Raw genomic sequence first — 55518 nt, 5'->3', positions numbered from 1 at the left:
CACCCGAACGCAGCGATAAGGGCCGCGCGGGACGAAGCGTGCAGAAATGGAGTGCGTGCGCGTGGACACAAAGCGGTGCGTGACACAGCCAGAGAACCTCCCGACATGGCTTGCCTATTGCACCGCTGGCGCTTAATCGCAATCGCCATTCCCTGTCGGTGCACACACAGTTCCAAAACGCGGCTGTTCAATGATCCCGGCATGGCCAGTTTATGCCCCACGCTCAAACGCTTCGGGGGCGAGAATTAAGCGGAGTTTTCATGCAAATCCTCTTCACTGACACCATCCCTGTCAATGTCCGGCTTAAAGCCCGCATTGTGAACAAGGGCGATACGCTGGACGATCTCGACACAGCGATTGCCGAAGGCGCGGCAGCCGCCCGTTTTAAAGGCAACGCTGGGCAGGTGTTTGAAGGGTTTTCGAGCGCTGACGATGGCCTTTCCCGCATAGCGGTCTCGGGCGCGGGGGACACGGGCGCAGACAAACGTCGTCTCCACCTTGAGCGGTCTGGCGCTGCTCTGACCGCTAAGTTTTTGTGCTCGGGCGAGACGAGCATGGTGCTTGATCTCGGTCACGCGGATCTCTCGGCCGAAGAAGCCGGAGCGGTTTTGCTGGGTGTGCGGCTGCGCGCGTGGCGGCATGACGTCTATCACACAACGCTTGCCGCCGAGAAGCGTCCGACGCTTGAGACGGTGCATGTGGTCAACGCGCCCGAAGGAACCGACGAGGCATGGGACAGCGAGAGCGCGATTGCCAAAGGCGTAGAGTTCACTCGCATGCTCAAGACCGAGCCGCCCAACGTTGTCTATCCGGAGAGCTTCGTGGCGCTGTGCGAGAAGGCTTTCGAAGGCACCGGCGCGGAAATTACCGTTCTCGATGAAGCCGAAATGGAAAAGCTTGGCATGGGAGCGCTTCTCGGCGTTGGCCAAGGCTCTGCGCGCGCTTCGCGCTTGCTCGCGATCCGCTGGAACGGTGGCGGCGATGAGGCACCGACCGTGTTCGTCGGCAAAGGCGTGACGTTCGACACAGGCGGTATCTCGTTGAAGCCCGGACCTGGCATGGAAGATATGAAGTGGGACATGGGCGGCGCTGGCGCGGTTGCTGGCGGAATGCTTGCGCTGGTTAGCCGAAAGGCCAAAGCCAACGTCATTGGTGTGATGGGCCTGGTAGAGAACATGCCCGATGGAAACGCGATCCGTCCTGGCGACGTGCTGACATCCATGAGCGGCCAGACTATCGAAGTTCTCAACACCGATGCCGAAGGGCGGTTGGTGCTGTGCGACGCGCTGCATTGGGCGCAAGAAGAATTCAAGCCGGCCCGCATCGTCGATTTCGCTACTCTAACTGGCGCGATGATCGTTGCTCTGGGCCATGAGCATGGCGGCCTGTTTTCGAACGATGATGCTCTTGCCAATGATCTGTTGGCAGCGGGCACTGCAACCGGTGACAAGCTTTGGCGCATGCCGCTGGGGCCAGCTTACGACAAGCTGATCGACTCGCCGATTGCCGACATGAAGAATATCGGCGGACGCTGGGCCGGTTCGATCACTGCGGCCCAGTTCCTTGAGCGCTTCATCAAAAAGGGCACCCCATGGGCGCACTGCGACATCGCAGGCACTGTCTGGGCGGATAAACCCGGCCACACTTGGGATAAGGGTGCGACGGGTTACGGAGCCCGTCTGATCGACAGACTGATTGCCGACACGGTCGAGAAGTAGGGCCTCTCTATATGGCAAAAATGCGCAAGAAGTCTGATCTTCCATCGAAGATCTGCGCGGCTTGCGGATTGCCCTTCACATGGCGCAAGAAGTGGGAGCGCGATTGGGACAATGTGAAATATTGTTCTGAACGCTGTAAGCGCAACAAGAAGGCTGAAGCATGAAGGTCGATTTCTGGCAGCTTTCGCGCGATCCGGTGGAGAAAGTCGTTGCCTTGATCGCTCAGCGCGTGCTCGACCAAGGCGAAAAGCTGTTGGTTGTCAGCAGTGATCCAGATCAGCGGCAGGCCATTTCCAAAGGGCTTTGGGCTGCCGGGCCAGAGAGCTTTCTGGCCAATGCCGAAGCGGATGCGCCGACCGCACAATCCCAGCCGGTTCTGCTTTCCGAAACGCCTGATCCACTTAACACCGCGAGCCATGTGATCTTCGCCGATGGAGAGTTTCGGGACACCGAAGGCTTCGACCGCGCATTCCTGTTGTTCGACGAAACGACGGTCGCGCAAGCACGCGAAGTCTGGAAATCACTCGACAGCGGCGAGGGTGAACGCAGTTTCTTTCGCCAAGATGGCGGCAAGTGGGTGAAGGTCGCCTGAAACCATGCTAAGCGGCGTCGTATGTCGCATCGTTACTTGTTGCCTCTGCTTCCGTTCTCGCTTGCTCTCACGGCATGTGGCGATGGATCGTCGGACCTGTTCCCAGAAGAGGACGGCAGCGGATCGGGTGCCGCGATCAACGCTGATGGCTCTTCTGCGAGCACCAAGACCACGATTGAGACACCCGAAGGCGGCACGATCACACAAGAAACCGGAGCAAACCTCGCGGTGGAATTGCCGGCAGGCCTTACATTGTTTCCGGGCGCGAAGGTTGTGGCCAACACCCGCACCACCTCGGATCAGGGCAATCAGACCACGATTATGTTTGAAAGCAATGCTGCTCCGGTCGATGTTATCGCACACTACAAGAAAGAGGCGGAAGAAGCCGATCTTGATCTGCCGATTGACCTGACTTTCGAGGACAGCAGCACAATCGCCGGTGACCGTGCTTCAGACGGATTGAAGCTGACGGTCAGTGCCTCTCGTCTCGAAGATGCAGATGCGACAACTGTGATGCTGAATGTCATTCGAACTAAGGCCGATTAAGCTTGGCGAGCGCAACAATGCGCATAGGGCTTGAAGCGGCGGGCACACGCGGCTAGAGGCGCGCGCAATTCAAACCCCGTTGCGTGGGGAAAGCCTCGCGCCATTCTCAAGGAAAAAGCCATGGCGGTCACCCGCACATTCTCAATCATCAAGCCTGATGCCACCAAGCGTAACCTTACCGGCGCTGTCACCAAGATGCTGGAAGAAGCGGGCCTTCGCGTCGTCGCTTCCAAGCGCATCCACATGAGCCGCGAGCAGGCAGAAGGCTTCTACGCCGTGCACAAAGAGCGTCCTTTCTTCGGCGAACTCGTTGATTTCATGATGAGCGAACCTGTGGTTGTGCAGGTCCTCGAAGGTGAAGACGCTGTGAAGCGCAACCGCGACATCATGGGCGCAACGAACCCGGCGGAAGCTGCAGACGGCACGATCCGTAAGGAACACGCCCTGTCGATCGGCGAAAACACCGTCCACGGTTCGGACAGCGAAGAAAACGCCAAGATCGAAATCGAGTTCTTCTTCAGCGATGACGAAATCGTCGGCTAAACCTAGCCGCTCGAAACCACTATCATTTTGAGACAGCAGCCATTGTCCCTGAACAGGGGCAGTGGCTGTTGTTCATCTGGTCCGCTATATCTTCCGCGTTCTTGATCTCGCGAAAGCTGGAGGGGGCCGCGCAATGGCGAGCCATATCTATTTGAAAATGAGTGCAGGTGTTGTTGCCATTGGCCTGCTGGTCGGCGGCATTGGCATCAGCTCTAGCCAGTCCGGCGACAAATCCGGCGTCACGGTCACGCCAGCTCCTGCCTCGGCCCAGAACAGCGTCGCGGAAGAATTTGACGCTGCGCTCGGCAGCTCTGCCCCGTATCGCATCATTGGTGTCGGCGACATCATGATGGGCAGCGATTATCCGTCTCCTCGCATGGACCCGAAGATCAAGCCGGGTGCAGACCCTGCCGATGTGATGGGGCAGGAGATGAAGGACCTCTTCAAATCCGGCGATGTTGTGTTCGGCAATTTCGAAGGCACACTCTACACCAGCAGTGCGGGCGCCAAGTACTGCCGCAACCCGGCGGTGTGCTATGTATTCCGCAGCCCGCCTTTCCACGCCAAGTATCTGAAAGATGCAGGCTTCACCATGATGTCCAATGCGAACAACCACGCGCGTGACTTTGGTGAAGGCGGACGCAGTGCGACGTTCAAACACTTGCGCGAAGCCGGCTTTGCCGTTTCGGGTGCGGATCAGGACGGTCGCCGCATTGGCGTTCAGACGCTGGATGATGGGACCAAGGTCAGCCTTGTTTCCTTCGGCCACAATCCGGGCCTGCCCAAAGTGCACAACCTCGCCGGTGTGCGCTCGCTTGTCTCACGGGCCGATGCGCAATCGGACATCGTTGTGGTCTCTTGCCACATCGGGGCCGAAGGTTCGAAGCACCACCGCGTGACTCGCAAGACAGAGATGTTCCTGGGCGAAAACCGTGGCAATCCGATGGCCTTTGCGCGCGCAGCAGTTGATGCAGGCGCGGACGCTGTGTTCTGTCACGGCCCGCACATCCCGCGCGCGATCGAGGTCTATAAGGGCCGCTTCATCGCTTATTCGCTCGGCAACTTCTGGACCTATGGCCGCTTTAACCTAAGCGGGCACAACGGCCTTGCTCCGATTGCTGACATCACCGTTGGCAAAGATGGTGCGCTGGAAACCGCGCGCATCGTTTCGGCGCGTCAGGATCGTCCGGGTGGCCCGTACATCGACAAGACCGGAGCTGCAGCGCGTCGTACAGCAGAGCTGAGCATGCGTGACATCCCCGAAAGCGGGATCAGCATTGCTGCCGATGGCACGGTGAGCTGGAAGAAGTAATCGCTGTCAGTTCTGACTAGAGAACCGCTCAAGCTGGGCCGAATGGTCCCGGTGAGCGCCTTTCTGACTGACTGCCATAGTCTTGCGCATGGCCGCCATAGCTGCGTCTGTTAGCTCAAGCCCGAGCTCTGAATAGGCGCGGGCTATCTCGGCCTCCCAATCGGCGTTCAGAGCATCAAAGGAAAGGCGCGTAACCGGACCGTTCCAGTCCGCAAGCGCGGCTCCAACCCGCTGCTCGCGCAGGTCAATCTTGTGCTGCCACAGCGCCTTGATCTGATCGACCGAGCAACTGTCTGACTGGATCGCCATCTGGTTCGCGGCCAGCGATACAGCACTGCGGTGGACGGCCTGCGTGTCGCGGCTCGCGAGAACCAGTCGGGCATCGGGAAACTGGGCGAGAAGAGTGGCCAGGTCCTCAGAGAATTGCGGCGCCTTCATCACCCGAGGCAGGTGCGCGTTGCCACGCAAAGCTGCGTCCGTCCGAAGTATGCGGGTCAACTCGCGGTAGACCGGAGCAGGATCGCGCGCTTCGCTCCACGCCGAATAGCTCGGGATGCGCCACTGGGATTCGTAGATCGAATGGTTGAGCGCAACGGCAAGCCAAGCCAGCTCTTCTTCAACTTCACCGCTTGCCATCGGGTGAATCGACTGCATCCATGGATTGAGCCATTCGAGCATCTTGAGCTCTGCTGACCCTTTGAAGCGGCGCAGTGTCAGATTGCTGGGTGCCGGATGATAGGCGTCGCAGTAGCGTGTGTGCGAATGCGCAGGATCAGCGGCCAGCAGCTTGTGAATGCGCGTGGTGCCGCTGCGCATATGACCGATCACGATGATGGGCGGGGCAAGCTCGGTTTCGAGCAATTCCGGACGTTCCTGCCACGCCTTGCCCAGCTTCAACCGGTTGCTGATCACGCGGACAAGCTGACCATAGGCCATCGCTTGGCCAAGAGGATTGAGATCGGCTTCGGCAGTCGCAGCCCCGGTTAGTTTGCTAAGCCTCAGCCGGAAATCCGCGACATCTTCCTCGCTCCGGCCAGCATGTTCGGCAGCCTCGTCAAAGCCCTTAGCCGCGATTGTCCAAAGGTCTTGCGCGTCCAGCGATGGCGCGGGCAGCCATCCTTTTGTCCATGCTTTACCCAGAAAGCCATTCGCCCGTTCGGCCCATTTGCCACGAGCCAAGAGATGCTCGCGCGGGGGAGGGGGCATCAGAACATGTCCGCTGCATCAAGCAGCTTGGTGAGTCGCCCGGGGGCGACGCTGCGCCAGCTGCGTTGGAGCCATTCGCCGACGTGATCCCAGTCCACTCCCGGACGGTTCAAGATCACGCCAACCCAGCCGCTTGCGCCGTAAAAGGCGGGCTTGAAATAAATGTCTGGCTGACTTTCAATAAGGTTGAGGAGCTCGTCCATACCGCTGGTTTTGACCAGCAGGGCCATGTGCTCGCTACCATGGTGGCGATCCGCGAAATAGGCGAAGAACTTGCCCGACTTCTCGCTGCCGACACGAAAGCCGGGGGAGCCATGGCTCTCGCGCTCATGCGTTTCGGGCAAAGCGAGTGCTAGCTCTCGCACCTTGGCGAGCAGATAGTCGGGATCGTTCCCGCGTGAGACGTAATCGGCCACGGCACGCGGATAAAGCTGGTGTTCGGCCAGCTTTACGCGCTCGGCGAGCGTATCGGGTGTGTCGTTTGGCGCAATCGCCACCCGCACCTGTTCCAGCACTTCGCCCGCGTCGAGCTCCGCGGTGACGACATGCACGCTCGACCCGGCGTGGCTGTCACCGGCTTCCATCGCCCGCGCGAAGGTGTCGAGGCCCTTATACTTGGGCAGAAGAGAAGGGTGGATGTTGAGTATGCGGCCCGCCCATCGCTCGACGAATTCGTCCGAGAGAATGCGCATATAGCCAGCCAGCACGATGGTCTGCGCGCCCGACTCCAAGACCGCCGCCTCCATCGCAGCATCATGGTCTGCGCGGCTGTGGCCCTTATGCGAGTGGACAAAGGTCGGGATGCCTTCAAGCTCAGCCAATTCAAGGCCGGCAGCCTCGGCTTTGTTGCTGGCGACGAGCACAATTTCGTAAGGACAGCTTTCGAGCCGGCTGGCGAAGATGAGCGCCGCCATATTGGTGCCAGCGCCGGATATGAAGACAGCGATTTTGGCCTTCTCAGCCAAGATGCGTTGCCTCCCAAGGGGCATACGATGACCACACACCGGCATCGCCGCGCACCGTGCAGCCGCGCTCGCCTTCTGCGGTGTGGCCGACGGTTACAACCGCCTCGCCCGCCGCCTGAAGCTTCTTCGTGACAGCTTCGACATTCTCTTCTGCCACGGCAATCACCATGCCGACGCCGCAATTGAAGGTGCGCGCCATTTCGGCCGGCTCGATGGAGCCTTGGTCCTGCAGGAAGGCCATCAGACCCGGCTGCTTCCAAGCACCAGCATCGACATGCGCGTGGACCCCCTTGGGCAGGATGCGCGGAATATTCTCGAGCAAGCCGCCGCCTGTGATGTGGGCAAGGCCGTGGATCAGACCGTCACTGATCAACGGGAGCAGTTGCTTCACGTATATCCGCGTTGGCTCAATCAAAGTGTCGATCAAAGCGCGATCCGCATCGAATGGAGCGGGTGCCGCTATGTCCCAGCCGAAATCAGCGGCCAGTCTGCGAACCAGCGAGAATCCATTGGAGTGCACACCTGAGCTAGCAAGACCGAGCAAAACGTCACCGGCGGCAACCCGCTCTCCGGTCAACTGTTCACCGCGCTCCACTGCACCGACGCAGAAGCCCGCAAGATCATAGTCGCCATCGGCATACATGCCTGGCATTTCCGCCGTTTCGCCGCCGATCAGGGCACATCCCGCCTGTTTGCAGCCATCGGCGATGCCGGCGACCACACGCTCGGCAACGCCATTTTCAAGGCGCCCCGTGGCGAAGTAATCGAGAAAGAAAAGTGGCTCCGCGCCTTGGACGATCAAATCGTTGACGCACATGGCAACCAGATCGATGCCAACGGTGTCGTGGCGATCATAATCAATTGCCAGTTTCAGCTTCGTCCCGACGCCATCATTGGCCGCGACCAACAGGGGGTCTTTGTAGCCGGCTGCCTTGGGATCGAAGAAACCACCGAATCCACCCAGTTCACTGGTCGCTCCGGGCCGCGCCGTCGCCCTGGCTAGCGGGGCAATAGCCTTCACCAACGCATTGCCAGCTTCGATCGAAACACCGGCTTGCTCGTACGTATATGGGGAGTTTGTGCCACTCATGCGCTCGCTTTACCCTTTCGCGCTTGGAATTCCACTCGCGTTTGGGCAAAAGGCGCTCGATTTCCCCGATGGTTATGACCACGCATCCTTCTGGCCCGCATATCGAGGCCCCCGAGACGCCCGGAAACCGGCGTTTGCTGCGACAGGTTCTGGCGGCTGTGGTCGCGTTGGCGATTCTCACATTTGGCTATGTCTGGGTGAGTGCGCAGGTCTCGGGCGACAGAGGTATCGCGCCGACCGCTTCGAGCGCCGATATCCTGGTCAGCGATATCGAAGTCGACGTGACAGCAAACAGCGCGACCGAAGCTCGCAACAAAGGCTGGCGCGAGGCTCAGCGAAAGGCATGGGCGAAAGCCGGAGGGCCGGCAGTATCCGCAGGTCAGCTCGATTCTATGGTGTCGGCGATCGTCATCCAACGCGAGCGTTTGGGGCCGAAGCGGTATGTCGCGAGCTTGGGTGTTATTTTTGACCGACAGCGCGCGGGTAAGTTCCTCGGTGGTGCCGCTCGCAAGCGCAGCTCGGCGCCGATGCTTCTTGTTCCTGTGACGGCGAGTGGCGGCGCGTATACAACCTATGAAACCCGCAATCCCTGGCAACGCGCTTGGGCGGAGTTCAATCCGGGCACGAGCCGAGTCGACTATGTTCGGCCTAGCGGAGCCGGTGGCGATTCGTTGCTGCTGAATTTTGGCCAGACCAATCGTCGCAGCCGTGCATGGTGGCGCACTACGCTTGATCAATACGAGGCGGCTGACGCCCTGTTTGCAGTCGCTCGTCTGGAGCATCAGTTTCCAGGCGGTCCAATCAGTGGAAGTTTCGTGGCACGCTACGGACCCGACAGCCAGCTGCTCGAAAGCTTCGAAATGACTGCTGACAGCTCCGATGCTTTGCCCGACATGCTGAGCGACGCCGTGAAGAAGATGGATGATATCTTTTCCAAGGCCGTGGCCGACGGAAAGCTGAAAGTGGATCCAACGCTTAACGCTGCATCAGCTGCGAAGGCCGATCCTGCCGTATTGCGCCTGATCGAGATTGGCCGTGCGCTTCAACGGCGCGAGGAAGCGGCGCTGGGCATCGATAGTAGCGAAGACGCAAACGAAGGGTCGTCTGAAGATCCGACCGAAGGTGAGGGTGAAGGCGAAGGTGAGGGCGAAGGAGAAAACCCGACGCCGCCGCCCGTGGCTGTGGTCAGCACAGTCACGGTTCAGTTCGCTACTCCCGATCCGATGTCTTTCGACGCGTCGCTTTCCGGTGTGCGGGGCACCTCGGGCGTCAGCGGCGTCGCCGTGACGTCCACCGCTATGGGCGGGACTTCTGTCATGAGCGTCACCTTCAACGGCACTCCGGAACAGCTTGCACAAGCGCTCCGCTCGCGTGGCTTCCGCGTCAGTGGCGGTGGCAGCTCGCTTTCGATCAGCCGTTAAGCGAGGGCTGCGACCAGTGGCAGACACTCGAGAACCTGCATCCCAGATTGCCTTGCCGCTTTCGCTCGCAGGCCAAGGTGCGCCCGAGCGGATTGTCATCGGAAATGCCAATGTGCATGTCGCCGAAGCTCTTCGCGATCCATCAAGCTGGCCGTTTGGTGTCGCCGTGCTCACGGGCCCCGATCGTTCGGGAAAGTCGCTGCTCGGTAAATGGGCGCGCGAGCAGGGCATGGACGTGCTCGATGGCGTGGATGCGATGGACGAGGACGAGGTTTTTCACCGCTGGAACGCGGAGCAGGAAGGCGGCACGCATGCCGGTGGAAAGCTGCTCCTGATCGCTAATTCGCAGCCTTGGGAGATCGCATTACCTGATCTGCGCTCTCGCCTTGGTGGTTCGCTCCAGCTTGAGATCGGCGTTCCGGATGATGCGATGGCTGCTGAGCTTCTCGACGCGATGGCTGAGCAGCGCGGCTTGTCACTGGCGGCTGGTGCGGCAGATTATCTGATCCCGCGCGCCCCGCGCAGCTTTGCCGCCTTGGAGAAGCTTGTTGCGACAATTGATCAGATCAGCCTTGAACGCGCCGTCCCGGCCACCATGTCGGTTTGGAGGGCTGCTCTGGAAGCGGTCGAAGGGCCTGAACAAAAGCGTTTGTTCTAGGCCGAAAAGATAAGCCGTATTTGCTTTTACGGGCATTTGGTGGGAGAATCCTGGCATGTTTGATCGGCTCAAAAGCTATCTGGACTCCATTCATGCCCGCGATCCGGCACCGCGTTCGCGTTGGGAAATCCTGCTGTACCCGGGCGTCTGGGCGCTGGGCTTTCACCGGCTTGCGCATTGGCTGTTCGAAGCGAAGCTGTACTTTCTCGCCCGCTTTGTGAACCATTTTTCACGTTTTCTGACAGCGATTGATATTCACCCGGGTGCGACGATCGGGAAGAACTTCTTCATCGATCATGGCTTTACCGTCATCGGAGAGACGGCCGAGATTGGCGACAATGTCACGATCTACCAGTGCGTCACGCTGGGCGGGACCAACCCGACCAACGGGCAGGGCGGCAAACGTCACCCGACCCTCGAAGACAATGTCATTATTGGCTCGGGTGCGCAGATCATCGGACCGATCACCGTGGGCGAACGCGCTCGTGTCGGCGCCAATGCGGTGGTGACCGACGATGTGCCCGAAGGCGCAACCATGGTGGGCGTGAAGGCGCGCTCGACGCTGGTTCCGGCGGAGCAGTGGGCCAAGGATTTCATTCCCTACGGCACTTTGTGCGAGGACGCAGAAGGCAACCGCGTCGATTGCATCGAAAAGCTCGAAGACGAGCTGAACTCACTGCGCGGTGAGATCGCGGAGCTGCGCGAGCAGCGCACCGCGACGGAAGAACCGGAGCAGGGTTCTCTCGATCTCAACAAGAAAAGCGGAACCGCTAGCTGATGAGTGCAGGCTCGGGTTCGGGAAGCCCCGGACAGGTCCTTCCGTTTCCGGGAAAGTCGCAAGGCCAGGTAGGCTTCGACCGCAAGGAACTTCAGCGTATCCTTGACCTCTATGGACGCATGGTCGCAGCTGGCCAGTGGCGCGACTATGCAATGGACTTTGATAAGAATGCGGCCACATTCGCGGCCTTTCGCCGCGCGGCAGAACGCCCTCAGACGCGGATCGAGAAAAGACCTGCTCTTCGCAACAAGCAGGGCATGTGGACTCTGTTTGGCGAACACGGCCAGGTGGTTAAGCGTGGCCATGAACTGCCGGGTGTACTCGCTCCTATCGAACGGCGCCTGATGAAGGCCGTGGACGAGGGCTAGGAGGCGGCTTGCGAGCTCTTGCGCATCAAAATCACGAAAAGCCCAATTCCAAAAATTATGTCGAAGGCTGCGCAGAGCGGCGGATACCATTCGGCGACGCCAGTGTGCGGCCCAACAACCGCGTCATAGATGCCGTGCAACAAAACCAAGATTCCAATTGCAGGCGGCCATTTAAGCATCGCGCCTTGCGCTATCGCTCCAGCAACCAACGCGAAAATCGCTTCGTACAGGATGTGCTGGTCGCTCGAACTGGCGAGGCGCGCACCAACGTAGATCCAGAGCATCACGGCAAAGACAATGAAGCCCTGCATGGCCAGCTGCTTCTCCGGCATACGCGCAAAAAGGGCGAGCAACGCGCCTGCGCTACCCGCCCCTAATGCTACTGCAATCCAGTACTCGGTCATTTATCCGCGTGCGCTGTCAGGGCCAGTGCCGGTGACTTTCTGCATCGCTTTCAGGATCGCGCCCGACTGCTCGCTGCCCGACTGCGGGGCGACGAGGTTGGTGAACGAGCTGATGTCGTCCCAGCGATCGGCAAAGCCTTCTACGGTGCGCTCGCCATCCGGCAGCCACACGGCGTCGTTCATCACAACCCACGAGCTGTGATAGCCGCCTGCGCCAGCGCCGATGATGGCGTTGGTCGGTGCGCCTTCGCTGACGAGGTAAAGCGCAGCCGGAACCACGTTCACCGGATCGAACAGCTTGAATGCTTCTTCAGGGAAGAGGTCTTCGGTCATGCGCGTGCCAGCAACCGGCGAAAGCGAGTTGACCTTGATGTTGTACTTCGCACCTTCGAGCTGCAGCGTCTTGGTCAGACCTGCGAGGCCGAGCTTGGCTGCGCCGTAGTTTGCCTGACCGAAGTTGCCGAACAGGCCGGTCGACGAAGCGGTCATAAGGATACGGCCGTATGCCTGCTCACGGAAGGTTTCCCAGCAAGCCTTGGTGACGAATGCCGAACCGGTAAGGTGAACCTTTAGGACGAACTCGAAATCGTCCGGGGTCATCTTGGCAAAGGTCTTGTCGCGCAGAACACCCGCGTTGTTGATCAGCACGTGCACGCCGCCCCACTTTTGCTTGGCGTCGGCGACCATCTTTTCCATCTGCTCGTACTCGGTGACGCTACCGCCATTTGACATGGCTTCACCGCCCATGGCTTCGATTTCTTCGACAACCTTCAGGGCCATGTCAGAGTGACCGGTGCCGTCGCGAGCGCCGCCCAGATCGTTGACGACAACCTTTGCGCCGCGGCGCGCGAGTTCGAGCGCGTATTCGCGGCCCAGACCGCCGCCGGCGCCGGTGACGATGGCTACCTTATCCTTGAAGTCGATGCTCATGGGAGTGATCCTTCCGTGCGTATTGTTGTTATGTGTGTGCCCGCTTTACGGACACGTAAACGTAAATCCCGGCGCTGCCTGACACTTTCTTTGCTGCGATGCAACAGGGGGAATTGCAGAGGCCCTATGCCGTAAGGGCAAGCATGTCTCTAGAGTGATTCCAAGGCGGAAATCAGGCCATCGAGCGAGATCAACCACAGCGTCCGCGCCCAATTCATGCGCAGGCTTGTCGCAATAGCCATATGCCGCGCCAATTACGGGCACGTTGGCCGCCTTCGCTGCCTTCACATCGTAGGTTGAGTCGCCCACGAAGGCGAAGGCACCGCCGCCGCAGCGCTGCTGCGCTTCAAGCACGGGATCAGGGTGCGGTTTGGAGAGGTATTTGCCATCCGCGCCTTTGCCCATGCTGTCGCCGCCGATGACCGTTTCAAACGGCTCGATAAAGTCGATCTGGGTGAGGATGGAGCGAGCGAACTCTTCAAACTTGTTGGTCACCACGGCCACTTTGACGCCCCGCGCTCTCAACTCGGCCACGACCTCACGTGCGTGGGGGTAGGGCGCGGAGTGCACCGCGTTGTTCTCTGAATAGTAGCGCAGCATCGCCTTATAGAGACCCCGAAAGTCGTCCCCTTCCAATCCGCCGGGAATGCCGCCCTGATCCTGAATCGCTTGCGCCAGCATCATCTTCGCCCCGCCGCCGATAAGGTCTTTCGAGCTGTCTACCGGCACAGGAGTGTAAGCACCCAGCGCAAGTGCATGGTTCACTGCCGCTCCCAAATCACGGAAAGTGTCGAGCAGCGTACCGTCGAGATCGAACCCCACGGCTTTGAATGGAAAATCGGGCATAGGTGGAGCAACTGCGCGAAGGTTCTTCATTCTGCAAGCATTTGATGGCAAGCGCCGCAAAATGAAAAACATGGTAAGACGACCCCTATGACTGATTTCGCCGCCATCATCCTTGCCGCGGGCAAGGGCACCCGCATGAAGAGCGACCTGCACAAGGTCCTGCACCCGATTGCAGGCAAGCCGATGCTGATGCACCTGCTCGACAGTTTCGAGGAGCTGTCGCCTACACAGACCGTGGTTGTGGCAGGGGACCGGCGTGAGCAGTTGGAGGCGGCGCTGGAAGGGCGCAATGTCACGACCGCTCTGCAAGACCCGCAATTGGGCACGGCACACGCGGCTCTGCAAGCCAAAGACGCCCTCGCGGGTTTTAGCGGCAATATTCTCGTGACCTTTGGCGATGTGCCGATGGTGCAGGCCGATACGGTGCGCAAGCTGATCGCGGCACTGGATGGCGGGGCGAAGGTTGCTGTGCTCGGCTTTCGCCCTGAAGATCCGCTCGCCTATGGCCGTATCATCGCCGACTCTGATGGTTCGGTGCTCAAGATGGTCGAGTTTAAGGATGCGTCGCCTGAAGAGCGCGCGGTAGACCTTTGTAATTCCGGCCTGATTGTCGCACATTCGGACGATATGTGGCCACTGCTGTTGAGCGTCGGCAATGACAATGCGCAGGGTGAGTATTACCTGCCCGACGTCGCCACCAACGCTATCGCACGCGGGGGCAAGGTCGTCGTGGTCGAGTGCGATGCGGATGAAGTCGCAGGCATCAATTCGCGCTCCGAACTGGCTGGTGCAGAGATGCGCTGGCAGGCAGCGCGGCGCGAACAGGCCATGGCTGACGGCGCGAGCTTACGGGCGCCAGATACCGTTTTCTTCAGCCATGACACGACCTTAGGTCGCGATGTCACCATTGATCCTCATGTGGTGTTTGGCCCCGGTGTGACTGTCACCGATGGCGTTCATATCAAGGCCTATACTCATCTCGAAGGCGCCAAGCTCGCCAAGGGTGTGCAGGTTGGACCGTTCGCCCGTCTGCGTCCTGGCGCGGTGCTGGAGGAAGACAGCTTTGTCGGCAACTTTGTCGAGATGAAGAAGGCGACCTTGGGCAAGGGCGCGAAAGCCAGCCACCTGTCTTACATCGGCGATGCCACTGTGGGTGAGAAAGCCAATATTGGCGCCGGCACGATCACCTGCAATTACGATGGTTACTTCAAGTATCAGACCATAATCGGCGACCGGGCCTTTATCGGCTCGAACTCAGCGCTTGTCGCTCCTGTGAAGATTGGCGCAGACGCTATCGTTGCTGCAGGCAGCACGGTCAGCCGCGATGTTGGCGATGGCGAACTGCGCATGGTTCGCGCCGAACAGCTTGTGAAACAGGGCTGGGCCGACCGCTTCCACGACACGATGAAAAAGAAGAAGGCGGCTCAGAAGAAAGACAAGTGAGCAAGGATCAGAATTGCTGGCTCTGCGGGCGAGCGTTTGAAACGCTAATCCAGTGGCATCATCCGGTGCCCAAATCGAAGAAGGGCCGCACCACCGTGCCGGTCCACCCCATTTGCCACAAGACGATCCACGCCAACTTCACCAATGCCGAGCTGGCGCGGATTGGTGACGACTTGGAGGCGATCCGCTCCAACCCTGCCATCGTCAGGTTTGTCGGCTGGGTGGCTAGCAAACCGCCGGACTTTCACGCGCCGACACGCCGATAGACAACATCCGGGAACCAATGGCCCGCGTAACTGCTGATAGAATGCAGCAATAAAGGAGCGCTCGCAGTGGGAATGAGTAAGTGGATCGCCGCGGGCGTGGGTTTGGCCATGATGGGATCGGTCATCGGATCTGCCCAATCGGACGACAGTGAGGAGCCTCCATTCACAGTCATCTCCGAAGAAGGCGGCTTTCAGGTGCGCGATTATGGCACCATCGTCGTTGCCGAGGTGACACACAAAGGCACGCGGCGCCAAGCAAGCGGTCGCAGCTTTCAGCGTCTGGCAGCGTATATCTTCGGTCAGGATCGCCCCGATGGCGGCGAGAAGATCGCGATGACCTCACCCGTTATTCAGGAGCGTATGCCCAGCGATGAAAAGATCGCGATGACGGCGCCGGTTATCGAGGAACAGACGGCTGAAGACACGTGGCGCATGCGCTTTGTGATGCCCGCCAAGTACACTCTCGCGACACTACCAGCGGCCCCCAAAGACATCACCCTGACCGAAGTGCCCGCACGGCGCATGGCGACAGTGACCTTCAATGGCTTCGGATCAGCAGAGGATCTGGCGATGATGGAAAGGATGCTTCTGGAGTGGGTCGATAAAAACAAGCTCAAGACAATCGGTGAACCGGAGTACGCGTTTTACGATGCGCCAATGGTGCCGGGGCGTTTCCGTCGCAACGAGGTTATGATCCAGATCGCGCCCTAGCGATCCGATCAACCCAAGAAAAAGGGCGGCTCCTACAGTGGGGCCGCCCTTTTCGTTTGCGTGGTGAAGAAGGCCTAGCCGCCGTTCTCGCTGTCGTCCGGTGCATCCATCAGTCGTTGCATCAGGTAGACATATTGCAGCGCCTGCAATTTCGCGCGCTGCTCGTTATCGACACCGCCCGAGTGACCGCCGGTCATGTCTTCGAAGTAGTAGTAGTCGTGGCCGAGCTCTTTCAGCTTGGCCGCGCCTTTGCGAGCATGCGCCGGGTGGGTGCGGTCATCGGCGGTCGATGCCCAAAGGAACGGCGTCGGATACTTCGCGTCTTTCACGATTTTTTGATACGGCGAGTAACCATCGATCCACGCGCGTTGTTCCGGAATGCGCGGGTCGCCATACTCACCGATCCACGATGCTCCGCGACCGATCACGTGATAGCGAAGCATGTCGAACAGCGGGATGGCGACAATCGCCGCACCAAACAGATCAGGGCGCTGGGTGAAGGCGGTGCCGACCAACAGGCCGCCCTGCGAACCGCCCTGAATGCCGAGGTGCTCAGGCGAGGTGAACTTGCGGTCGACCAGGTCCTGACCCACGGCAATAAAGTCATCCCATGTCCGCTGCTTGTTCTCGCGGATAGCGGTCTGGTGCCAGCCGGGGCCGAACTCACCGCCGCCGCGCAGGTTCGCCAGCACATATGCGCCGCCCTTTTCGAGCCACAGCTTGCCCGTCGTGCCCATATATCCGGGCAGGCGGGGGATCTGGAAGCCACCATAGCCGCTCATCAGGATCGGCGTTTCACCGTCCATCTTCATGCCTTTCGGCTTGACGATGAAATACGGAATTTTGGTTCCGTCCTTTGAGGTCGCTTCGTGCTGCTCAACTTCCATGCCAGCCGAATCAAAGCGCGAGGGCGAGGTCTTCAGCACCTGCGGATCGCCAGATCCATAGGTATAATAGAGGGTGGTCGGGTTGAGGAAGTCGGTCACGGTGAACATGATCTGCTCGCTCTCGTTAGAGCTTGCAGCGATGCCAACTGTGGCGTTGTCGGGCAGGTTGACCTGCTCGCTCACCCATTTGCCGTCTTCGAAGTTGAACTTCATCACCTTGCCGACGACATTGTCGAGCATGCCAACATAGAGAGCGCCTGCGGTGATCGCGCCGCCGCGTTTGGTCTGACGGTTACCCGGTGCCCAGACCAGCGTCTTGGCGGCGCCGTTGGGGTCTTTCTTCCACTCTTCCAGATCCATGGCGATCAGGCTGTCAGCGGGGAAGGTTGTCCCATCGACCTCCCAATCGACATCGGTGGACACGAGGATGTGGCCATCCACGATTCCGTAAGGCGATGCCTTTTTCGGGATATCGAGCTTGGTCCATTCGTCTTTGACCGACACGTAATATTCGGCTTCGTGGAAGCTGACGCCTCGGAACGCTGTCATGGCTTGCACTTCGCCCGTAGCGTCGCGCAGCAGGCTTGCGCCCGCCCAAACATCATCGGCCTGACCACGGAAAACTTCCGGCGCATCGGCTATATCGGTGCCTCGACGCCAGATGCGGCTGGTGAAGGGATATTCGCTGGCGGTTAGCGTGCCTTCGCCAAAGTCGCGGCCAACCATCAGCGTGTCTTGGTCAATCCACTGGATGCCGCCCTGGCTCTTCTCGGGCAGCTCGAAGCCGCCTTCGATGAATGTCTTCGTTGAAGTGTCGAATTCGCGCATGATGGTGGCGTCTTCACCGCCATCCGACAGGGCAATCATACATTTGTTCAGCGCTGGCGGGAGACAGGTCGAGCCTTTGTAGACCCATTCCTTGCCTTCAGCGGCCGCCAACGCGTCGACGTCCAGAACAGTCTCCCACTCGGGATTGTCGGTCTTGTAAGATTCAAGAGTGGTGCGACGGAGCAGACCCTTTGGGTTCTCCTTGTCTTGCCAGAAATTGTAGAGGCCGTCTGGGCGGAAGCTCACGTAAGGAACGCGGTCTTCGCTGTCGAAGATAGCAAGCGCTTCGTTCTTCAGAGTTTCAAAGCGTGGGTCGGCTTCGAGCACACCCAGCGTGCGTTCGTTTTCCTTTGTCACCCACTCAAGCGCTTCATCGCTTCGGGCTTCCTCAAGCCAGATATAGGGATCTTGTTCGGGGCCGGGGATCGGAGCTTCTTCGGTGGCGTTTTCCGCGCTTGCGCCGGTTGCTGCAGTGATCGTCATGGCTGCTGCCAATGCGAGTGTTGAGACAAGTTTCAAATGTCCTCTCCTTAGGGGAAATCAGTGCAACCAACGTGGCAACTGCAAATGCAAAAGTGAAGCAGATTCGAGATGCTAAGGATCGTTACAAGAGTTTACTGGCGAGAGTGAACGCGCATTAACGTTTGGGGCCGTACTTGCCGCCTCAGCGCACGCAGAGGCGCAGGAACAAAGGCAATAAACACAACATGTCTCACGTTGAGGAATGGGTACCCAGCCAACTCTGGGTAAACGGCCGCAACAATTCTGTAGCGTTGGTTTGGGCATCGCCGACTCATGCGGAATTGGTGGTCGGTGCAGATGTCGAATTGTGCGTTGGACAATTGACTGCCTTGGTAGTCGGCGGCTTTCTAAGCCTTCCGATGCGGGCAGAATTGCGCAATGGTCGCCACGTTTTGCTTCGTTTCGCCCAACCGCCGCATTCGTCCGTGCTGGATTTGCTGGAGCAGGAGCTGGCTGTCACCGGTGTCGCCGCCGCCCGTGACGCTGCCGAGGAAAGCGCCACGGTTTCGGACTACCGCTTCGATCAAACGGTTTGGGGTGATGAAGAGGCGGAAGCCGCCTAACGAGATCTAGCCCTCGACGCCGGGGAAGTTGGCGTAGAAGTCCCGGTATTCCTGCGGCAGTTCAATACGGTCGAACGCGCCGCCATAGCCCAATACGAACATCACTCCGATTAGCGGTCCTGCCGCTAGAGCGTATCCATGCCAAGCGCGGCTCCCACGAAAATGCAGCGCGGCGAGGAGATGGCTGAACAACGCGATCACAGCGAGCGTATAATAGGGGGCAAACCCAAACTTGATCGGCTCGATCAGAAGCGTCGCCGAGGCCCAGTAGAAATTGGTATCCAACCCGAAGCCAAGCCGTGTGATCAGCGCCGCGCTGGTGTGCGCGACGATGAAAAAGGCAAGGTAGCACGCGCTGAAGAACTGCACGCGGTGCCAGAAGCCTTTGCGCTTACGTTTGGCAATGCTCGCGAGTAGCCGGAAGCCCAGCATGACTTGCGCAGCAAACGCGAGAACCAACGCAATTTCGATTAACGGAAACTGATAGACCGCGCGCACCCAACCGAGCGCGTTGGCGTGCGCCTCGATCCCGCCGATAGTCGTGAAGTGAGTGGCGAAGTGCACCGCGATGAACAGCAACAGGAATCCAGCAAGATTGCGGTGCGCGCGTTTTGCTTGCGCTACTCTGTTTGCCATGCCAGACCTCCTTATCGGACAATTTATATCCGGATAAACTTTATCCGGTTAAGGAGTCAAGCATGCAGCTGGGCAAGGGTGTAGAATGGACCGCGCATATCTGCACGGTGATCGCTGTTCTGCCTGAAGGAAAAGGGCTGAACGTCGATGCTATGGCGGATTTCTTCGAGGTGCCTTCGGCCTATCTCGCCAAACAGATGCAGTTGCTGCGCCGCGCGGGGATCGTGGATTCCTTGCGGGGGAAGGGCGGAGGATATCGTCTCGCGCGCAGCCCGGACGATATCAGCCTGCTTGATATTGTGGTCGCGATCGAAGGGCCGATGCCAGCCTTCCGTTGCACCGAGATCCGGCAGAACGGGCCGTGCGGACTGAAGCGCAAGGACTGCAAACGCCCCTGTGAGATAGCTGCGGCCTTTGCCGATGCCGAGCGGGTCTATCGCGAAGCGCTGGCCTCACGCACGCTTGCTTCCATCATGCAGGAAGCGACTGAGAATTCGACGCCGGAACACCTCATCGATATCGCGAGCTGGATCGGCAAGCAGGTGGCGTAAATGAAAAAGGGCGACCCGTGGGCCGCCCTCTATTCTATTCGTTTGTGAAGCAGATCAGGCTTCGACGTGTTCCGCGAGGACCGTCAAACCATTCTCGCCCACTTCGGCAAAGCCGCCGCGCACTTCGATGCTTTCCGGCTCAGCGCCTTCACGCGTGTAGACCTGCACCGCACCGTCGCGGATGGTCGACATGAAGGGCGCGTGGCCTTCCAGCACACCGAATTCGCCTTCGGTTCCGGGGACGACGACCATGTGGACGTCTTCCGAACGGACCAGCTTGGCCGGGGTTACGAGTTCGAAGTGAAGCGCCATGTGACTTAGGCGTCCTCAGCCAGCTTGGCGGCTTTCTCAACCACCATGTCGATGCCGCCAACCATGTAGAAGGCAGCTTCCGGCAGGTGATCGTATTCGCCGTCTACGACAGCCTTGAACGACTTCACTGTGTCTTCGAGCTGCACAAACAGACCCGGGATGTTGGTGAAGACTTCAGCCACGTGGAACGGCTGTGAAAGGAACTTCTGGATCTTGCGCGCGCGGGCGACGACCAGTTTGTCCTCTTCCGAAAGCTCGTCCATGCCGAGAATGGCGATGATGTCCTGAAGTGACTTGTACTTCTGCAGCGTTTCCTGAACGCGGCGAGCGGTGTCGTAGTGCTCTTGGCCGACAACACTTGGCTCGAGAACGCGGCTGGTCGAGTCCAGCGGGTCAACCGCCGGATAGATGCCGAGCTCCGAAATCGCGCGCGACAGCGTGGTCGTGGCGTCCAAGTGAGCGAACGAGGTTGCAGGGGCAGGGTCGGTAAGGTCATCTGCGGGAACGTAGATGGCCTGAACCGAGGTGATCGAGCCCTTGGTGGTCGAGGTGATGCGTTCCTGCAGGTTACCCATGTCGGTCGACAGGGTCGGCTGATAGCCCACAGCCGAAGGAATACGGCCGAGAAGTGCGGACACTTCCGAACCCGCCTGCGTGAAGCGGAAGATGTTATCGACGAAGAACAGAACGTCCTGGCCTTCCTGATCGCGGAAGTATTCCGCCATCGTCAGACCCGACAGAGCAACACGTGCACGTGCGCCGGGAGGCTCGTTCATCTGGCCGAAGACCAGCGCCACTTTTGAACCTTCCGATACAGCGTTGCCGTCTTCGTCCTTGGCGATAACGCCTGCGTCGAGGAATTCGTGATAAAGGTCGTTACCTTCACGGGTACGCTCACCCACACCAGCGAACACGGACACACCGCCGTGGCCCTTTGCGATGTTGTTGATGAGTTCCTGAATAAGAACAGTCTTGCCCACACCGGCACCGCCGAACAGGCCGATCTTACCACCCTTCGCGTATGGCGCGAGGAGGTCGATCACCTTAATGCCGGTCACGAGAATGGCGGCTTCGGTCGACTGGTCGACAAAGGCCGGTGCCTCGGCATGGATCGCTGAGCTCTGGTCGGCGCCGATCGGGCCGCGCTCGTCAATCGCTTCGCCGACGACGTTCATGATGCGGCCGAGCGTTTTCGGGCCAACCGGTACAGAAATCTGCGCGCCGGTGTTGATCACTTCAGCGCCGCGAACGAGGCCTTCGGTGGCGTCCATCGCGATGGTGCGAACGGTGTTTTCACCAAGGTGCTGTGCGACTTCGAGAACGAGCGTCTTGCCGTCGTTCTTGGTCTCCAGCGCGGTCAGAATTGCGGGCAGTTCACCTTCGAACTGCACGTCGACGACAGCGCCGATGACCTGGCTGATGGTGCCGTTGGTGGTCTGGTTGAGGACTGGTGCGGTGGCCATGTGTTTTTCCTTAGCCTTCAATTAGAGCGCTTCTGCGCCCGCGATGATTTCGATGAGTTCGGTGGTGATCGCGGCCTGACGGCTGCGGTTGTATTGGATCGTCAGCTTGTCGATGAGGTCGCCCGCGTTGCGCGTGGCGTTGTCCATCGCGGTCATCGAAGCGCCGTGCTCCGATGCCTCACGCTCAAGCAGAGCGCCGAAAATCTGCGTCTTCACATAACGTGGCAGCAGCTCTTCGAGGATTTCCTCTTCGCCCGGCTCGTATTCAACCACAGCGCCGCTGTCTTCGGTTGCCTCGGGGGAGGGGACCGGGATCAGCTGGTTGGTGGTCGGCTCTTGAGCCAGTGCCGATTTGAACGTCGGAAAGATCAGATGTGCGACGTCAAACTTGTCGTCTTCGAACATCTGGATCAGCTCGTTGGCGATGGAATCGGCCTCTTCAAAGCCCGGCGTGCGGACGTTGGAGGTGTCGAACATCGCATCAACATCATTGGGGTATTCGCGCTTGATCGGCGCGCGACCCTTTTGCCGACGAGGTAAAACGTAACCGTCTTACCCGCAGCTTTCAGCTTTTCTGCTTCGGCCTTGGCGGCTTTGACGAGGTTCGAGTTAAGACCCCCGCACAGGCCCTTGTCCGTGTTGACGAGGACGAGAAGGTGACGCTGGTCCGCGCCCGATCCAGCCAGGAGTTTCGGAGCGCTGTCGCCCGAAACCTTGCCTGCGAGCGAAGCCATCACCGTCGCCAGACGCTCCTGATAAGGGCGCGAGGCTTCGGCAGCGGTCTGCGCACGACGAAGCTTCGCCGCGGCGACCATCTGCTTGGCCTTGGTGATCTTCTGGGTCGACTTAACCGACCCGATCCGATCCTTGAGTTCCTTCAATGAGGGCACGTAAGGCCTCCCTTATGCGAACTGCTTGGCGAAGGCTTCGAGACCGGCAACAACGCTGGCCTTGGTGTCGTCTTCGAACTTGCCGCTGTCGCGGATCGCGGCGAGCACATCGGCGTGTTCGCTGCGGAAGAAAGCGAGCATCTGCTCTTCGTACTCGTTGACGCGCTCAACAGCGATGTCATCGATGAAGCCGTTGGTGCCGGCAAAGATCGACACGGTCTGCTCTTCGAACGGCATCGGCGCAAACTGCTTCTGCTTCAGCAGCTCGGTCAGACGCGCACCGCGGTTAAGCAGCTTCTGCGTCGAGGCATCGAGGTCCGAACCGAACTGCGCGAACGCAGCCATTTCGCGATACTGAGCAAGGTCAAGCTTCATCGAGCCCGAAACCTTCTTCATCGCCTTGGTCTGAGCTGCACCGCCCACACGGCTAACCGAAAGGCCGACGTTAATGGCCGGGCGGATACCCTGATAGAACAGGTCGGTTTCGAGGAAGATCTGGCCGTCGGTGATCGAGATCACGTTGGTCGGAATGTAGGCCGAAACGTCACCAGCCTGCGTTTCAATGATCGGCAGAGCGGTGAGCGAGCCCGAACCATTGTCCGGGTTCATCTTAGCCGCACGCTCAAGCAGACGGCTGTGGAGATAGAAAACGTCACCCGGGTAGGCTTCACGGCCCGGAGGACGACGCAGCAGCAGCGACATCTGACGGTATGCGACGGCCTGTTTCGAAAGGTCGTCGTACACGATCACGGCGTGCATGCCGTTGTCGCGGAAGAATTCACCCATCGCGCAGCCGGTATACGGTGCGAGGTACTGAAGCGGTGCGGGCTCCGAAGCGGTGGCAGCGATAACAATGGAGTATTCCATCGCGCCGTTTTCTTCGAGCTGCTTCACGATCTGGGCAACGGTCGAACGCTTCTGACCCACAGCGACGTATACGCAGTAGAGCTTCTTGCCTTCGTCATCGCCGGCATTGACCGTCTTCTGGTTGATGAAGGTGTCGATGGCGACAGCGGTTTTACCGGTCTGACGGTCACCGATGATCAGCTCGCGCTGGCCGCGGCCAACAGGAACCAGAGCGTCAACAGCTTTCAGGCCGGTCTGCACAGGCTCGGAAACCGATTCACGCGGGATGATGCCCGGTGCTTTCACTTCAACACGCTGACGGGTTACGTCCGTGATCGGGCCTTTGCCGTCGATCGGGTTACCCAGAGCGTCGACCACGCGGCCCAGCAGACCTTTACCAACCGGAACGTCCACAATGGTTTCGGTCCGCTTGACGGTGTCGCCTTCTTTAATCTCGGCGTCGGAGCCGAAGATCACGACGCCGACATTGTCAGCCTCGAGGTTCAGAGCCATGCCCTGAACGCCGTTGGCGAATTCGACCATCTCACCAGCCTGAACCTTGTCGAGGCCGTGGATACGGGCGATGCCGTCACCAACCGAGAGAACGGAGCCGACTTCGCTGACTTCGGCTTCGGTGCCGAAATTGGCGATCTGGTCCTTGATGACCTTTGAAATTTCTGCGGCGCGGATTTCCATGTGCGTAGTCCTTTAGGCCTTCATGGCTTGCGAAAGTGAGTTGAGACGGGTGCGGATCGAGGCATCAATGCGCTGCGAACCGATTGTTACGACAAGGCCGCCAAGAAGATCGGGATCAACGTCAGCGCTAAGCATAACGGTGCGACCCTCGCGGGCGGTCAATTTGGTTTTCAGCGTCGCCAGCTGCTCTTCCGAAAGCGGATGCGCGCTGGTGACCGTGGCGGTAACTTCACCGCGCTGAGCGGCTGCGATGCTTTTGAATGCAGCGATCATGTCGGTGAGCTTAGAAAGGCGGCGGTTCGACGCCAGCACACCAAGGAAGCTGGTTGTCAGCTCTGACAAGCCAAGATGCGAGGCAACGGCAGCGACTGCTTTACCTTGCTCATCGCGAGAGAGCTGTGGGTTTGTGGTGGCTGCGGCAAGGTCGTCCGACTCGCTCAGCGCAGTGCCGAGTTTCTCGAGATCGGATTCGACGGCAGTTACGGTGCCCTGTTCGCTCGAAAGATCGAACAAAGCCGAGGCGTAACGCCCTGCCAGGCTAGCCTGAATACCGGCGGAAGTTTCCACGCGTTTTTGGTCCTTTTAGGTCCGGAAAATAACGATGCATCGCCTCGGAGGTTTTGGGTACGCGGGGGTAGCCCTTCCAAAGCTGGCGCGCGCCTAGCAATGTCTTTCCGATTCCGCAAGCGAAGCGGCACGTGAAATATGGACATCATCTCTTGCTTGCGGCAAAACTCGCATCAAAGGGCACAAATGCCCAAGGGAGAGGAATGATGGAATTCACGCCGATGGCGCCGAAATGCGGCGTAGAGGTCACAGGTGTATCGCTTGCCAATTGCAGCGATGCCGAGATGCAAGAGATCAAGAACGCCATTTATGAGCATGGCGTGGCCGTGTTCCGTGATCAGGAATTCTCACCTGAAGATCACATCAAGTTCGGCAGGCGCTGGGGCGGGATCGATGTGAACAACTATTTCCCGCTGCAAGAAGACTTCAACGAAATCGCGGTGGTCAAGAAAGAGCCGGACCAAGCAACCAACATTGGCGGGGCTTGGCACACCGATCACTCCTATGATCAGATCCCGGCAATGGGATCAGTGCTGGTCGCTCGCGAGCTTCCGCCGAGTGGCGGCGACACAATGTGGGCTCATATGGGGGCCGCCTACGATGCACTGCCCGATGATCTAAAGGCGGAGATCGAGGGTCTCGAGGCGTTTCATACGGCGGACCACGTGTACAAAGCCGATGGCCTCTATGCTCAGACCGATATGGGCGAGACCCTGCGCGGGCAGGACCTAAAGACTGGCGCGGTGCATCCGGTGGTGATCCGTCACCCTCAGACCGGTCGCAAGCTGCTCTATGTGAACACGGCCTTCACAATCAATTTCGTCGGTCAGACACGCGAGGAAAGCCTGCCGCTGCTCCAACGTTTATGTGATGCCGCCCTGACGGAAGACAATCAGTGCCGCCTGCAATGGAAACCGGGCACAGTCGCCATCTGGGATAATCGCACCAGTTGGCACAATGCGATGAATGATTATCAGGGCCACCGCCGAGAGATGCACCGCATCACGCTGAGTGGTGAGGCACTGGCGGCTTAATCCTCTGCTACGGGGTTTCGCGGCACACGCCGCGGGCTCTTGTGGCGCAGTCTTCTTTGCGGATGTCTTCGTAGGCCGCGAGGACGAACTTCTCCAGACGGGTTGAGGGATCGTTCGGGCGCAGAGCGTAGAGGCCGCGCAGGAATGCGCGGTCAAGTTGTGTCATGCGCTGCGGTGCTTCGCGCGGTGTTGTGTCGAACAACGTCAGAATGGTGTTGGCTCGCGCTTCTTCGTCCAACTCCACGACGGGCTGAGGATCGGCCAGCAGCTTCATCGTGGCAAAGTCAGCAAGCTGATCAAGATGCACATCACTCATGCGTTCCACATCAAGAACCAGCACAGAATACACGCGTTCCATGCTGAAAGGGATCTTGAACCGTGAAGTTCCGCCGCTTGATGTGGTTGGAACGCCCTGACTGGCGTTTTGGGAGATAGCCGCTGCACCCGCAACGCCTGCACCTGCAAAGCTGCCGTTTTCAGGAAGAGGTCTGCCTCGAACGCCGGCGATGCGCGATACCGACCATCCCACCGCAACATCTCCGCGACGCTGAGCAGCTTTGATCTTCTGATTGGTTTTGGGGGTGAACAGCCGTGGCTGATTCTTTCGAAGCCTGGCGATCAGCTCATCGGGGTTTTTGACCACTGCGACAACGGCGTTGTGCTTGCAGCCCTCTTCGGCAACGGCAAAGCCTGCATTCTCGGTGTTGGCACGGATGCGGTCGGCAACTTGCCCGTTGAAGCGCTCGCCCAAACCCGCGACTTGCAAGCAAAGCGGCGCTTGGAAGCGTGTCATCGGACGCAGATTGGTGCGACCGCGCATCGCGATATCGCGCACTGCATCGCGGACTTCTTCTTCCTCGACCTGCCGCTCACCTTCGACAATGATCGCATTCGTGGGGCCGGTGCGCAGATCCACCGATTGCTGCTCTTCGGGACCGGCGTCCTGTGATTGGGCCAGCGCCCCAACGGCACTTACCGCGAGCAAGCCAGAAAGTGCGAATTTGGTTGCGACCCGCATGCTGAAGACTTCCTTCCACCAGTGTCCTTCTGCCAAGCGTATTGGCTCGAAGATGAACCTAGGCTTTCAATTTGACCGGATTGGATGTGCAAGTATCGGATTTAGTTGAGCTTTGCCGTCTCGGTCTCTGGGCCTTTTAGATGGCCTATTTCCGCTCGCCGTCCGTGCGAATGGATTGGCAAGTGTAGACGAGCCGTTCATTGGGTCTCTCGGGAAGCAGTGACAGAACTTCGGACTGCTGTTCCCCTAGGCGGTTGGAGGCGCCTTCTGATCCGCAAGCCGGCGGCTTGTATTTGCCCCGCGCCGCGCGCGCTTCGGCCATGGCACCTTGACCTAGGAGATAACGATCCGTTCGGAAGGTGCGGCTTTCGGGATCGTAAGTGTTGACCGAAACGGCAGCCTCTTCGTTAGGCACGAAGACACGCGACCACTCGCCATTGCGCATCCCGTATTGCGTGCGCGCATTCACACAACCATCGGCGGACCAGTCAAATTCGACATCATCCGTTCGCGCGCCTGTCACACGGCTGCGGTCCGGATCGAATGTGCAAATGAGCGTGCCTTCGCGTGCTAGATCGGTCGGCGCATCCGGCTCTTCGTCGCTGTCACCTTGTTTTAGGGCGGCGTCCACCCGCCGATCAATCTCGTCAAAGCTGGGCCGCGAAAGCCATGCAAAGATCGCAGCCGCCAACGCCGCGCTCGCTAGGCCTGCACAGATTATCGCCCGTGGCTGCTTTTCTGCGTCATGGCGCAATTGCATGGCGGCATAAGCCAATCCAATGGCGACAAGGAGCAAGACCATCGCCAGAGCCATCGCGTTCTCTCGCTCCTCCATGATCTGGCCTTGCGCTTGCAGTTGGAGCTTGGCGCGCTGATCACGCAGCTCAGCTTCACGCTTTTCGATCCGTTCCTGCGCTTCAGCACGCTCTTGCTCATAGCGCTCGCGCTCGGCGGCGTTGAGCTCTTCAATGGACCGGCAAGGCATCGCGTTTGTGCGCGGATCAACGTCGTTGTCGCGAAGGAATGGCAGCAACTCGCGCAAGGATACCGCGAAATAGAACTCGGCATCCGATCCATCCGAATCCGCACCAAAGGAATTCACACCCAAAACCCGACCGCAGCCATCGAGCAAGGGACCGCCCGAATTGCCGCGTGCAATCGGAGCGGTGTGCAGGATCGTATCGAATTGGCGACTGGGGCGTTCCCCAGACAGGAAGCCGCGCGATTTGACCGGTGGCTGTGCCTTGAAGATATCGTCGATCTCCAGCCCCTGCGCCAAATCGACATTCATCGGGTAACCGACGGCTGAAACCTCTCCCATCCCGCTGGGCACATTGCCAGCAAACACGAGGGGAGGGAGGCGCAATCCGCGTTCCGCGACTTCCAAAAGGGCGAGATCGTTGGTCGGGCTAACTGCGACGGGTCGGACAAATGCACCGATATCCCCTTGACCCTGCGTCTCGCTGGGTATGATCGCAATCCGCAGCGTGTCATCGAGCACAGCTTCTCGGATGACGTGTGCGTTGGTGACGATCCGCGTTGGTGTGACGGCAAAGCCGGTGCCGTGGCTGATCGGGACAAATTCGTCCTCCCCTTCCTGAGCAATCAGAACCACCCGAACGACACCGCGCGCTGCAGCGTCCACGTCCGCAGGGTCAGCATGAGCGGAAGCTGGCAGTGCGAACAGCATGGCGAGCACGGCAAGAAGGCGCAGATACAGTGTCATTCCGCGCTGACTTATGCACGCGGCGCGATTGACCGCAAGGTTCGGGATGCGCAAGGCTGGGGCTTGTGAGATCACAATGGCATGACGACACAGACCGACCTTACCGATGATCAGCGCTGGCAAATCGCGTTGGCGAAAGACCGCCGCTTCGATGGCGTCTTTGTAACCGGAGTGCACTCGACTGGTATCTATTGCCGACCCAGCTGCCCGGCGCGCGCACCTTTGCGCAAGAATGTGAAGTTCTATGCTGGGCCGGAGGATGCAGAAGCGGTGGGTTTGCGCGCGTGCAAGCGATGTTCCCCCAACACGCAGAGCTCCGAGGAAGCATGTGTACTGGCGGCGATCGCGGCGATCCGTTCGGGTGAGGCGACCACGCTCGACCAACTGGCCCATCTCACCGGCTATTCTCCCACCCATTTTCAGCGGCTGTTCAAGCGCACAGTCGGCCTCTCGCCGGCCGCTTTTGCTCGAGCGTTGCGGGAAGAACGGGTGCGCGAGGCGCTGGCAGGCGGGGCGAATGTGACAGATGCTCTGTATAGTGCGGGGTATTCGGCCCCGTCACGCTTCTACGAGGACACGAAAGGGAGGCTTGGCATGCAAGCAAGCGATTGGCGCGACGGTGGGAAGGGCCGCACGATCCACTGGAGCGTGATCCCGACATCGCTAGGAAACATGCTGGTCGCGGCGACCGATAAAGGCGTGTGTTGCCTGTCCTTTAGCGAGGGCGAGCAAGAGCTGCGTGACCGCTTTCCCAAAGCCGATTTGGTGGAAGGCAGCGGCGAATTCCGCAGTCTGTTCGAACAAGTTGTCGCCGCGGTGGAAGAACCGTCGAGCGACAATTCGCACATACCACTCGATGTGAAAGGCACCGCATTTCAGCAACGCTGCTGGGAGGCCCTGCGCCAAATCCCGGCTGGCGAAACGCGCAGCTATGGCGAACAAGCGGCGATGCTCGGCAACCCCAAGGCCAGCCGCGCAGTGGGCAGCGCCAATGGCGCAAACAACATCGCCGTGTTGATCCCCTGCCACCGCGTCGTGCCAGCCAGCGGCGGAGTGGGCGGATATGCTTATGGGCCGGAGATCAAGGCTGAATTGCTCAAACGGGAGAGAACATAATGAGCGACAACTTAGCCGTGGCGCGCGCCATGTTCGATGCGTTTCAGGCGGGCGATATGGAGGCGGCGCGGGATATACTGGCTGAGGACTTCAAAGGTTCGCAAAATGGCGGGCCGGATATGGATCGGGCAACACTGCTTGGCTTTTCCGGCGCGGTGAAGGCAGCGGTCCCTGACTTTCGGTATGAGGAGATTGTTTGTGCGGCCACCGACACAGGTTTTGTCGAAGAGCATACCGTGCGGGGCACTTTGCCCGATGGCGATCAAATCAACCTGCGTTTGTGCGTTGTAGGAACGGTTGCGGGTGGCAAGGTGACTTTTCTGCGTGAGTATCTAGACAGCGTGGGAGCCGCCGGACTCGCGAAGGCATTGGCCGGTTGAGAGTTTCGGGAACAAAACTGAACTATAGCGTTCATTAAGTCGAATGCCGTCCGGCAACTGACTTCACATGGATGCGAACAATGCCCGATTTCCCGTTAGATACTGCTACTGAACTCACGTCTCTTGGCGAAGGTCAACTGCAGTCCAAAGGCGGTGATGCCTATTGGAATTTCCAGTCTGCATTCGGCGGCTGGGCGCTGGCACTGGGTTACTCCGCTATTCAGCAAGACGTGCCGCAGGAAGGGATGCTGGCGAGCGCTACGGCGTCGTTTCTGAAGCCGTTGCCTCAAGACGCAATGGGCATATCGGTGCGCACTTTGCGTGAGGGGCGGCGCACGTCGTTTGTCCGCTCGGAATTTGCCGCCTCGGCGGCGCCTGATGATCTTGTCTTCACCGCCGATTATGTCTTCTCCGACATGAAGGAAAAGCCGCTCAACTATGCGTGCGATTTTCCGGATGTGATGCCGCCCAAAGATGCGCCGCGCTTACCTGACAGCCCCGGCCCAAAATTCCTCAGCCGATATGAGCAACGTGTGGCTCTGGGGCAGCCATTCTCCGCGCAGAAGCGCCCGCATTCGGCCTTTTGGGTGCGTGATGTGGCGAATCGGCCATGGGATGCGAAGGCGCTGCTCGCTGTGTCGGACACCCCGATGCCGCGCACGTTCTTTCTCGATGCGACCCCGCGGTTCGGTGCGACGGTGCAGTACGACCTGCACATGTTTTGCAATCAGGATGATCTTGCTCAGATCGGCAGCGATTTCCTGTTGATTGAAGCCACCAGCGACCGGGTCTTCAGCGGCCGCTTTTCAGCGACAACGCGCATCTGGTCGCCCGATCGCAAGTTGCTGGCAATCTCGAACCAGCTCGCATTTTACTGAACCGCCCTCAGGCCGAAGCGCGCCGTGCCTCTTTAAAGCTCACCAGCTTGCGGCGATCCTCATCCCACAAAGCGAGCACCATCGGCTTCAGCGTCTGATGCATCGAAAAACGGTTGAGCGTCTTCAACTCGGCATGCGCCTCGAGCACCTCGGGCAGCCGGTAGAAAGGGATGCTGCTCGCCAAATGATGCACGTGATGGATGCCGATATTGCCCGTGAACCAGCGCAATGGCTGCGGCAAAGCGAGATACGATGACCCCATTAAGGCGGCATCCTGAAAAGACCAGTCTTTCTGATGGTCCCAATGCGCGTCCTCATACTGGTGTTGGATGTAGAACAGCCAAACTCCTGTGCCAGCAGCAATCAGCACAGTTGGCAGTACAACCAGCAAAGTCGGCAGCCAGCCAAACGCGTAAACCAGCGCCGCAAGTATCAGCCCGAGCACTGCATTCGTGGCCATCGCGCTGATCCAGTAGCGCCATCCTTCGCGCATAAGACCGACCGGCAGGCGATGGCGCAGCAGAAAAAGGTAAATCGGGCCAAACCCAAACAACACGAGCGGATGACGATAGAGGCGATAACCGATCCGGCCCCATGTCGAGCTTTCGCGGAATTCGCGCACCGTCAACGTATCGACATCGCCAAATCCGCGCTTGTCGAGATTGCCCGTGCGCGCATGGTGGCGCGCGTGCGACAATGCCCAGCAATCATAAGGCGTGAAGGTGAACACGCCGAGCGCGCGCCCGATCCAAGTGTTTGCAGTTTTCGAACGAAGGAACGCGCCGTGCCCACAATCATGCTGGATGATAAACAGTCGCAGCGTCAGCAACCCGGTGAGGGGGAGCAGGGCGAGCGCGAGGTAATACCCTGCCTCAACCGCAAACAGCATCACCGCGCTCAGCGTCATGAAGGGCAAAGCGGTAATCGCCAGCTCCCACAGACTTCGAACAGTCCGCGGATCGCGAAAGGCGTTGAGTTCACGGGCAAGCGCCTTTGGGTCGAGGCTGATTTGCGAGGCGACTGGGGAAGTTGATTGGGTCACATCCTGACGCTTACGCAGCAAATGTTGCGGTGTCACGAAAGCTCGACGAGCGACGTTTGAAATCAGTCCAGTTTCGGAGGGAAGCCGGGTTCGGCCTTCGCCATCGCACGCTGATACGCCTCGCGCGCGCCGATGCGCTGGAGGTATGCTTTCAGGTTAGGCATATGGCCGATGCTCATATCGTTGAACGCGCGCGCTGTCGTGAGCGAGAAGCCGAGCATGATGTCCGCCGTGGTCATCGCAGATCCGCCGAAGTAATCCGTTTCACCCAGCCGCTGTTCGATATGTGCCCAAGCGTTGGTGATGCGCTTCATTAGCGGCGGCGGCATCTCCGCACCCACGGCGTTTACTGCGATGCTCATCATGCCATTGGTCATCAGCGTCGCGTTGGCGAAGTGATACCAATACAGGTGATTGGCGAAGTCGGGGTGGTCCGGACCCGGGACCAGACCGGTGTCCGGAGCATACTTGCCGACGATGTAGTCCATAATCGCGCCGCTCTCACCCAGCACCAAGTCGCCATCGGTTATGACGGGAGCGATCTCCATCGGGTGCAGTGCCTTTAGCTCCGCAGGCGCCAGCCGTGTTTCAGGATCACGGTTGTAGAGCTTGAGATCGTATTCAATGCCGAGCTCCTCGCATAGCCAGACAATACGCTCGGATTGTGAAATGCGAAGGTGGTGGATGGTCAGCATAATGGGGCTCCAGACAACTTGATGTGGTTCGTCGAGGACCAGCATTTGCTAAGGTGCGACCGGAAGTCGAGAAGATTGTTCAGCAAAGGTTCCTATTGTCGCCGATATTCATACCAAACTAGGGGGGAAAATTGAGAAAGCTTGCTTCTTGTCTTGCCGGGCTCGCCGCGTTCGCGACACTTTCTTGTGCGGGCGTCGAACAGATTAACTCAGCACCCCCAGGGCGCACCCTGTTTGAAGGTTATGAATGCCGCTATGCGAAGACGCTCACTTACGGCGCCTTTTCTTCGAATTTCAAAGTGCGCGAGGACGGGACCCTGTTCGAAGGGCATTACCTCAGCTGGAATTATGAGCCACCCTATGTGCCGCTTGAGCCGATTGAAAATGCCGGCGAATACCGATCATGGGAGCCGAGATTCAGTGCATCATGGTATCGCGACAAAAGCGGTCAAGTTTCAATCGATTATGGAGTCATCCATATCACCCGCCATCTGTTTCCAACTGATCCAAAGGTTGCGCGCAAACCTCCGCTGTTGCGCCTAGGCTTGCGAGCCGATCCCGACGCACCCAATTTCAGCGGGTCCGGCTTCATTGAGGCCCAACCACAACGTGCAGGTAGCCTGTTTATTCGGTCCAACTGGACCGAGTTTCGTGCCTTCTTTCGCGGGACTGACAGGCTCTGGCTGGTCGCGCTTAAGGACGACCGTCACATCGTCGATAGGATTGAACTCAATCGTGCAATGCTGACTGAGCTTATGGAAGCACAGCCTATTGCTGTGTCCGAGCTGAATGACCTACGCGCGAATTTTCGCGAAGAATGCGAGTTTACAGATGATCTAGAGGGCGATCCGATTATCGTGACTTAGCGCGCCCACCCTTTGTTGGCCGGCTCCAATGTGTCGAGGAATTTCTCGGCGCTATCGAGGTAGTCCTGCTTCTTCTCATCACCCATCCGGTCCCACGTCGCATAGATGCGGCCAATGCGGTGATTGCTTGAAAGCCGATCGCGGTGGCGGTCCATGAAATGCCAATAAAGCGGATTGAACGGGCAGGCATCATCGCCCGTCTTCTGGCTGACCTTGTACCGGCATTCTTTGCAGTAATCGGACATCTTGTTGATGTAGTTCCCGCTCGCCGCGTAGGGCTTCGTCGCCAGCTTTCCGCCATCGGCATACAGGATCATGCCGCTGACATTGGGCAGTTCCACCCATTGATAAGCATCGGCGTAAACCGCGAGAAACCAGTCCTGAACGTCCTGCGGATCGATCCCTGCGAGCAGGCAGAAATTACCGAGCACCATCAGGCGCTGGATGTGGTGGGCGTGTCCGTTGTTGTGGGTTGAGCGGATGCAGTCTGACAAGCAGCGCATATCCGTTTCACCCGTCCAGAAGAACTCAGGCAGCGCGCGGTTGGCGTCGAGCTCGTTGTCGCTCCCCAGACCCGGCATGAAGAGCCAGTAAAACCCGCGCACATATTCGCGCCAGCCGATGATTTGGCGGATAAAGCCCTCAACCGAATTGAGCGGCGCTCTGCCGTCTTCGTACGCCTGTTCAGCGCGCTCACACAGCTCCATCGGGTCAAGCAGCCCGCAATTGATGCTGGTCGAAAGCATCGAGTGGAACATGTCGTCCGACCCGTGGACCATCGCGTCCTGATAGGGGCCGAACTTCTCGATCCGCTCGGCGAAGAAAGCATCGGCTGCCTTTTCCGCCTCTTCGCGGGTGACAGGCCATTCGAACGGCTCGAGCCTGCCGAAGTGATTGGCAAATTGGTCTTCGACAAGCGTGATGACTTCGCTTGTAATCTCGTCCGGTTCGAATTTGGGCACTGGTGGAGGATCAAGGTCGCCTTTTGGCGGTTCGCGGTTTTCTTTGTCGTAGTTCCAGTCGCCGCCGGTCGGTTTGCCGTCCTGATCCATCAGAAAGCCGGTCTTTTTGCGCATCTCGCGGTAGAACAGCTCCATGGTCAGCGCCTTGCGTTCGTCGGCCCAATCGCGGAATTCGGCGTGTGAGCAGACAAAACGATCATCGGGCAGCAGCTCGATCGCGCAGGCGAATTTGTCCGGCCATTCTTCTATGGCCTGCTGCACCCGCCATTCGCTGGCTTCGACCACATGAATCGCGCGCGGATCGTGGCGTTCGATGGCGCGGGCGACTTCGCCGGTGAAGCTACCTGAATTGCCTTCATCCGTTAGTTTTACATAGTCGACCGCCCACCCGGCCTCGCGCAGTTCGGCGGCAAAGTGACGCATGGCGGAGAAGATCAGCACGATCTTTTGCTTATGGTGTTTGACGTAAGTCGCCTCGTCCCACACTTCCATCATCAGGATGACGGTATCATACTTGCTCCGCCCGCGGAGGCTGGCGAGATTTTGGGTCAGCTGGTCGCCCAGAATAGGGACGAGGATTGGATTGTCTGAAGGCATGGGACACGAACGCCCCGCGCCGTAAGTCAGTTCCTCTTATTCCTCAGCAGGAAAACGTTTGTCGCAGGCGTCGAGGAAAGCGACCGGATTGCCTTGTTCAAACGCGACGCGGAGGCTTTCGGTGAATATCGGAATTGCTTCTGCCTCAGTTTGGAAATCGACATAAGCAGCAGGATCGGCCTGAACCATGCTGTCGAACTTCGCTTCAAAGCGCTTCGTCAATTCTGCATAGAACTCAGTTTTGCCATCCGATTTGGCACCATCTTCTGAGATAATCCCATTCACGTGCTGAACCAATGTGTAACATGACAACACGGCATCACGGTCCTCATCAGGCAGCTGAGGCACCGATCCCTTGCCGGAAATCCCAAACTTCTGATCGCACTGACCGACAGCTGTGTCGTAGTCTTGATAATTCATGTCTTCGATGAGCTTACTGTCTTTGCCTGGTATCAAGTTGGCGTAAGCGGTCTCCAATTTGAAGTCTTCCGATTTTGCCGAAGCGATCATTGGATACGTGATAATTGCGGCATAGGCAGCCAGCGAAGTAGGCTCACCTTCTTCAAAGTCACCTGCATCGCGGAGTGATAGTGCTTTGGCCACGAAACAAACCGGCGCGGCCTCGGCAAGGCCCGCCGGAATATCGACCGGATCCGGCGTGCAGCCGGCCAGAGCGACTGAGACAGCGGCGAGTGAAAGTGCGGTGGCGCGCATAAAATCCCCCAAAGAAGTTTGCTCGCAGCTTGTTGCACGAAGGCGCGCGGCTTGCACCCGCTTTGTCGATCAAGTTGTGGCTAAACGAAGCTGTAGGGGTCGATGTCGATGCCCACGCGCACACCCGGCGCGAATTCCATGTTGCCGATCCAGTCGCGGATGACGCCTTGCAGATTGGCGCTGCGCCGCGCGTTGATGAGGAAGCGGTAGCGGTATCGCCCTCGCAAAAGTGAAAGTGGGGCAGGGGCAGGGCCAAGAATATAGAGATCATCCACCTTGGGCCTGCGATCACCCAGCCGCGCGGCCGCCTCACGCGCTTCTTTCTCGTCCTCGCTCGACAAGATAATCGCCGCCCAACGTCCGAAGGGAGGCGCGCCAGCATCACGGCGTGCATCGGTTTCGGCTTCGTAGAAAGCGTCGCGGTCGCCATTGGCCAAAGCTGCAATCACAGGTGCTTCGGGATGGCGCGTTTGGATCAGGACTTCACCCGGTTTCGCCCCGCGTCCGGCACGGCCCGCGACCTGTGCGACCTGTTGGTATGTACGCTCGGCCGCGCGCAGATCGCCGCCCTCAAGGCCTAGATCCGCATCGACAACCCCCACCAAGGTAAGCTCGGGGAAGTGGAAGCCCTTGGTCACGAGCTGTGTTCCGACGATCACATCGATGGCCATGTTCTCGGCCTCGGCGATGAATTCCGCGGCGCGGTCCGGTGTGCCCAGAGTGTCCGAGGTGGCTACGGCGACACGGGCAGCGGGGAACAGCTGGGCGACTTCATCAGCGATGCGCTCAACGCCCGGTCCGCAAGCAACCAGACAATCGGCCTCACCGCATTCTGGGCAAGCGTCTGGCGGCTTTGTTTCGAGCCCGCAATGGTGGCAGGCGAGGCGGGCGGACAGGCGGTGTTCGACCAGCCAAGCGCTGCAATTGGGGCATTGGAACCGGTGCCCGCAATTGCGGCACAGGGTCAACGGCGCATAGCCGCGGCGGTTGAGGAACAACAGCGATTGCTCACCTTGCTCCAGTCGCTTCTGCAACGCGTCGATCAGCGGTTTGGCGAGCCATCTTCCGCCCGCGGGCTTCTCGATTGTCAGGTCGATCAAATGCACATCAGGCAATTGCGCGCCGCCAAACCGGCTGGGCAGTTCCAGCTTCGTATACGTGCCCGTGTTGGCCATGTGCAGGCTTTCCAGAGCAGGCGTCGCACTGGCGAGCACCACGGGAATATCCTCAAACTGCGCGCGCATGACCGAGACATCGCGCGCGTTGTAGCGAACACCGTCATCCTGCTTGAACGACACTTCATGCGCTTCGTCGACCACGATCAGGCCAAGATTGGCGTAAGGCAAAAACAGTGCCGACCGCGCGCCGACGATCACCTGCGCCGAGCCTTCCGAAATCGCGCGCCATGCGCGCCGCCGTTCGGTCGATTTTAGCGAAGAGTGCCATTGCACCGGCGGGGTACCGAACCGTTGCTCGAACCGGTGCAAGAAGTTCTCGGTCAACGCGATTTCAGGGAGCAGCACGAGCACTTGCCGCCCCATACGGATCGCTTCGGCAACGGGTTCGAAATAGGTTTCGGTTTTGCCTGAGCCGGTCACGCCATCGATCAGGAACGGCTCGAACGCTTTGGCCTCAACCGCTTTTACCAACGTCTTGGCCACGCCCATTTGATCGGACGACAAGGCTGGCTGATGATAGTCTGGATCGGCGGGCGGGTAAGGGCGATCAATGGCGACCTCGACCGGTTCGATCACCCCTTGGTTCACAAGCCCGCGCAACACCCCTTCGGATACGCCTGCAATCCCAGCCAATTCGCGGATGGTCGCTTGCTCGCCATCCAGCGCTTCGATGGCCGCTTGGCGTTGCGGCGTCATTCGCTCGGGCATGCCGCCTGACAGCCGATATTCGGTCGTGGTGGTTGGTCCACCCAGCGCCCCGCCGCTGGACAGCACCATGCGCGCAACGCTCGCGAGCGGGGCGCAGTAATATTCGGCGGTCCATTCGATCAGACGGCGCAGAGGCTGAGACAATGGCGGCACCGCCACCACTTCGCGCAATGCCCTCAGTTTCGAAGCATCAACTTCCGCGCCCGGCAATCGCCCTTCGTCCCACACAATCCCCGTGACAGCACGCGGCCCCAATGGCGCAACCACAACGCTGCCTGGCTCCACGCGCATCCCCTCGGCCAGCTTGTAATCAAGCGGACCAAGTGCAGCGTTAAGGACGAGAAGGCGGACGCGATTTTTCACTTCGGCCAATATGGGCACGTGCGATGCCATCTCACAAGCCGTGGACGGTTTCTCTCAACGGCTTGGTGTGCGCATACTGCGTGTGCCATCCCATTCTGCAACGAATCGCACAGTTTCCGTGAGAGGACCGCCGCCATGAAATTCTTCGCAGACACCGCCGAAATTGACGAAATCAAGGATCTGGCCGCGACCGGGCTGCTTGATGGTGTCACCACCAACCCATCGCTGATCGCAAAGTCGGGGCGCGACTTTATGGAAGTGACCAAGGAAATCTGCGGCCTGACCGATGGTCCGGTTTCCGCTGAAGTCGTGGCGCTGGATCACGCAACGATGATGAAAGAGGCCGAAGTGCTGCGAAAGATCGCGGACAATGTCTGCATCAAAGTGCCGCTTACGGTCGATGGCCTGAAAACCTGCAAAGCGCTCACCGAAGACGGCACAATGGTCAACGTGACCCTGTGCTTCTCGGCCAATCAGGCGTTGCTTGCGGCGAAGGCTGGCGCAACGTTTGTCTCGCCTTTCGTCGGTCGCCATGATGACAATGGCTTCGACGGGATGGACCTCATCGGCGACATTCGCCTGATCTATGACAATTACGATTTCGGCACCGAAATCCTTGTCGCCAGCGTACGCCATGTCACCCACGTGCTCGAAAGCGCCAAGATCGGCGCCGACGTCATGACGGCCCCACCGAAGGTGATCCACGCGCTGTTCAAACACACGCTGACCGACAAAGGGATCGAAGGTTTCCTCGCCGATTGGGAAAAAACTGGCCAGTCGATCATTTGAGTTGGTGTGAGCCCCTGCAACCGCAGGGGCTCGGTTTCCAACACAGCAATTCCGCGTTCCCGCTTCCGCAGGGGCGCAACGGTTGCTAACGACAACTCAAATGGCTGAAGAATCTCCTCTCGATACATTCAAACAAGCTTTGACCGGAGCCGCGCGAGCAATCTCGCACGACCCGGAGGTTGAGGTTGCCTGGAGCGCGGATGTACCGGGCGCGGCGGGTAACCGTTTCCGTGTGCCGCTGCCTGCGCGTGACCTACCGTCCGAGCAGGTGACCGAAGCGCGCGGCTTTGCTGACAGCTTCGCGCTCAAACTGCGCCATCACAATGCTGGCCTGCACGCCATGGGCGCACCACCCGAGCCGGTGGCGCGCGCGTGTTACGACGCGATCGAGCAAGTTCGCTACGAGGCACTGGGTGCCAACCGTTTTGATGGGATCAAGGGGAATCTCGACGCCGCGACCGAGCTGCGGACTGCGAGCGACCAGATTGTCCGCGCGCAGAATTCTTCTGAGGTACCGTTCCAGACCGCTCTGTCTCTGATGATGCGCGAGAAGCTGACCGGAGAGCCTGTGCCAGAGAAAGCGCAGGCGGGTCTGGCGCTAGTCCGTGACTTTATCGAGGACACGGTTGGCGATGATTTCGCCGCGCTTGGCGAGAAGCTCAACGATCAGGAAGCCTTTCAAAAACTCGCGCTCGATATACTGCGCGATCTCGACCTCACCCGCCCGATGGATGCGCCTGACGAAGCCGACAATGACGAGGGTGATGAGGAAGAAGGCGCCGATGAAGAGCAGGGCGGCGATGAGCAGCAGGAAGGGGACGCCGATCCGCAAAGCGCCGAAGCTGCCGGCGAAATGGCGGAGGGTGAAGGCGAAGGCGATGCCGACAGTGAGTTCGCGCCGGATGACGAGATGCAGGACGGCGAACCGGGGGAGGAAGGCGACGCCTCCAACGCCCCCGTGCGTCCGAACCGTCCGCAGGCAGACATTCCCGAAGGCCTCGAATACAATGCTTTTACCGAGAAGTTCGACGAGGAAATCGCTGCGCCCGAGCTGTGCGACAGTGAAGAGTTGGACCGCCTGCGCGCCTACCTCGACAGCCAGCTGACCGGATTGCAGGGCGTGGTCACGCGCCTCGCCAACCGTTTGCAGCGCCGCCTGATGGCGCAGCAAAACCGCAGCTGGGACTTCGATCAGGAAGAGGGTGTTCTTGACGCCGCGCGGCTCTCCCGCGTGGTCGTTTCACCGGGCACTGCTCTTTCCTATAAGGTCGAGCGGGACGTCGAGTTCAAAGACACGATCGTCACGCTCCTGATCGACAATTCGGGCTCGATGCGCGGTCGTCCGATCAGCATCGCGGCAATCAGCGCCGACATTCTTGCGCGCACTTTGGAGCGCTGCGGGGTCAAGACCGAGATTCTGGGTTTCACCACCCGCGCGTGGAAGGGCGGGCAAAGCCGTGAGGCGTGGCTGGCTGATGGCAAGCCGCAAAATCCGGGGCGTTTGAACGACTTGCGGCACATCATTTACAAACAGGCTGATGAACCGTGGCGTCGCGCACGGCGCAATCTCGGCCTGATGATGCGCGAAGGCTTGCTAAAAGAAAACATCGACGGTGAGGCGCTGCTCTGGGCGCATTCCCGCCTGATCTACCGCCCCGAAGAACGCCGCATCCTGATGGTGATCTCCGACGGCGCTCCCGTAGATGACAGCACTCTAAGCGTGAACTCGGCGGGCTATTTGGAAGCACATCTGCGCGGCGTGATCGAGTGGATTGAGAAGGCTTCTCCCGTCCAACTCGTCGCAATCGGTATCGGTCACGATGTGACGCGCTATTACAGGCGCGCGGTGACGATCATGGATGTCGAACAGCTAGGCGGCACCATCATGGAGCAGCTTGCGGAGTTGTTCGAGGATGAGAAGGGGCCGGGGCGGCGGTGAGCGCGAAACAGCCCAAACGCGAACCTGTAAATCCAAAGCTGCTCGATGTGTACGAGCATGCGAAGGCTGACTTTCCAGGGGCATACGGCCAGTGGCTTCGCATGATCTATGGCTTTATGATTGCGCATAACTGTAGCAATCTCGAAGCGGAAAGGCTGGCGCTTCGCAATCCACATCGACGACGATGGGTCGAGCGAGCAATCAACAGAGGCAATCCTTGTCGCAAATACGCGCTCGCTCATATCCGCATCAACGGGCATAAATCGCTCATCGAACGCGAAGGCGAAACATTCAACTTCAGGATACCACCGCAATGAACGTAACCGAAGCCGTCACCAGCCGCCGCTCTGTGCGGGAGTTTCTCGACAAGCCGGTTGAGCTCGAAACCATCCGCAGGGTTATGGACAAGGCGCGCTGGGCAGCTTCGGGGTGCAATTACCAGCCGTGGGAAGCCTCGATCCTGACGGGGGAGCCGCTCAAAGAGCTTCAGGCCAAGATCACCACCACGCCGCCGCAACAGGCCGAATACAATTGGGACGCGCCCAAGGAAGAGGACGCTTACAAAGAGCGCCTCTATGGCGTTTCGAAAGGCATGTTCGACAGCATGAACATCGCCCGCGATGATGGCGAGGGGCGGATGAAGGCGATGATGCGCAACGCCACCAGCTTCGATGCGCCCGCGGTCATGTTCGTCTATTTCCCGCGCCTGATGCAGGAGGCGCAGTGGTCAGACACCGGCATGTGGCTGCAAACGGTCGCACTACTGCTGCGCGAGGAAGGGCTCGACAGCTGTTTTCAGGAATACATGGCGCTTTACGCCAATGTAATCCGCGACTTCCTCGGCCTCGATCACGAACGCTACATGTTCTTCTGCGGCATGGCGATCGGATATCGCGACCCCGACGCGCCGCTGAACAATTTCGAGCGCGAGCGTGTGTCGCTGGATGATCAGGTGAAGTTTCTCGGTTTTGATTGACCGCGCGCGCCAAGCGCAGCAAAGCGCCCATCGCAATGACCGACCTCAAACTCTTCAATTCGCTCACCCGCGAAATCGAGCCGTTCGTTCCTGTCCATGAAGGCGAGGCACGGGTCTATTCATGCGGTCCGACGGTCTACAATTACCAGCATATCGGTAATATGCGCGCCTATGTGTTTGCCGACACGCTCGGGCGCACTCTGCAATACAAAGGCTTCAAGCTTACTCACGTCATCAACATCACAGATGTGGGCCATCTGACCTCTGACGCCGATGAGGGCGAGGATAAGATGGAGAAGATGGCGGCGTCCCAAGGCAAGAGCGCATGGGACATCGCCAAGTTCTACCAAGAGGATTTTGAGCGCGATCTAGGCCGATTGAACGTCCAGCAAAAGCAACATCCGCGCGCGACCGAATATGTCGAAGAGATGATCGCGTGGGGTGAGCGCATGGCGGACAAGCACTGCTACGAGCTGGAGAGCGGCCTCTATTTCGACACTAATACCGTGAAGGACTACGGGCGGTTAGCGGGGCATGACCCGGAACTAATAAACGAAGCTCAAGAGCTCTCACGCAGACTCCGCAGTATCCCAACGGACAACCCCGCGGAGATCAAGCAAGCCATCTATTCAGAGGTTCAGAATTTCGTCCATATCGCCACGGAGTTGGGGAAGAGCTCACCCGCCAAGAAACTACACGCAGAGCTTCTTCAGATATTCGGAGAAATGCCCTCGCCTGATGACGACCAATTTCTGATAAAGTTCGAGTCAATTACGGCTGAGTTTCGGGCATTTCTCGAAAGGACCAAGAGCGAAGGGCGGATCGAGGCGGTTCAAGGAAAAAGAAACGAAGCCGACTTCGCGATCTGGCGCAAAACCCCGGCGGGCGAAACGCGGCAGATGGAGTGGGACAGCCCATGGGGCAAAGGCGCTCCGGGTTGGCACCTCGAATGCTCGGTGATGGGCGAAAAGCTGCTCGGCTTCCCGTTCGATATTCACACTGGCGGGATTGACCACCGCGAAATCCACCACCCCAACGAGATCGCGCAGAACCAGGCGTTCTGCGGATGTGAGGGCCTATCCGACGCGACCAATTCGGGCGCGAAGATGTGGATGCATAACAACTTCCTCGTCGAGCGGTCAGGCAAGATGTCGAAGTCTTCCGGTGAGTTCCTGCGGCTGCAATTGTTAATAGACAAGGGCTTTCACCCGCTCGCCTATCGCCTGATGTGTCTACAGGCGCATTATCGCAGCGAATTGGAGTTCAGTTGGGAAGGCCTGGAAGCAGCGCTTACGCGGCTGAAGCGAATGGTGATGGCAGCCGAGCGCTTGAAGAACGAGGTCGCCGAACTGCAGGCCGAGCATCCCAAATTCGCTGGACCGCTTACCAAGTTTGATGAAGCAATGGCGGATGATCTCAACACTGCGATTGCTCTGACCGCGCTCGAAGATGCGCTTGCGGTGAAGAAGATTTCGGGCGGCATCAAGCGCGCAGTGATTGAGGCGATGGATGCAGTGTTGGGCCTCAACCTGTTTGGTCTTTCGCGTGAAGAACTGCGCATCCGTCCGACATCTGCCGAGATCACCGAGGCCGAAATCGAAGACGCACTTGCTCGCCGCAAGGCCGCGCGTGCGGAAAAGGACTTCGCCACATCGGATGCCATCCGTGACGAACTCGTTACCAAGGGCGTGGAAGTGATGGACGGCGATCCCCTGGGCTGGGACTGGGTGCTCGCATGACCAAACTCGCTATCTCCGGATTGATCCGTCCGCTGCTCGAACCCCGCCTGCCAGACGATGTCGATGTGCGCTGGTTTATGACTCCCGAAGAAGCCATCGAGGCGGTCAAGGGTGCCGAGATCGGCTGGTTCGATTCCAACAACAAAGACGACATGGTGAAGTCGCTCGAAGCAGCGACCGAGTTGAAGTGGCTCAACTCGATTTATGCAGGTCTCGATTTCCTGCCGATGGAAACCCTGATCGAGCGCGGGATCACCGTCACCAATGGTGCAGGCATCAACGCGATCACCATTGCGGAGTATGTGGTGATGGGGATGCTCAACATCGCAAAGGGTTACCGCGAGGTCGTGCGCGCGCAGGAACGGCGCGAATGGCTGCTGGATAGTCCGGGCAAGCGCGAACTTGCCGGTTCGAAAGCTTTGTTGCTGGGTTACGGCGCGATTGGCAAGCTGATCAAACCGCGGCTTGAAGCCTTTGACGTCGATGTGACGGTGGTGCGCCGTTCGGGTGGTGAAGGCGTGCTGACGCCCAATCAATGGCGCGACAAGCTCGGTCAGTTTGACTGGGTGATCCTCGCTGTACCTGCGACGCCAGAAACCGACGGAATGATCGGTGCGGATGAGCTTGCGGCGATGAAATCGGATGCCGTGCTCGTTAATATCGCGCGCGGGCAGGTGATCGACCAGCCGGCCTTGGTCGAGGCGCTTCAGGGCAAGCAGATCGGCGGCGCATTTCTTGATGTGACCACGCCGGAGCCGCTGCCGGCCGATGATGTCTTATGGACGCTCGACAATGCACATATCACCATGCACCTTTCGGGCCGAGCGCAGGACAAGATGTTCTTCCGCAGTGCCGATCGTTTTCTCGACAACCTCGACAAGTATCGTCGCGGCGAGCCGATTGGTCCGATCTTCGATCCCAAGCTTGGCTATTGAGCGCGGTCACTCATCGGGTAAGGTGAATCCCGAAATAGGAGACCGCCCGAATGTCCGACCAAACGAACAGCAGCACCAAAGCCTCTGATCTGTTTGTCGAATGCCTTGAGGCGGAAGGCGTCGAATATGTCTTCGGCGTTCCGGGTGAGGAGAACCTCGACCTGCTCGAAAGCCTCTCCAACTCCTCAATCAAGCTGGTTTTGACCCGTCATGAGCAAGGCGCCGGCTTTATGGCCGCGACCTATGGGCGGCACACCGGCAAAACAGGGGTATTTCTGGCGACACTTGGCCCAGGTGCGACCAATATGGTGACGGCGGTTGCCTACTCGCAGTTGGGCGGAATGCCGACGCTCGCGATCACTGGGCAAAAGCCAATCAAGCATTCCAAGCAGGGGCGGTTCCAAATTCTCGACGTAGTCGACATGATGGGCCCGATCACCAAATTCACACATCAGCTGCATTCGGGCGACAATGTGCCAAGCCGCGTGCGCGAGGCGTTTCGGCTTGCCGAAGAGGAAAAGCCCGGCGCGACGCATCTCGAGCTGCCCGAAGACATTGCCGCCGAAGAATCGACCAGCCGCCCGATTGCGGCCAGCATTGCGCGGCGCCCCTCTGCTGAAGTGAAAGCGGTGCGCCTAGCAGTTGAGGCTATCGAGAATGCGAAATCTCCCGTGCTTGTCATCGCGGCGGGCGCAAATCGCCGGATGACCAGCAATATGCTGCGCGAATTCGTCGAGAAAACTCGTATCCCTTTCGTCACCACGCAGATGGGCAAGGGCGTGCTCGACGAACGCCACCCGCTGTTTATCGGGTGCGCGGCGCTTTCGTCAGGCGACTTCTGTCACCGCGCGATCGAAGATGCCGATCTGATCATCAATGTCGGTCACGATGTGATCGAGAAACCGCCGTTCTTTATGAACGAGACCGGCGCCAAGGTAATCCACATCTCCAACACTACCGCTGAGGTGGATCCGGTGTACTTCCCGCAGATCGAAGTGATCGGCGATATCGCCAACGCAATTTGGCAGATCAAGGAAACGATCACGGTTCAGGAAAGCTGGTCTTGCGGGCGCATGCTCGAATATCGCGAAGCGGAGCTTAAACATTCGCAGCCGCTCGAAGACGATGCGCGCTTCCCGATCTTCCCGCCGCATCTGGTGAAGCAGGTGCGTGAAAGTATGCCAGAGGACGGCATCATATGCCTCGACAACGGCATCTACAAAATCTGGTTCGCGCGCAATTACACCGCGTACCGGCCGAACACTGTCCTGCTAGACAACGCGCTTGCGACGATGGGTGCAGGGCTGCCCAGCGCGATGATGAGTGCGATGCTCTATCCCGAGCGGCGATCCATGGCGATCTGCGGCGATGGTGGGTTTATGATGAACAGCCAGGAGCTGGAAACGGCGGTGCGCCTCGGCCTCAATCTCACCGTGCTGATCCTGCGCGATGATGCCTATGGGATGATCCGCTGGAAACAGGCCAATATGGGTTTCAAGGATTACGGTCTCACCTACAACAACCCCGATTTCGTCAAATATGCCGAAAGCTACGGCGCGCATGGCCACCGCGTGACCAGCAGCGAACATCTCGCCGATGTGCTTGCCGAAACCGGAACGGCGAACGGCGTTCATGTCATAGACTGCCCAGTGGACTACAGTGAGAATGATCAGATCTTGAACCACGATATCAAAGATTTGAGCGCGGCTTTGTAGAGCGCGCGCCAATGCAACACGGGGGAGCATTTATGATGAAAGCGAGTATCGGTCTGGCACTTTCCGGAGCTGTGGTTGCAAGTGCAGCGCAGGCTGAGGAGGCTCAGTCGAGCGTCCATCTCTACGACATTGAAGCGCGGCTTCTTTACGAAGAGAGCGGCACCCTTTCTGACGATATCACGGCGATGAAGGACTTTGTCGCATGGAACACCATCATTGCGGAGGGCTCTGCCAAAGAACCGGCGACGGATGTTCTGGTTGCCGTAGTGCTGAATTCGGGCGGCGAGGTTTTTAGCGAGACGCCTCTGACGATCCGTGCACTTGGTGACGGAGGCAAGGTCCTGTTTGAGCGGACGTTCGCCAGCGTATTGGTCGACGGAACAGCGCACCAGTTCCTGTATCTCAAAGACGCGACCTGTGAGGGCGAAATCACCCTCGAAGCCAAGATGGGCGACCAAAGCCGGTCGGAAATGATCGAGCTGTTCTGCGGCGAATAGGAGAACCGATGCCAAGCCTGAAAGACACCTACCCGCTCTATCTCAACAACAAGGCCGAGCAGCCCAACACCGATCTGGCTGTCACGGATAAATATACGGGTGAGGTGGCTTTCCGCGTCGCGAAGGCCGGGCCGGAAATCATTGACGAAGCGATTGCGGGCGCGGTGCGGGCAACGGAGTCGATGGCGCGGCTGGCATCTTACGAAAAGCAGGATGTGCTGATGCACTGTGTCAATCGCTTCAAGGAGCGGTTTGACGAGCTCGCCTATGCGCTGTGCGTCGAGGCGGGCAAACCAATCAATGACAGCGAGGGCGAGGTCACCCGTCTGATCGACACCTTCCGTATCGCTGCCGAAGAATCGGTGCGCAATTATGGCGAGGTCATGCCGCTCGATATCTCGGCACGGGCGAAGGGGTATTCGGCGATGTGGAAGCGCGTGCCGATTGGCCCGTGCAGCTTTATCTCGCCCTTCAACTTCCCGCTCAATCTCGCCGCGCACAAGATCGCACCTGCTATCGCTATGGGTTGCCCGTTTGTGATGAAGCCCGCGTCCAAAACGCCGCTTGGTGCGATCATCATGGGTGAGGTGTTGGCCGAATGTGATGTGCTGCCCGAAGGCGCGTTCTCGATCCTGCCCGCCAGCCGCGACGGGGCGGACCTGTTCACGGAAGACGAGCGGCTGAAGCTGCTCAGCTTCACAGGATCGCCCGCCGTTGGCTGGGCGTTGAAAGCCAAGGCTGGCAAGAAGAAGGTCGTGCTCGAGCTCGGCGGAAATGCAGCCGTGATTGTCGACAAGGATGCCGATCTCGATGATGCGTTGGGGCGGATCATCTTCGGCGCATTCTACCAGTCGGGCCAATCGTGCATCGGGGTTCAGCGCATCCTGATCCACGAAGATGTCTATGATGCATTCAAGCCAATGCTGGTCGAGAAGACCAAGTCTCTGATCGCAGGCGACCCAAAGGACCGCGACACTTTTGTCGGTCCGATGATATCCGAAGGCGAGGCAACGCGGCTGAAAGGCTGGATCGACGAAGCCATCGAGGGCGGCGCGGACCTTCTCACCGGCGGCGGGCTATCGAACGGCAACATGCTCGAAGCGACGCTGCTCGAGAACGTCCACCGCGATGCCAAGGCACTGAACGAAGAAGCCTTCGGGCCGCTCGCGATTTTGCAGAAGTTCAGCACGTTTGACGAGGCGCTCGACGAAGTGAACCGCTCCACCTTCGGCTTGCAGGCTGGTATTTTCACCCGCGATCTGTTCCAGATGTACGATGCGTGGGACCGGCTCGAAGTCGGCGGCGTGGTGATCAACGATGTGCCCAGTTACCGCGTCGACAACATGCCCTATGGTGGCGTTAAAGACTCCGGGCTGGGCCGCGAAGGTATCCGGTTCGCCATGGAGGACATGAGCGAAATCCGGAACCTTGTCGTGCGCAGGACCTAGCTCTCCTCCAGCAACAACAGCACAGCCGTTACCTGCATCCGTTCATTGGCTCCGAAGCGATGGTCGACATCACGCACGGTCGCATCGGCCACCAGCTGACCGGGAATGGTGAACTCGTGATCGGGCAGGGCGGCGATAAAGTCTTCGCCCACCTCAACCGCCTCATGCCCGTCGAAATCGAGCACCACCTCATGCCGCGTGCCGGTGAAGGTGATGGAGGACCACGCCTTCTCTTCATGTGAGAGCAGGTTCGCGCGACCCTCGGCGAGCATGAGCAACGCCTCGCGCACACGGTCGCCCGTGGTGCGTTTGGGGCGATAGCGGCGAGCGCGGGGCTGGGCCGACTTTGTCTCGATATCCAGATCAAGCAGCATAAGCCGGCTCCCGCCATAGGATTGCGCCGATAGTGGCTGATTTGGTTTCGATGCGTTGTTCGAAAGGCTCGGGCGCTTTGCCATAGGCGCGCATCCAGGCCCGGGTTCGCGCCTCTGTCTTGGCGCGGGGGATACGGCCCATGCGCAAATCCAGAACGAAGCGCGGATCGTGGGCGGCCAAACGCCCGAACTTGGTGGCTGGCATATCGTGCTCACGCATGAATTTTTCGACGTCTCGTATCAGCATAGTGCGTCCCTCTTGCTGCGGTGGATGGATGGCGAATCACTCAATGTTCCTAATTTGTTCCAGTTGAAATCCTACTTGTCTAGGAAAAATCCTATGCTATAGGGGAATTATGGAACATCTCACCAAAGCAGAGCGCCATGCGCGCGGTCGGTTGCAGGATATAGTGCGTGACAAGCGCAGCAGTTTTGCGGAGCTTTCGCGCCTTCTGGGGCGCAATCCGGCGTATTTGCAGCAGTATGTGACGCGCGGCAGCCCGCGCCATCTCGACGAGCCGGACTTGCGGAAAATCGCAGCGTTTCTAGGTATTTCTACTCGGATCATCGAAACGCGGCGGTTTGATGATAACGACTATGATGCTCCCACAGTGCGGGACAATGTGCCTGCAACACCAGAGCGCGGCGAGTGGGTCGATGTGCCGCGCTATGCCGTCGGGGCCTCGGCAGGGCCGGGCGCATTGCCGGGAGAGGAAAATTCCTACGATTCGTTCCGATTCTCGCGTCGATGGCTCGCGGAACAGGGACTTGAGAAGTCCAAACTGTCCGCGATCACGGTCGAGGGGGACTCGATGGAGCCGTTGCTCAACGATGGCGATGAAATCCTCGTCGATCTATCCGAGCAACCCTATCGCGACGGTATCCATGTTGTGCGCATGGGCGACACCCTAATGGTCAAACGCGTAGCCAGCGCCGGAGGAGGGCGCTTCTCGTTGCTCTCACAAAACCTCGCCTACCCGCCCGTGAGCGTGGCGGCGGAAGATATCGAGATTATTGGTCGAGTAGTCTGGAAAGGTGGGCGGATTTAGCCCACATAATCCACATGGTTTCCTTTGGGCGAACAGTCTTGGCCGTATTTTTGGCCTCGTTGGTGAACAACATCTTGTTTTTCGCTGCGCCTTGGGACGCATGGTTGAGACCAGAGACTCACTTTGGAGCAACTGATACTTGGAAAATACCAGATTGGGGTTTCCTAGCTTTCGCCCAGTTTTTCGTTTTTGGATTTTGCGTTGTGGGTCTCGTGGTGCTGTTGATTGTGGCCCGGCTGCTAGTCCCTCACCAGTTTTCTGGCATCGTTGGTAAAGTGGTGTTCGTGGCACTTGGGGGGATGGTCGGTGGCACTATGTTTTTGGTTCTTTTCACTGATTATCATCTTCTGGACGCCGCGTTGGCCTCGGTGCCTGGCGTTGCCTTCGGAGCAATAACCGCTTTGAGCTTCGCGCTAATCTGCGCCGATTGGTTCCGGCGGTGGGAAGAAACACCCCTTGCCGAAGACTGAGCAAACTTCCATGTGAATCCGATGACCGACAAACCCACACCCCCCATGAAAGCCGCGATCATTCCGGTGACGCCGTTGCAGCAGAATTGTTCGCTGATCTGGTGCACTGCCACCAACAAGGCGGCGCTGATTGATCCGGGCGGTGATCTCGACAAACTGAAAGCTGGTGTCGCCAAAGCCGGGGTGAAGCTGGAGAAGATTCTCATCACCCACGGGCATCTCGACCATTGCGGTCAGGCGGGGATGCTGGCGGATGAGCTGGGCCTGCCGGTCGAAGGGCCGCATAAGGATGACCTGTTCTGGATCGAGCAGCTCGATGGCGATGGCGCGCGCTATGGCATGGTAGCCAAGAGCTTTGAGCCGACCCGATGGCTGGAGAACAACGACACCGTTACCGTTGGAGACCTAACGCTTGACGTAATCCACTGCCCCGGCCACACGCCCGGCCATGTCGTGTTCTTCCACGCACCCAGCCGCTTTGCGGTGGTCGGCGATGTGCTGTTCCAAGGATCAATCGGCCGCACAGACTTTCCGCGCGGCAACCATCAGGACCTTATCGATTCGATCACCCAGCGCCTGTGGCCGCTCGGCGAGGATGTGATGTTCATCCCCGGCCACGGCCCGACCAGCACGTTCGGTCAGGAGCGAAAAACCAACGCTTTCGTCTCGGACTACGCGTTGTCCTAAACTACACCCGCACCGATCAGGCTCGCCATCACTGCCAGGCCGAGCAGCACCAACAGCGTCACAATCGTGCCGATCATGCGGCCGATTTGGGCTTTGCCGCCGTCCATGCCGAACGCGTGCGCGACGCGGGCGATGATGTAGATACCGGCGACAATGGCCAGCCACGGTTCGCCTTTGCCCGAAAGCTCGATCGCCGCGATCAGGATCAAGACGAAAGGCGTGTTTTCGACGAAATTCGCCTGCGCGCGCATCCGGCGTTGCAAGGGCTCACTGCCGCCATCGCCAATGCCGATGCCCTGTGCCCGGCGGACGGCGCCGACGCGGATGGCAAGCCAGACATTCAGAACCGCCGCAGCCGCAGCGGCAGCCAGTGTTACCGGAAGCATTTCCATGATTGATCCCCTCTCAGATACTTGGCGACCCTGCTAACGAGGGGCGAGGGTGCTGGCAACGCGGGAGATTTCGCTCTGCACAACGCTTGCAAGACGCCGAAAAGATGCTATGTGCCGCGCCTTCCCGCCAAAACCGGCCCGGATGTTCGCGCGAGCAAGCCTTGTGCGCACCGTGGGTCTGGCTTAGAGGCGTTCACAGAATCACGAACGTTTTGCGACGTTCAACACACGAATTTACCTAAGGAACTGGCGTAGCCATGGCTGTCCCTAAGAGAAAAGTATCCCCGCATCGTCGTGGTAATCGCCGCGCTCACGATTCGCTGAAAGTCGAAGCATTCCACGAATGCAACAATTGCGGCGAGTTGAAGCGCCCGCACAACATGTGTGGTCACTGCGGCTATTATAACGGCCGTGAAGTGATGGTGCCGAAGGGCATCTGATCCCCTCTTTTTGCAAAGGAATGAGCGCATGAGCCTGCCGCGTATCGCGATTGATGCGATGGGCGGCGATGAAGGCGTGCGCATCATGGTGGAAGGCGCTGCGCTCGCTCGGCGCGCCCATGATGGATTCAAGTTCCTGCTGGTAGGTGATGAAACGCGCATCAAGGCTGCGCTCGACAATCACCCCAACATGCGCGGTGCATCGGAAATCCTGCATTGTGACGATGTGATCGGTGGCGAGGAGCTGCCGAGCAAAGCCATTCGCCGCGCCAAGACAACATCGATGGGTCTCGCTGTGAATGCGGTGAAGACTGGTGAAGCCGGAGCCGCTGTAAGCGCGGGCAACACCGGCGCATTGATGGCGATGAGCAAAATCGCGCTGCGCACCATGCCTGGTATTGATCGTCCGGCGCTGGCTGCTTTGCTACCCACGCTTGAAGATCACGATGTCGTGATGCTCGATCTGGGTGCCAATACCGAAGCGAATGCGCGCAATCTAGTTCAGTACGCTGTGATGGGCGCCGCCTATTCGCGGATCGTCAATGGATTTGACCGCCCGAAGGTCCGTCTGCTGAATATCGGCACCGAAGAGATTAAGGGCACAGAGGCCCTGCGCGATGCGGCGGCCCGCCTGCAAGCTGCCACCGAAGACGCCGAAGGCGGTCTGGCGTTAGAGTTCGACGGCTTCGTTGAATCCGACAAGATCAACCGTGGAGAAACGCATGTGGTTGTGACCGACGGCTTCTCAGGAAACATCGCGCTTAAAGCGATCGAAGGGTCGGCACGCTTTGTGACCGATCTTCTCAAGCACGCTTTTACCAGTTCGCTGCGTTCGAAGTTCGGCTTCCTCGTTTCGCGCCCAGCCACCGAGCTTCTGCGTCACCATCTAGACCCGAACAACCACAACGGCGCGATCTTCCTTGGCTTGAACGGCGTGGTTGTGAAAAGCCATGGCAGCGCAACGGCAAAGGGCGTTGCCCATGCGGTTGGCTTGACCGCCAGCCTGCTCGAAAACAAACTGATCGAGCGGATCGCGCACGACCTTGGCGAACTCGGCGAAGAAGCGCTGCGGGACAATGGTGGCAGCGAGGCTGCAGCGTGAGTGGATCGCGCCTGCTAGGCACTGGGTCTGCCTTGCCCAAACGGGTGGTGACCAACGCCGAACTGGCCGAACAAATCGATACCAGCGATGGGTGGATCGTCGAACGCACCGGTATTCGCCAGCGTCATATTGCAGGCGATGATGAGACGACCGCATCTCTGGCGACCGCAGCCGCGAGAGCTGCGCTCGATGACGCAGGGCTGAAACCTGCTGATATTGATGTGATCGTGCTGGCGACCGCAACACCGGACAACACGTTCCCTGCCACCGCGACCAAGGTGCAGAACGCGCTGGGCTGCAATGGCGGGATCGCTTTCGACGTTGCCGCAGTGTGCTCCGGCTTTCTCTACGCGCTGACAACTGCCGATTCGCTGCTGAAAGCGGGGCAGGGCACCCGCGCATTGGTGATCGGTGCAGAGACATTCAGCCGCATCCTCGATTGGGAAGATCGCACCACCTGTGTGCTTTTTGGCGATGGCGCGGGAGCGGTTGTACTCGGTGCGCCCGATGCCGACGCAGAAGCGGGCAAAGGTATCCTTGGCAGCCGCTTGCATGCAGACGGTGCGCAGCATGATCTGCTCTATGTCGATGGCGGGCCTTCAACCACCAAGACAGTCGGTCATCTTCGTATGAAGGGCCGCGAAGTGTTTCGCCATGCGGTTGTGAACCTTTCTGAAGTTCTGCACGAAGTGCTTGAAGAAACACACCTTTCCGCTTCAGATATTGACTGGATTGTCCCGCACCAGGCGAACAAACGCATCCTTGATGCGACCGCCAAGAAGCTTGGTATTCCGGCAGAAAAGGTGGTCGTCACGGTCGATCAGCATGCCAACACTTCGGCGGCATCGGTGCCTCTCGCGCTGGATGTGGCGCGGCGCGATGGCCGGATCAAAGCAGGGGATCTGATCATGCTTGAGGCAATGGGCGGTGGGTTCACCTGGGGCGCGAGCTTGATCCGAGTTTGAGTTTAGGCAGCAGCTGATGTGCAAAACTTGCACCTCACGTGCGATCACGTTTGCGAAAAGTGCGAAAAAACAGTAATCAGTTTACATAAGGTCTGGGTCGCACCGACTTAGGAGAAAGCGCATGATGCGTTCAGTTGGTACGCTCACCAGAGCGGATTTGGCAGAGACAATTAATCGCAAGATGGGATTCAGCCGTGCTGAATCGCTCGATCTCGTCGAGGCTATCCTTGATAAGATGAGTGATGCCTTGGCCAATGGAGAGAATGTAAAGATCTCCGGCTTCGGCAGTTTTGTGCTGCGCGACAAGAATGAGCGGATCGGCCGCAACCCGAAAACGGGTATTGAAGTGCCAATCACCCCGCGCCGGGTGATGACCTTCCGCGCCAGCCAGTTGCTCAAGGAACATATTGCAAAAGGCAGCTGATATAGATGGCAGATTTCGTTGACGGGAAAGAGGATGGTGCCCTGCGCACCATTGGTGAAGTCAGCGAAGCGCTTGATATCAAGCCGCACGTCCTGCGTTACTGGGAACAGCAGTTTTCGCTGTTGAACCCTCTTAAACGCAGCGGCGGGCGCCGCTATTACCGCCCTGAAGATGTCGCACTGGTCGAACGGATCAACAGCCTCGTCAATGAGGAAGGCTACACGCTAAAGGGCGCAGAAGCCGTTCTTCGTGCGTCTGGCAATCCGCAATTTGACCGCCGCAAAAGTGATCGCCGTTCGGGGGATCGCCGGGTGAGCTCAGATGCCACCTTTGAAAAGCGCGCAGACGAACCCGAAGGCGAGGTAGCAAGTGCAGCTGGCGTTGATGTCAGCGAGGCTGTCGAGAAGCTAAAGGCGATCCGCGCGCGGCTGAAACAGGCCATCGAAGCCTAAGCGACAAAGCGGTTCGGCGGCTTATCTGAACGCGATATCGCCAGCGATCATGCATTTCGCATCGGAATAGCGTGTTCGAACGGATGCGCAGACTGATTGCGCCGCGCCGTCAGGGCGGCGGTAGGATACCCACATTCCTTTGCCTGCCCGCGTTCTCGCGGTGCCGCTGGGTGATCTGCCATTCAGTTCACGCAAAACGTCGATCGCATGATCGCGGCGGCCCTCGAAGTTGTCATCTCGCACCACCAGCAGGAAGCGTGCATTGCCGTTCTGTTCGACACACTCAAATGCAAAACCGCGAGCTGTGAAGTGAAGCACGGCGCCAATGCATGAAAGGTCATTTGCCGTGCGCGGCTGCTGCGCTGCAGCTGGTTGAGGCAGGGAAGAGAGCGCCGCGACGGCGGCCCCCAATCGTTAGAAGTCCGCTCGATCTCAGCATCGCTATCCTCCTTTTACTATTCCGCCGCCATTAACTCCGCTTCGCCAAGGTCCACGCTGACGAGGCGAGAGACGCCTTTTTCGGCCATAGTCACACCGAACAGGCGGTGCATGCGGCTCATAGTCACGGCGTTGTGCGTGACGATAAGATAGCGTGTTTTTGTTGTGCGGACCATGGAGTCGAGCAGATCGCAGAATCGCTCGACGTTAGCGTCGTCCAACGGCGCGTCGACTTCGTCCAGCACACAGATCGGGGCCGGGTTGGTCAGGAACAACGCAAAGATCAGTGCGGTCGCCGTCAGCGCCTGCTCTCCGCCCGACAAAAGTGACAAAGATTGCAGTTTCTTACCCGGCGGTTCTGCAAAAATCTCGAGACCAGCCTCGAGCACATCCTCGCTGTCGATCAGCGCCAGATGGGCTTTACCGCCCTGGAACAGGCGCGGGTAAAGCTCTTGGAAGTGCTGGTTCACCTCGTCAAAGGCGGCGCGCAGACGTTCACGGCCTTCGCGGTTGAGATTCCCGATTGAACCGCGCAGGCGGCTAACGGCTTCGGCCAGCTCTTCCTGTTCGGAGGCGTTGGCGCCGTGCTCTTCCTCGATCCGCGCCAGCTCCTCGGCAGCAACGAGGTTCACCGGTCCAATGCGTTCGCGGCTGGCGGTGAGCTTGTCCATTTCCTCGGATTCTCGCGAGGAATGGCTGACACTCTCTTCGTCGAATTCAAACTGGGATGAGAGATGCGATGGCGGGCAGTGGAACCGCTCGCCTGAGATGCGCGCCATCTCGCTGCGGCGTGCTTCCTCGTTCTCTGCGCGAGTAGCCAGCGTCGCCCGACCTTCGCGCGCTTGCGCCAGT

General features: G+C 59.0%; 62 protein-coding genes and 1 pseudogene (2 of these 63 only partly in view). 37 read left to right on the top strand and 26 right to left on the bottom strand.

What is annotated here, in order from left to right:
- Positions 1-107 carry the beginning of an LPS-assembly protein LptD gene (locus AC0V6K_RS02050; protein WP_472624298.1) on the bottom strand. It extends 2248 nt beyond the left edge of the window, so 107 of the gene's 2355 nt are visible here — the first part of the coding sequence; the start codon lies at positions 105-107; the stop codon falls past the left edge of the window.
- Between the two features lie 153 nt (positions 108-260).
- Between AC0V6K_RS02050 and AC0V6K_RS02045 the strand changes: the two genes are divergently transcribed.
- From AC0V6K_RS02045 to AC0V6K_RS02020, 6 genes are all read left to right on the top strand, one after another.
- The gene (locus AC0V6K_RS02045; protein ID WP_472624296.1) at positions 261-1718 is read left to right on the top strand and encodes a leucyl aminopeptidase; all 1458 of its coding nucleotides are present in this window, start codon (positions 261-263) and stop codon (positions 1716-1718) included.
- Positions 1719-1729: 11 nt separating this feature from the next.
- Positions 1730-1882 carry a DUF2256 domain-containing protein gene (locus AC0V6K_RS02040; protein WP_472624294.1) on the top strand — a complete coding sequence of 51 codons (153 nt, stop codon included), beginning with the start codon at positions 1730-1732 and terminating at the stop codon, positions 1880-1882.
- The gene (locus AC0V6K_RS02035) at positions 1879-2310 is read left to right on the top strand and encodes a DNA polymerase III subunit chi (protein WP_472624292.1); all 432 of its coding nucleotides are present in this window, start codon (positions 1879-1881) and stop codon (positions 2308-2310) included. The genes AC0V6K_RS02040 and AC0V6K_RS02035 overlap by 4 nt, the downstream gene beginning before the upstream one ends.
- A gap of 21 nt (positions 2311-2331) precedes the next feature.
- Positions 2332-2856 (top strand): hypothetical protein, encoded by a 525-nt coding sequence (locus tag AC0V6K_RS02030; protein WP_472624290.1) that lies wholly within the window; start codon positions 2332-2334, stop codon positions 2854-2856.
- A gap of 120 nt (positions 2857-2976) precedes the next feature.
- Positions 2977-3399 (top strand): nucleoside-diphosphate kinase, encoded by a 423-nt coding sequence (gene ndk, locus AC0V6K_RS02025; RefSeq protein ID WP_472624288.1) that lies wholly within the window; start codon positions 2977-2979, stop codon positions 3397-3399.
- A 61-nt stretch (positions 3400-3460) separates the two neighbouring features.
- Positions 3461-4711: a CapA family protein gene (locus AC0V6K_RS02020; protein WP_472624286.1), complete on the top strand. Its 1251-nt coding sequence runs from the start codon at positions 3461-3463 to the stop codon at positions 4709-4711.
- A 6-nt stretch (positions 4712-4717) separates the two neighbouring features.
- On the opposite strand, the gene AC0V6K_RS02015 is transcribed toward AC0V6K_RS02020, so the two are convergent.
- The 3 genes from AC0V6K_RS02015 to purM are packed head-to-tail and all read right to left on the bottom strand — an operon-like array spanning position 4718 to position 7972.
- A complete protein-coding gene (locus tag AC0V6K_RS02015; protein ID WP_472624284.1) occupies positions 4718-5917 on the bottom strand; it encodes a sulfotransferase family protein in 1200 nt (399 codons plus the stop codon).
- Positions 5917-6882 carry a phosphoribosylglycinamide formyltransferase gene (gene purN / locus AC0V6K_RS02010; protein ID WP_472624282.1) on the bottom strand — a complete coding sequence of 322 codons (966 nt, stop codon included), beginning with the start codon at positions 6880-6882 and terminating at the stop codon, positions 5917-5919. The genes AC0V6K_RS02015 and purN overlap by 1 nt, the downstream gene beginning before the upstream one ends.
- Entirely contained in the window at positions 6875-7972 is a 1098-nt protein-coding gene (purM, locus tag AC0V6K_RS02005) for a phosphoribosylformylglycinamidine cyclo-ligase (RefSeq protein WP_472624280.1), read from the bottom strand. The genes purN and purM overlap by 8 nt, the downstream gene beginning before the upstream one ends.
- A gap of 74 nt (positions 7973-8046) precedes the next feature.
- Between purM and AC0V6K_RS02000 the strand changes: the two genes are divergently transcribed.
- Genes AC0V6K_RS02000 through AC0V6K_RS01985 form a run of 4 tightly spaced genes read left to right on the top strand, consistent with a single transcriptional unit; the run spans position 8047 to position 11197 of the window.
- Positions 8047-9393, top strand: coding sequence for a heavy-metal-associated domain-containing protein (locus AC0V6K_RS02000; protein WP_472624278.1), 1347 nt, complete (start codon positions 8047-8049; stop codon positions 9391-9393).
- A gap of 16 nt (positions 9394-9409) precedes the next feature.
- Positions 9410-10051: an HdaA/DnaA family protein gene (locus AC0V6K_RS01995; RefSeq protein ID WP_472624276.1), complete on the top strand. Its 642-nt coding sequence runs from the start codon at positions 9410-9412 to the stop codon at positions 10049-10051.
- Between the two features lie 55 nt (positions 10052-10106).
- Positions 10107-10829 (top strand): serine O-acetyltransferase EpsC, encoded by a 723-nt coding sequence (gene epsC / locus AC0V6K_RS01990; protein ID WP_472624274.1) that lies wholly within the window; start codon positions 10107-10109, stop codon positions 10827-10829.
- Positions 10829-11197 (top strand): DUF2794 domain-containing protein, encoded by a 369-nt coding sequence (locus AC0V6K_RS01985; protein ID WP_472624272.1) that lies wholly within the window; start codon positions 10829-10831, stop codon positions 11195-11197. The genes epsC and AC0V6K_RS01985 overlap by 1 nt, the downstream gene beginning before the upstream one ends.
- Here AC0V6K_RS01985 and AC0V6K_RS01980 read toward each other — a convergent pair.
- From AC0V6K_RS01980 to AC0V6K_RS01970, 3 genes are read right to left on the bottom strand one after another with little or no spacing between them, the layout of a single operon-like run.
- On the bottom strand, positions 11194-11601 hold the full coding sequence (locus AC0V6K_RS01980; RefSeq protein WP_472624270.1) for a hypothetical protein: 408 nt from the start codon (positions 11599-11601) through the stop codon (positions 11194-11196). The two genes, AC0V6K_RS01985 and AC0V6K_RS01980, sit on opposite strands and share 4 nt — an antisense overlap.
- A complete protein-coding gene (locus AC0V6K_RS01975; RefSeq protein WP_472624268.1) occupies positions 11602-12531 on the bottom strand; it encodes an SDR family NAD(P)-dependent oxidoreductase in 930 nt (309 codons plus the stop codon). It lies immediately after the preceding gene.
- Between the two features lie 45 nt (positions 12532-12576).
- Complete coding sequence (locus AC0V6K_RS01970; protein ID WP_486172536.1) at positions 12577-13377, bottom strand: HAD-IA family hydrolase; 801 nt, start codon at positions 13375-13377, stop codon at positions 12577-12579.
- Between the two features lie 87 nt (positions 13378-13464).
- Here AC0V6K_RS01970 and glmU point away from each other — a divergent pair, with 87 nt between their 5' ends.
- From glmU to AC0V6K_RS01955, 3 genes are all read left to right on the top strand, one after another.
- Entirely contained in the window at positions 13465-14820 is a 1356-nt protein-coding gene (glmU, locus tag AC0V6K_RS01965; RefSeq protein ID WP_472624264.1) for a bifunctional UDP-N-acetylglucosamine diphosphorylase/glucosamine-1-phosphate N-acetyltransferase GlmU, read from the top strand.
- Positions 14817-15086, top strand: a complete 270-nt coding sequence (locus AC0V6K_RS01960) for an HNH endonuclease (RefSeq protein ID WP_472624262.1) — start codon at positions 14817-14819, stop codon at positions 15084-15086. The genes glmU and AC0V6K_RS01960 overlap by 4 nt, the downstream gene beginning before the upstream one ends.
- 72 nt (positions 15087-15158) lie before the next feature.
- Entirely contained in the window at positions 15159-15797 is a 639-nt protein-coding gene (locus AC0V6K_RS01955; RefSeq protein WP_472624260.1) for an SOUL family heme-binding protein, read from the top strand.
- A 74-nt stretch (positions 15798-15871) separates the two neighbouring features.
- On the opposite strand, the gene AC0V6K_RS01950 is transcribed toward AC0V6K_RS01955, so the two are convergent.
- Positions 15872-18031 carry a prolyl oligopeptidase family serine peptidase gene (locus tag AC0V6K_RS01950; protein ID WP_472624258.1) on the bottom strand — a complete coding sequence of 720 codons (2160 nt, stop codon included), beginning with the start codon at positions 18029-18031 and terminating at the stop codon, positions 15872-15874.
- Between the two features lie 188 nt (positions 18032-18219).
- Here AC0V6K_RS01950 and AC0V6K_RS01945 point away from each other — a divergent pair, with 188 nt between their 5' ends.
- A complete protein-coding gene (locus AC0V6K_RS01945) occupies positions 18220-18597 on the top strand; it encodes a hypothetical protein (protein ID WP_472624256.1) in 378 nt (125 codons plus the stop codon).
- Positions 18598-18603: 6 nt separating this feature from the next.
- On the opposite strand, the gene AC0V6K_RS01940 is transcribed toward AC0V6K_RS01945, so the two are convergent.
- Positions 18604-19233 (bottom strand): hypothetical protein, encoded by a 630-nt coding sequence (locus tag AC0V6K_RS01940; RefSeq protein ID WP_472624254.1) that lies wholly within the window; start codon positions 19231-19233, stop codon positions 18604-18606.
- A 62-nt stretch (positions 19234-19295) separates the two neighbouring features.
- On the opposite strand from AC0V6K_RS01940, the gene AC0V6K_RS01935 reads away from it, so the two are divergent.
- Complete coding sequence (locus AC0V6K_RS01935) at positions 19296-19784, top strand: RrF2 family transcriptional regulator (RefSeq protein WP_472624252.1); 489 nt, start codon at positions 19296-19298, stop codon at positions 19782-19784.
- Positions 19785-19838: 54 nt separating this feature from the next.
- Here the strand turns inward: AC0V6K_RS01935 and AC0V6K_RS01930 are convergent, their stop codons facing one another.
- From AC0V6K_RS01930 to AC0V6K_RS01910, 5 genes and pseudogenes are all read right to left on the bottom strand, one after another.
- Positions 19839-20096 (bottom strand): ATP synthase F1 subunit epsilon, encoded by a 258-nt coding sequence (locus AC0V6K_RS01930; RefSeq protein WP_472624250.1) that lies wholly within the window; start codon positions 20094-20096, stop codon positions 19839-19841.
- 5 nt (positions 20097-20101) lie between these two features.
- The gene (atpD, locus tag AC0V6K_RS01925) at positions 20102-21559 is read right to left on the bottom strand and encodes a F0F1 ATP synthase subunit beta (protein WP_472624248.1); all 1458 of its coding nucleotides are present in this window, start codon (positions 21557-21559) and stop codon (positions 20102-20104) included.
- Positions 21560-21580: 21 nt separating this feature from the next.
- Positions 21581-22449: pseudogene (locus tag AC0V6K_RS01920) on the bottom strand (F0F1 ATP synthase subunit gamma).
- A 12-nt stretch (positions 22450-22461) separates the two neighbouring features.
- Positions 22462-23991 (bottom strand): F0F1 ATP synthase subunit alpha, encoded by a 1530-nt coding sequence (gene atpA, locus AC0V6K_RS01915; RefSeq protein WP_472624246.1) that lies wholly within the window; start codon positions 23989-23991, stop codon positions 22462-22464.
- 12 nt (positions 23992-24003) lie between these two features.
- The gene (locus tag AC0V6K_RS01910; RefSeq protein WP_472624244.1) at positions 24004-24558 is read right to left on the bottom strand and encodes a F0F1 ATP synthase subunit delta; all 555 of its coding nucleotides are present in this window, start codon (positions 24556-24558) and stop codon (positions 24004-24006) included.
- A 203-nt stretch (positions 24559-24761) separates the two neighbouring features.
- Between AC0V6K_RS01910 and AC0V6K_RS01905 the strand changes: the two genes are divergently transcribed.
- Positions 24762-25592 (top strand): TauD/TfdA dioxygenase family protein, encoded by an 831-nt coding sequence (locus AC0V6K_RS01905; RefSeq protein WP_472624242.1) that lies wholly within the window; start codon positions 24762-24764, stop codon positions 25590-25592.
- Between the two features lie 7 nt (positions 25593-25599).
- Here AC0V6K_RS01905 and AC0V6K_RS01900 read toward each other — a convergent pair whose 3' ends face one another.
- Positions 25600-26610, bottom strand: coding sequence for a hypothetical protein (locus AC0V6K_RS01900; RefSeq protein ID WP_472624240.1), 1011 nt, complete (start codon positions 26608-26610; stop codon positions 25600-25602).
- A gap of 145 nt (positions 26611-26755) precedes the next feature.
- A complete protein-coding gene (locus tag AC0V6K_RS01895; RefSeq protein ID WP_472624238.1) occupies positions 26756-28336 on the bottom strand; it encodes a S1 family peptidase in 1581 nt (526 codons plus the stop codon).
- A gap of 81 nt (positions 28337-28417) precedes the next feature.
- On the opposite strand from AC0V6K_RS01895, the gene AC0V6K_RS01890 reads away from it, so the two are divergent.
- The 3 genes from AC0V6K_RS01890 to AC0V6K_RS01880 all read left to right on the top strand — a co-directional run bounded on the left by AC0V6K_RS01890 (position 28418) and on the right by AC0V6K_RS01880 (position 30710).
- On the top strand, positions 28418-29452 hold the full coding sequence (locus AC0V6K_RS01890; protein WP_472624236.1) for a bifunctional transcriptional activator/DNA repair enzyme AdaA: 1035 nt from the start codon (positions 28418-28420) through the stop codon (positions 29450-29452).
- A complete protein-coding gene (locus tag AC0V6K_RS01885; protein ID WP_472624234.1) occupies positions 29452-29832 on the top strand; it encodes a nuclear transport factor 2 family protein in 381 nt (126 codons plus the stop codon). The genes AC0V6K_RS01890 and AC0V6K_RS01885 overlap by 1 nt, the downstream gene beginning before the upstream one ends.
- Positions 29833-29912: 80 nt before the next feature.
- A complete protein-coding gene (locus AC0V6K_RS01880) occupies positions 29913-30710 on the top strand; it encodes an acyl-CoA thioesterase (RefSeq protein WP_472624232.1) in 798 nt (265 codons plus the stop codon).
- 7 nt (positions 30711-30717) lie between these two features.
- Here AC0V6K_RS01880 and AC0V6K_RS01875 read toward each other — a convergent pair whose 3' ends face one another.
- The gene (locus AC0V6K_RS01875) at positions 30718-31788 is read right to left on the bottom strand and encodes a fatty acid desaturase (protein ID WP_472624230.1); all 1071 of its coding nucleotides are present in this window, start codon (positions 31786-31788) and stop codon (positions 30718-30720) included.
- A gap of 26 nt (positions 31789-31814) precedes the next feature.
- A complete protein-coding gene (locus tag AC0V6K_RS01870) occupies positions 31815-32447 on the bottom strand; it encodes a glutathione S-transferase family protein (protein WP_472624228.1) in 633 nt (210 codons plus the stop codon).
- Between the two features lie 131 nt (positions 32448-32578).
- On the opposite strand from AC0V6K_RS01870, the gene AC0V6K_RS01865 reads away from it, so the two are divergent.
- Positions 32579-33313 carry a hypothetical protein gene (locus tag AC0V6K_RS01865; RefSeq protein WP_472624226.1) on the top strand — a complete coding sequence of 245 codons (735 nt, stop codon included), beginning with the start codon at positions 32579-32581 and terminating at the stop codon, positions 33311-33313.
- Here AC0V6K_RS01865 and AC0V6K_RS01860 read toward each other — a convergent pair.
- The 3 genes from AC0V6K_RS01860 to AC0V6K_RS01850 all read right to left on the bottom strand — a co-directional run bounded on the left by AC0V6K_RS01860 (position 33310) and on the right by AC0V6K_RS01850 (position 37835).
- Complete coding sequence (locus tag AC0V6K_RS01860) at positions 33310-34872, bottom strand: cryptochrome/photolyase family protein (protein ID WP_472624224.1); 1563 nt, start codon at positions 34870-34872, stop codon at positions 33310-33312. The two genes, AC0V6K_RS01865 and AC0V6K_RS01860, sit on opposite strands and share 4 nt — an antisense overlap.
- A 36-nt stretch (positions 34873-34908) precedes the next feature.
- Complete coding sequence (locus AC0V6K_RS01855) at positions 34909-35586, bottom strand: hypothetical protein (RefSeq protein WP_472624222.1); 678 nt, start codon at positions 35584-35586, stop codon at positions 34909-34911.
- 80 nt (positions 35587-35666) lie between these two features.
- Positions 35667-37835 (bottom strand): primosomal protein N', encoded by a 2169-nt coding sequence (locus tag AC0V6K_RS01850; RefSeq protein WP_472624220.1) that lies wholly within the window; start codon positions 37833-37835, stop codon positions 35667-35669.
- Between the two features lie 135 nt (positions 37836-37970).
- Here AC0V6K_RS01850 and fsa point away from each other — a divergent pair, with 135 nt between their 5' ends.
- The 9 genes from fsa to AC0V6K_RS01805 all read left to right on the top strand — a co-directional run bounded on the left by fsa (position 37971) and on the right by AC0V6K_RS01805 (position 47873).
- Positions 37971-38624, top strand: coding sequence for a fructose-6-phosphate aldolase (gene fsa, locus AC0V6K_RS01845; RefSeq protein WP_472624218.1), 654 nt, complete (start codon positions 37971-37973; stop codon positions 38622-38624).
- Between the two features lie 100 nt (positions 38625-38724).
- Entirely contained in the window at positions 38725-40563 is a 1839-nt protein-coding gene (gene cobT, locus AC0V6K_RS01840; protein WP_472624216.1) for a cobaltochelatase subunit CobT, read from the top strand.
- The gene (locus AC0V6K_RS01835) at positions 40560-40880 is read left to right on the top strand and encodes a hypothetical protein (RefSeq protein WP_472624214.1); all 321 of its coding nucleotides are present in this window, start codon (positions 40560-40562) and stop codon (positions 40878-40880) included. The genes cobT and AC0V6K_RS01835 overlap by 4 nt, the downstream gene beginning before the upstream one ends.
- Positions 40877-41539 (top strand): nitroreductase, encoded by a 663-nt coding sequence (locus tag AC0V6K_RS01830; RefSeq protein WP_472624212.1) that lies wholly within the window; start codon positions 40877-40879, stop codon positions 41537-41539. Before AC0V6K_RS01835 ends, AC0V6K_RS01830 begins: the two co-directional genes overlap by 4 nt.
- 35 nt (positions 41540-41574) lie before the next feature.
- On the top strand, positions 41575-43278 hold the full coding sequence (locus AC0V6K_RS01825; RefSeq protein ID WP_472624210.1) for a cysteine--tRNA ligase: 1704 nt from the start codon (positions 41575-41577) through the stop codon (positions 43276-43278).
- On the top strand, positions 43275-44213 hold the full coding sequence (locus AC0V6K_RS01820; protein WP_472624208.1) for a D-2-hydroxyacid dehydrogenase: 939 nt from the start codon (positions 43275-43277) through the stop codon (positions 44211-44213). Before AC0V6K_RS01825 ends, AC0V6K_RS01820 begins: the two co-directional genes overlap by 4 nt.
- Before the next feature lie 50 nt (positions 44214-44263).
- The gene (locus AC0V6K_RS01815; RefSeq protein ID WP_472624206.1) at positions 44264-45928 is read left to right on the top strand and encodes an acetolactate synthase large subunit; all 1665 of its coding nucleotides are present in this window, start codon (positions 44264-44266) and stop codon (positions 45926-45928) included.
- Positions 45929-45960: 32 nt separating this feature from the next.
- Positions 45961-46425 carry a hypothetical protein gene (locus AC0V6K_RS01810; RefSeq protein WP_472624204.1) on the top strand — a complete coding sequence of 155 codons (465 nt, stop codon included), beginning with the start codon at positions 45961-45963 and terminating at the stop codon, positions 46423-46425.
- An 8-nt stretch (positions 46426-46433) separates the two neighbouring features.
- Complete coding sequence (locus AC0V6K_RS01805) at positions 46434-47873, top strand: aldehyde dehydrogenase family protein (RefSeq protein ID WP_472624202.1); 1440 nt, start codon at positions 46434-46436, stop codon at positions 47871-47873.
- Here AC0V6K_RS01805 and AC0V6K_RS01800 read toward each other — a convergent pair.
- Entirely contained in the window at positions 47870-48247 is a 378-nt protein-coding gene (locus AC0V6K_RS01800) for a hypothetical protein (protein WP_472624200.1), read from the bottom strand. The genes AC0V6K_RS01805 and AC0V6K_RS01800 overlap by 4 nt on opposite strands.
- On the bottom strand, positions 48237-48494 hold the full coding sequence (locus AC0V6K_RS01795) for a hypothetical protein (protein WP_472624198.1): 258 nt from the start codon (positions 48492-48494) through the stop codon (positions 48237-48239). Before AC0V6K_RS01795 ends, AC0V6K_RS01800 begins: the two co-directional genes overlap by 11 nt.
- A 109-nt stretch (positions 48495-48603) precedes the next feature.
- On the opposite strand from AC0V6K_RS01795, the gene AC0V6K_RS01790 reads away from it, so the two are divergent.
- The 3 genes from AC0V6K_RS01790 to AC0V6K_RS01780 all read left to right on the top strand — a co-directional run bounded on the left by AC0V6K_RS01790 (position 48604) and on the right by AC0V6K_RS01780 (position 50453).
- Complete coding sequence (locus tag AC0V6K_RS01790) at positions 48604-49296, top strand: S24 family peptidase (RefSeq protein WP_472624196.1); 693 nt, start codon at positions 48604-48606, stop codon at positions 49294-49296.
- A gap of 62 nt (positions 49297-49358) precedes the next feature.
- Entirely contained in the window at positions 49359-49766 is a 408-nt protein-coding gene (locus AC0V6K_RS01785) for a hypothetical protein (RefSeq protein WP_472624194.1), read from the top strand.
- Positions 49767-49811: 45 nt separating this feature from the next.
- Positions 49812-50453, top strand: a complete 642-nt coding sequence (locus AC0V6K_RS01780; RefSeq protein WP_472626203.1) for an MBL fold metallo-hydrolase — start codon at positions 49812-49814, stop codon at positions 50451-50453.
- Here AC0V6K_RS01780 and AC0V6K_RS01775 read toward each other — a convergent pair.
- Entirely contained in the window at positions 50450-50845 is a 396-nt protein-coding gene (locus tag AC0V6K_RS01775; RefSeq protein ID WP_472624192.1) for an MAPEG family protein, read from the bottom strand. The genes AC0V6K_RS01780 and AC0V6K_RS01775 overlap by 4 nt on opposite strands.
- 257 nt (positions 50846-51102) lie before the next feature.
- On the opposite strand from AC0V6K_RS01775, the gene rpmF reads away from it, so the two are divergent.
- From rpmF to AC0V6K_RS01750, 5 genes are all read left to right on the top strand, one after another.
- Complete coding sequence (gene rpmF, locus AC0V6K_RS01770) at positions 51103-51285, top strand: 50S ribosomal protein L32 (RefSeq protein ID WP_472624190.1); 183 nt, start codon at positions 51103-51105, stop codon at positions 51283-51285.
- Positions 51286-51313: 28 nt separating this feature from the next.
- Positions 51314-52387 (top strand): phosphate acyltransferase PlsX, encoded by a 1074-nt coding sequence (plsX, locus tag AC0V6K_RS01765; RefSeq protein ID WP_472624188.1) that lies wholly within the window; start codon positions 51314-51316, stop codon positions 52385-52387.
- The gene (locus tag AC0V6K_RS01760; protein ID WP_472624186.1) at positions 52384-53352 is read left to right on the top strand and encodes a beta-ketoacyl-ACP synthase III; all 969 of its coding nucleotides are present in this window, start codon (positions 52384-52386) and stop codon (positions 53350-53352) included. The genes plsX and AC0V6K_RS01760 overlap by 4 nt, the downstream gene beginning before the upstream one ends.
- A gap of 121 nt (positions 53353-53473) precedes the next feature.
- Complete coding sequence (locus tag AC0V6K_RS01755; RefSeq protein ID WP_472624184.1) at positions 53474-53776, top strand: integration host factor subunit alpha; 303 nt, start codon at positions 53474-53476, stop codon at positions 53774-53776.
- 5 nt (positions 53777-53781) lie between these two features.
- On the top strand, positions 53782-54228 hold the full coding sequence (locus AC0V6K_RS01750; RefSeq protein WP_472624182.1) for a MerR family transcriptional regulator: 447 nt from the start codon (positions 53782-53784) through the stop codon (positions 54226-54228).
- A gap of 21 nt (positions 54229-54249) precedes the next feature.
- Here the strand turns inward: AC0V6K_RS01750 and AC0V6K_RS01745 are convergent, their stop codons facing one another.
- Positions 54250-54546, bottom strand: coding sequence for a hypothetical protein (locus AC0V6K_RS01745; protein WP_472624180.1), 297 nt, complete (start codon positions 54544-54546; stop codon positions 54250-54252).
- Positions 54547-54683: 137 nt separating this feature from the next.
- A protein-coding gene (gene smc / locus AC0V6K_RS01740; protein ID WP_472624178.1) for a chromosome segregation protein SMC crosses the window boundary here: on the bottom strand, positions 54684-55518 show its final stretch. The gene runs 2588 nt beyond the window's last position; 835 of the gene's 3423 nt are visible here — the last part of the coding sequence; the start codon falls outside the window, past its right edge — the gene reads right to left on this strand; it ends in the stop codon at positions 54684-54686.

The organism is Erythrobacter sp. S43, from assembly GCF_057364955.1.
Note: the sequence above shows the minus strand (reverse complement) of the source record. Positions and strands in the feature narration are given on the sequence as shown.

Coding starts and splice junctions, on each gene's coding strand:
- AC0V6K_RS02045 (WP_472624296.1), top strand. CDS start 261: ATGCAAATCCTCTTCACTGACACCATCCCTGTCAATGTCCGGCTTAAA.
- AC0V6K_RS02040 (WP_472624294.1), top strand. CDS start 1,730: ATGGCAAAAATGCGCAAGAAGTCTGATCTTCCATCGAAGATCTGCGCG.
- AC0V6K_RS02035 (WP_472624292.1), top strand. CDS start 1,879: ATGAAGGTCGATTTCTGGCAGCTTTCGCGCGATCCGGTGGAGAAAGTC.
- AC0V6K_RS02030 (WP_472624290.1), top strand. CDS start 2,332: ATGTCGCATCGTTACTTGTTGCCTCTGCTTCCGTTCTCGCTTGCTCTC.
- ndk (WP_472624288.1), top strand. CDS start 2,977: ATGGCGGTCACCCGCACATTCTCAATCATCAAGCCTGATGCCACCAAG.
- AC0V6K_RS02015 (WP_472624284.1), bottom strand. CDS start 5,917: ATGCCCCCTCCCCCGCGCGAGCATCTCTTGGCTCGTGGCAAATGGGCC.
- purM (WP_472624280.1), bottom strand. CDS start 7,972: ATGAGTGGCACAAACTCCCCATATACGTACGAGCAAGCCGGTGTTTCG.
- AC0V6K_RS02000 (WP_472624278.1), top strand. CDS start 8,047: ATGACCACGCATCCTTCTGGCCCGCATATCGAGGCCCCCGAGACGCCC.
- epsC (WP_472624274.1), top strand. CDS start 10,107: ATGTTTGATCGGCTCAAAAGCTATCTGGACTCCATTCATGCCCGCGAT.
- AC0V6K_RS01985 (WP_472624272.1), top strand. CDS start 10,829: ATGAGTGCAGGCTCGGGTTCGGGAAGCCCCGGACAGGTCCTTCCGTTT.
- AC0V6K_RS01980 (WP_472624270.1), bottom strand. CDS start 11,601: ATGACCGAGTACTGGATTGCAGTAGCATTAGGGGCGGGTAGCGCAGGC.
- AC0V6K_RS01975 (WP_472624268.1), bottom strand. CDS start 12,531: ATGAGCATCGACTTCAAGGATAAGGTAGCCATCGTCACCGGCGCCGGC.
- AC0V6K_RS01970 (WP_486172536.1), bottom strand. CDS start 13,377: ATGCCCGATTTTCCATTCAAAGCCGTGGGGTTCGATCTCGACGGTACG.
- glmU (WP_472624264.1), top strand. CDS start 13,465: ATGACTGATTTCGCCGCCATCATCCTTGCCGCGGGCAAGGGCACCCGC.
- AC0V6K_RS01955 (WP_472624260.1), top strand. CDS start 15,159: ATGAGTAAGTGGATCGCCGCGGGCGTGGGTTTGGCCATGATGGGATCG.
- AC0V6K_RS01945 (WP_472624256.1), top strand. CDS start 18,220: ATGTCTCACGTTGAGGAATGGGTACCCAGCCAACTCTGGGTAAACGGC.
- AC0V6K_RS01940 (WP_472624254.1), bottom strand. CDS start 19,233: ATGGCAAACAGAGTAGCGCAAGCAAAACGCGCGCACCGCAATCTTGCT.
- AC0V6K_RS01935 (WP_472624252.1), top strand. CDS start 19,296: ATGCAGCTGGGCAAGGGTGTAGAATGGACCGCGCATATCTGCACGGTG.
- AC0V6K_RS01930 (WP_472624250.1), bottom strand. CDS start 20,096: ATGGCGCTTCACTTCGAACTCGTAACCCCGGCCAAGCTGGTCCGTTCG.
- atpD (WP_472624248.1), bottom strand. CDS start 21,559: ATGGCCACCGCACCAGTCCTCAACCAGACCACCAACGGCACCATCAGC.
- atpA (WP_472624246.1), bottom strand. CDS start 23,991: ATGGAAATCCGCGCCGCAGAAATTTCAAAGGTCATCAAGGACCAGATC.
- AC0V6K_RS01905 (WP_472624242.1), top strand. CDS start 24,762: ATGATGGAATTCACGCCGATGGCGCCGAAATGCGGCGTAGAGGTCACA.
- AC0V6K_RS01900 (WP_472624240.1), bottom strand. CDS start 26,610: ATGCGGGTCGCAACCAAATTCGCACTTTCTGGCTTGCTCGCGGTAAGT.
- AC0V6K_RS01895 (WP_472624238.1), bottom strand. CDS start 28,336: ATGACACTGTATCTGCGCCTTCTTGCCGTGCTCGCCATGCTGTTCGCA.
- AC0V6K_RS01890 (WP_472624236.1), top strand. CDS start 28,418: ATGACGACACAGACCGACCTTACCGATGATCAGCGCTGGCAAATCGCG.
- AC0V6K_RS01885 (WP_472624234.1), top strand. CDS start 29,452: ATGAGCGACAACTTAGCCGTGGCGCGCGCCATGTTCGATGCGTTTCAG.
- AC0V6K_RS01880 (WP_472624232.1), top strand. CDS start 29,913: ATGCCCGATTTCCCGTTAGATACTGCTACTGAACTCACGTCTCTTGGC.
- AC0V6K_RS01870 (WP_472624228.1), bottom strand. CDS start 32,447: ATGCTGACCATCCACCACCTTCGCATTTCACAATCCGAGCGTATTGTC.
- AC0V6K_RS01860 (WP_472624224.1), bottom strand. CDS start 34,872: ATGCCTTCAGACAATCCAATCCTCGTCCCTATTCTGGGCGACCAGCTG.
- AC0V6K_RS01855 (WP_472624222.1), bottom strand. CDS start 35,586: ATGCGCGCCACCGCACTTTCACTCGCCGCTGTCTCAGTCGCTCTGGCC.
- fsa (WP_472624218.1), top strand. CDS start 37,971: ATGAAATTCTTCGCAGACACCGCCGAAATTGACGAAATCAAGGATCTG.
- cobT (WP_472624216.1), top strand. CDS start 38,725: ATGGCTGAAGAATCTCCTCTCGATACATTCAAACAAGCTTTGACCGGA.
- AC0V6K_RS01830 (WP_472624212.1), top strand. CDS start 40,877: ATGAACGTAACCGAAGCCGTCACCAGCCGCCGCTCTGTGCGGGAGTTT.
- AC0V6K_RS01825 (WP_472624210.1), top strand. CDS start 41,575: ATGACCGACCTCAAACTCTTCAATTCGCTCACCCGCGAAATCGAGCCG.
- AC0V6K_RS01820 (WP_472624208.1), top strand. CDS start 43,275: ATGACCAAACTCGCTATCTCCGGATTGATCCGTCCGCTGCTCGAACCC.
- AC0V6K_RS01815 (WP_472624206.1), top strand. CDS start 44,264: ATGTCCGACCAAACGAACAGCAGCACCAAAGCCTCTGATCTGTTTGTC.
- AC0V6K_RS01810 (WP_472624204.1), top strand. CDS start 45,961: ATGATGAAAGCGAGTATCGGTCTGGCACTTTCCGGAGCTGTGGTTGCA.
- AC0V6K_RS01805 (WP_472624202.1), top strand. CDS start 46,434: ATGCCAAGCCTGAAAGACACCTACCCGCTCTATCTCAACAACAAGGCC.
- AC0V6K_RS01800 (WP_472624200.1), bottom strand. CDS start 48,247: ATGCTGCTTGATCTGGATATCGAGACAAAGTCGGCCCAGCCCCGCGCT.
- AC0V6K_RS01795 (WP_472624198.1), bottom strand. CDS start 48,494: ATGCTGATACGAGACGTCGAAAAATTCATGCGTGAGCACGATATGCCA.
- AC0V6K_RS01790 (WP_472624196.1), top strand. CDS start 48,604: ATGGAACATCTCACCAAAGCAGAGCGCCATGCGCGCGGTCGGTTGCAG.
- AC0V6K_RS01780 (WP_472626203.1), top strand. CDS start 49,812: ATGAAAGCCGCGATCATTCCGGTGACGCCGTTGCAGCAGAATTGTTCG.
- AC0V6K_RS01775 (WP_472624192.1), bottom strand. CDS start 50,845: ATGGAAATGCTTCCGGTAACACTGGCTGCCGCTGCGGCTGCGGCGGTT.
- rpmF (WP_472624190.1), top strand. CDS start 51,103: ATGGCTGTCCCTAAGAGAAAAGTATCCCCGCATCGTCGTGGTAATCGC.
- plsX (WP_472624188.1), top strand. CDS start 51,314: ATGAGCCTGCCGCGTATCGCGATTGATGCGATGGGCGGCGATGAAGGC.
- AC0V6K_RS01755 (WP_472624184.1), top strand. CDS start 53,474: ATGATGCGTTCAGTTGGTACGCTCACCAGAGCGGATTTGGCAGAGACA.
- AC0V6K_RS01750 (WP_472624182.1), top strand. CDS start 53,782: ATGGCAGATTTCGTTGACGGGAAAGAGGATGGTGCCCTGCGCACCATT.